Annotated in this window: 60 protein-coding genes and 2 tRNA genes; 25 read left to right on the plus strand and 37 right to left on the minus strand. The window is 62.0% G+C overall.

All coding sequences use genetic code 11. The annotated features are described in order from the left end of the window. Positions 1-408, plus strand: a 408-nt coding sequence (locus BHQ40_RS26180) for a hypothetical protein (RefSeq protein WP_216094879.1), incomplete at its 5' end; no start/stop codon positions are given. Positions 409-566: 158 nt separating this feature from the next. On the opposite strand, the gene dnaJ is transcribed toward BHQ40_RS26180, so the two are convergent. Both dnaJ and dnaK read right to left on the minus strand, forming a co-directional pair. Beyond that, the gene (gene dnaJ / locus BHQ40_RS11960; RefSeq protein WP_070156140.1) at positions 567-1,703 is read right to left on the minus strand and encodes a molecular chaperone DnaJ; all 1,137 of its coding nucleotides are present in this window, start codon (positions 1,701-1,703) and stop codon (positions 567-569) included. 65 nt (positions 1,704-1,768) lie between these two features. Then, the gene (gene dnaK / locus BHQ40_RS11965) at positions 1,769-3,682 is read right to left on the minus strand and encodes a molecular chaperone DnaK (RefSeq protein ID WP_070156141.1); all 1,914 of its coding nucleotides are present in this window, start codon (positions 3,680-3,682) and stop codon (positions 1,769-1,771) included. Positions 3,683-3,854: 172 nt separating this feature from the next. Between dnaK and BHQ40_RS11970 the strand changes: the two genes are divergently transcribed. Together BHQ40_RS11970 and BHQ40_RS11975 are read left to right on the plus strand one after the other, a co-directional pair. After that, complete coding sequence (locus BHQ40_RS11970) at positions 3,855-4,361, plus strand: copper chaperone PCu(A)C (RefSeq protein WP_070156142.1); 507 nt, start codon at positions 3,855-3,857, stop codon at positions 4,359-4,361. Between the two features lie 108 nt (positions 4,362-4,469). Then, positions 4,470-4,934 carry a vgr related protein gene (locus BHQ40_RS11975; protein ID WP_253183345.1) on the plus strand — a complete coding sequence of 155 codons (465 nt, stop codon included), beginning with the start codon at positions 4,470-4,472 and terminating at the stop codon, positions 4,932-4,934. Between the two features lie 90 nt (positions 4,935-5,024). Here the strand turns inward: BHQ40_RS11975 and BHQ40_RS11980 are convergent, their stop codons facing one another. From BHQ40_RS11980 to BHQ40_RS12015, 8 genes are all read right to left on the minus strand, one after another. Then, the gene (locus BHQ40_RS11980; RefSeq protein ID WP_083276876.1) at positions 5,025-6,113 is read right to left on the minus strand and encodes a fatty acid desaturase family protein; all 1,089 of its coding nucleotides are present in this window, start codon (positions 6,111-6,113) and stop codon (positions 5,025-5,027) included. Between the two features lie 128 nt (positions 6,114-6,241). Then, complete coding sequence (locus tag BHQ40_RS11985) at positions 6,242-6,862, minus strand: hypothetical protein (protein WP_070156144.1); 621 nt, start codon at positions 6,860-6,862, stop codon at positions 6,242-6,244. A gap of 146 nt (positions 6,863-7,008) precedes the next feature. After that, on the minus strand, positions 7,009-7,290 hold the full coding sequence (locus tag BHQ40_RS11990; RefSeq protein WP_070156145.1) for a DUF2218 domain-containing protein: 282 nt from the start codon (positions 7,288-7,290) through the stop codon (positions 7,009-7,011). After that, entirely contained in the window at positions 7,290-7,916 is a 627-nt protein-coding gene (locus BHQ40_RS11995; protein WP_253183346.1) for a PadR family transcriptional regulator, read from the minus strand. Before BHQ40_RS11995 ends, BHQ40_RS11990 begins: the two co-directional genes overlap by 1 nt. A gap of 229 nt (positions 7,917-8,145) precedes the next feature. Then, complete coding sequence (gene grpE / locus BHQ40_RS12000) at positions 8,146-8,709, minus strand: nucleotide exchange factor GrpE (protein WP_070156147.1); 564 nt, start codon at positions 8,707-8,709, stop codon at positions 8,146-8,148. Then, entirely contained in the window at positions 8,706-9,749 is a 1,044-nt protein-coding gene (hrcA, locus tag BHQ40_RS12005) for a heat-inducible transcriptional repressor HrcA (protein ID WP_070156148.1), read from the minus strand. Before hrcA ends, grpE begins: the two co-directional genes overlap by 4 nt. 43 nt (positions 9,750-9,792) lie before the next feature. Next, on the minus strand, positions 9,793-9,996 hold the full coding sequence (locus BHQ40_RS12010) for a hypothetical protein (protein WP_070156149.1): 204 nt from the start codon (positions 9,994-9,996) through the stop codon (positions 9,793-9,795). A gap of 35 nt (positions 9,997-10,031) precedes the next feature. After that, positions 10,032-10,529, minus strand: coding sequence for a DUF6438 domain-containing protein (locus tag BHQ40_RS12015; protein WP_070156150.1), 498 nt, complete (start codon positions 10,527-10,529; stop codon positions 10,032-10,034). A 173-nt stretch (positions 10,530-10,702) separates the two neighbouring features. On the opposite strand from BHQ40_RS12015, the gene rph reads away from it, so the two are divergent. Next, positions 10,703-11,419 (plus strand): ribonuclease PH, encoded by a 717-nt coding sequence (rph, locus tag BHQ40_RS12020; RefSeq protein ID WP_070156151.1) that lies wholly within the window; start codon positions 10,703-10,705, stop codon positions 11,417-11,419. Positions 11,420-11,538: 119 nt separating this feature from the next. Beyond that, on the plus strand, positions 11,539-12,168 hold the full coding sequence (gene rdgB, locus BHQ40_RS12025) for an RdgB/HAM1 family non-canonical purine NTP pyrophosphatase (protein WP_070156152.1): 630 nt from the start codon (positions 11,539-11,541) through the stop codon (positions 12,166-12,168). A gap of 105 nt (positions 12,169-12,273) precedes the next feature. Here rdgB and BHQ40_RS12030 read toward each other — a convergent pair whose 3' ends face one another. Next, positions 12,274-12,876, minus strand: a complete 603-nt coding sequence (locus BHQ40_RS12030) for a CAP domain-containing protein (RefSeq protein WP_083276877.1) — start codon at positions 12,874-12,876, stop codon at positions 12,274-12,276. Between BHQ40_RS12030 and hemW the strand changes: the two genes are divergently transcribed. Then, positions 12,875-14,080 (plus strand): radical SAM family heme chaperone HemW, encoded by a 1,206-nt coding sequence (hemW, locus tag BHQ40_RS12035; protein WP_070156153.1) that lies wholly within the window; start codon positions 12,875-12,877, stop codon positions 14,078-14,080. The genes BHQ40_RS12030 and hemW overlap by 2 nt on opposite strands. Here hemW and BHQ40_RS12040 read toward each other — a convergent pair. From BHQ40_RS12040 to BHQ40_RS12050, 3 genes are all read right to left on the minus strand, one after another. After that, complete coding sequence (locus tag BHQ40_RS12040; RefSeq protein ID WP_070156193.1) at positions 14,067-14,897, minus strand: SDR family oxidoreductase; 831 nt, start codon at positions 14,895-14,897, stop codon at positions 14,067-14,069. The two genes, hemW and BHQ40_RS12040, sit on opposite strands and share 14 nt — an antisense overlap. A gap of 7 nt (positions 14,898-14,904) precedes the next feature. Continuing rightward, positions 14,905-15,468 (minus strand): GTP cyclohydrolase I FolE, encoded by a 564-nt coding sequence (gene folE, locus BHQ40_RS12045; protein WP_070156154.1) that lies wholly within the window; start codon positions 15,466-15,468, stop codon positions 14,905-14,907. Positions 15,469-15,652: 184 nt separating this feature from the next. Then, a complete protein-coding gene (locus tag BHQ40_RS12050; protein ID WP_070156155.1) occupies positions 15,653-16,894 on the minus strand; it encodes a YceI family protein in 1,242 nt (413 codons plus the stop codon). A gap of 276 nt (positions 16,895-17,170) precedes the next feature. Between BHQ40_RS12050 and BHQ40_RS12055 the strand changes: the two genes are divergently transcribed. From BHQ40_RS12055 to BHQ40_RS12075, 5 genes are all read left to right on the plus strand, one after another. Further along, positions 17,171-18,379, plus strand: a complete 1,209-nt coding sequence (locus tag BHQ40_RS12055; protein ID WP_070156156.1) for an acetyl-CoA C-acetyltransferase — start codon at positions 17,171-17,173, stop codon at positions 18,377-18,379. Positions 18,380-18,382: 3 nt separating this feature from the next. Then, a complete protein-coding gene (locus BHQ40_RS12060) occupies positions 18,383-20,557 on the plus strand; it encodes a 3-hydroxyacyl-CoA dehydrogenase NAD-binding domain-containing protein (RefSeq protein WP_070156157.1) in 2,175 nt (724 codons plus the stop codon). Positions 20,558-20,626: 69 nt separating this feature from the next. Next, entirely contained in the window at positions 20,627-21,631 is a 1,005-nt protein-coding gene (gene galE / locus BHQ40_RS12065) for a UDP-glucose 4-epimerase GalE (RefSeq protein ID WP_070156158.1), read from the plus strand. Next, positions 21,628-22,113: a YbaK/EbsC family protein gene (locus tag BHQ40_RS12070; RefSeq protein WP_070156159.1), complete on the plus strand. Its 486-nt coding sequence runs from the start codon at positions 21,628-21,630 to the stop codon at positions 22,111-22,113. Before galE ends, BHQ40_RS12070 begins: the two co-directional genes overlap by 4 nt. A gap of 110 nt (positions 22,114-22,223) precedes the next feature. Beyond that, the gene (locus BHQ40_RS12075) at positions 22,224-23,567 is read left to right on the plus strand and encodes an NCS2 family permease (protein WP_070156160.1); all 1,344 of its coding nucleotides are present in this window, start codon (positions 22,224-22,226) and stop codon (positions 23,565-23,567) included. Between the two features lie 3 nt (positions 23,568-23,570). Here BHQ40_RS12075 and BHQ40_RS12080 read toward each other — a convergent pair whose 3' ends face one another. Continuing rightward, positions 23,571-24,089 (minus strand): phosphoribosyltransferase, encoded by a 519-nt coding sequence (locus BHQ40_RS12080; RefSeq protein ID WP_070156161.1) that lies wholly within the window; start codon positions 24,087-24,089, stop codon positions 23,571-23,573. Positions 24,090-24,196: 107 nt separating this feature from the next. Beyond that, positions 24,197-25,108: a YegS/Rv2252/BmrU family lipid kinase gene (locus BHQ40_RS12085; RefSeq protein ID WP_070156162.1), complete on the minus strand. Its 912-nt coding sequence runs from the start codon at positions 25,106-25,108 to the stop codon at positions 24,197-24,199. A 77-nt stretch (positions 25,109-25,185) separates the two neighbouring features. Between BHQ40_RS12085 and BHQ40_RS12090 the strand changes: the two genes are divergently transcribed. Both BHQ40_RS12090 and BHQ40_RS26700 read left to right on the plus strand, forming a co-directional pair. After that, entirely contained in the window at positions 25,186-26,067 is an 882-nt protein-coding gene (locus BHQ40_RS12090) for a metallophosphoesterase family protein (protein ID WP_070156163.1), read from the plus strand. A 480-nt stretch (positions 26,068-26,547) separates the two neighbouring features. After that, entirely contained in the window at positions 26,548-26,841 is a 294-nt protein-coding gene (locus BHQ40_RS26700; RefSeq protein WP_070156164.1) for a plasmid stabilization protein, read from the plus strand. A gap of 19 nt (positions 26,842-26,860) precedes the next feature. On the opposite strand, the gene BHQ40_RS12100 is transcribed toward BHQ40_RS26700, so the two are convergent. The 5 genes from BHQ40_RS12100 to BHQ40_RS12120 all read right to left on the minus strand — a co-directional run bounded on the left by BHQ40_RS12100 (position 26,861) and on the right by BHQ40_RS12120 (position 29,355). Then, positions 26,861-26,937, minus strand: a tRNA-Arg gene (locus BHQ40_RS12100). Positions 26,938-26,972: 35 nt separating this feature from the next. Further along, positions 26,973-27,425 (minus strand): DUF1178 family protein, encoded by a 453-nt coding sequence (locus BHQ40_RS12105; protein ID WP_070156165.1) that lies wholly within the window; start codon positions 27,423-27,425, stop codon positions 26,973-26,975. Further along, complete coding sequence (locus BHQ40_RS12110; RefSeq protein WP_070156166.1) at positions 27,422-28,252, minus strand: carbon-nitrogen hydrolase family protein; 831 nt, start codon at positions 28,250-28,252, stop codon at positions 27,422-27,424. The genes BHQ40_RS12105 and BHQ40_RS12110 overlap by 4 nt, the downstream gene beginning before the upstream one ends. A gap of 14 nt (positions 28,253-28,266) precedes the next feature. After that, the gene (gene grxC / locus BHQ40_RS12115; RefSeq protein WP_070156167.1) at positions 28,267-28,524 is read right to left on the minus strand and encodes a glutaredoxin 3; all 258 of its coding nucleotides are present in this window, start codon (positions 28,522-28,524) and stop codon (positions 28,267-28,269) included. Between the two features lie 72 nt (positions 28,525-28,596). Then, on the minus strand, positions 28,597-29,355 hold the full coding sequence (locus BHQ40_RS12120; RefSeq protein WP_070156194.1) for a ComF family protein: 759 nt from the start codon (positions 29,353-29,355) through the stop codon (positions 28,597-28,599). A 43-nt stretch (positions 29,356-29,398) separates the two neighbouring features. Between BHQ40_RS12120 and BHQ40_RS12125 the strand changes: the two genes are divergently transcribed. Beyond that, the gene (locus BHQ40_RS12125) at positions 29,399-30,259 is read left to right on the plus strand and encodes a class I SAM-dependent methyltransferase (RefSeq protein ID WP_070156168.1); all 861 of its coding nucleotides are present in this window, start codon (positions 29,399-29,401) and stop codon (positions 30,257-30,259) included. On the opposite strand, the gene BHQ40_RS12130 is transcribed toward BHQ40_RS12125, so the two are convergent. Then, positions 30,254-30,679, minus strand: coding sequence for a (deoxy)nucleoside triphosphate pyrophosphohydrolase (locus BHQ40_RS12130; RefSeq protein WP_070156169.1), 426 nt, complete (start codon positions 30,677-30,679; stop codon positions 30,254-30,256). The genes BHQ40_RS12125 and BHQ40_RS12130 overlap by 6 nt on opposite strands. 62 nt (positions 30,680-30,741) lie before the next feature. Here BHQ40_RS12130 and BHQ40_RS12135 point away from each other — a divergent pair, with 62 nt between their 5' ends. The 3 genes from BHQ40_RS12135 to BHQ40_RS12145 all read left to right on the plus strand — a co-directional run bounded on the left by BHQ40_RS12135 (position 30,742) and on the right by BHQ40_RS12145 (position 31,539). Then, positions 30,742-30,927, plus strand: coding sequence for a Flp family type IVb pilin (locus BHQ40_RS12135; RefSeq protein ID WP_070156170.1), 186 nt, complete (start codon positions 30,742-30,744; stop codon positions 30,925-30,927). A 134-nt stretch (positions 30,928-31,061) separates the two neighbouring features. Then, positions 31,062-31,220 carry a Flp family type IVb pilin gene (locus tag BHQ40_RS12140; RefSeq protein ID WP_070156171.1) on the plus strand — a complete coding sequence of 53 codons (159 nt, stop codon included), beginning with the start codon at positions 31,062-31,064 and terminating at the stop codon, positions 31,218-31,220. Positions 31,221-31,380: 160 nt separating this feature from the next. After that, on the plus strand, positions 31,381-31,539 hold the full coding sequence (locus BHQ40_RS12145) for a Flp family type IVb pilin (RefSeq protein ID WP_070156172.1): 159 nt from the start codon (positions 31,381-31,383) through the stop codon (positions 31,537-31,539). A gap of 63 nt (positions 31,540-31,602) precedes the next feature. Here BHQ40_RS12145 and BHQ40_RS12150 read toward each other — a convergent pair whose 3' ends face one another. From BHQ40_RS12150 to BHQ40_RS12170, 5 genes are all read right to left on the minus strand, one after another. Beyond that, a complete protein-coding gene (locus tag BHQ40_RS12150; RefSeq protein WP_070156173.1) occupies positions 31,603-33,078 on the minus strand; it encodes a M48 family metalloprotease in 1,476 nt (491 codons plus the stop codon). A 62-nt stretch (positions 33,079-33,140) separates the two neighbouring features. Then, positions 33,141-34,085: an acetyl-CoA carboxylase carboxyltransferase subunit alpha gene (locus BHQ40_RS12155; RefSeq protein ID WP_070156174.1), complete on the minus strand. Its 945-nt coding sequence runs from the start codon at positions 34,083-34,085 to the stop codon at positions 33,141-33,143. Between the two features lie 10 nt (positions 34,086-34,095). Continuing rightward, on the minus strand, positions 34,096-34,992 hold the full coding sequence (locus tag BHQ40_RS12160; RefSeq protein ID WP_139139292.1) for a tyrosine recombinase: 897 nt from the start codon (positions 34,990-34,992) through the stop codon (positions 34,096-34,098). 19 nt (positions 34,993-35,011) lie between these two features. Further along, a complete protein-coding gene (locus tag BHQ40_RS12165) occupies positions 35,012-36,805 on the minus strand; it encodes a hypothetical protein (protein ID WP_070156175.1) in 1,794 nt (597 codons plus the stop codon). A 10-nt stretch (positions 36,806-36,815) separates the two neighbouring features. After that, the gene (locus BHQ40_RS12170; protein WP_070156176.1) at positions 36,816-37,010 is read right to left on the minus strand and encodes a hypothetical protein; all 195 of its coding nucleotides are present in this window, start codon (positions 37,008-37,010) and stop codon (positions 36,816-36,818) included. A gap of 87 nt (positions 37,011-37,097) precedes the next feature. Between BHQ40_RS12170 and BHQ40_RS12175 the strand changes: the two genes are divergently transcribed. Together BHQ40_RS12175 and aroB are read left to right on the plus strand one after the other, a co-directional pair. After that, a complete protein-coding gene (locus BHQ40_RS12175; RefSeq protein ID WP_070156177.1) occupies positions 37,098-37,655 on the plus strand; it encodes a shikimate kinase in 558 nt (185 codons plus the stop codon). Positions 37,656-37,659: 4 nt separating this feature from the next. Beyond that, the gene (aroB, locus tag BHQ40_RS12180; RefSeq protein ID WP_070156178.1) at positions 37,660-38,766 is read left to right on the plus strand and encodes a 3-dehydroquinate synthase; all 1,107 of its coding nucleotides are present in this window, start codon (positions 37,660-37,662) and stop codon (positions 38,764-38,766) included. Here aroB and BHQ40_RS12185 read toward each other — a convergent pair. The 5 genes from BHQ40_RS12185 to radA form a co-directional block, all read right to left on the minus strand. After that, on the minus strand, positions 38,763-39,089 hold the full coding sequence (locus BHQ40_RS12185; protein WP_070156179.1) for a DUF423 domain-containing protein: 327 nt from the start codon (positions 39,087-39,089) through the stop codon (positions 38,763-38,765). The genes aroB and BHQ40_RS12185 overlap by 4 nt on opposite strands. Further along, positions 39,089-40,891 carry a cation:proton antiporter domain-containing protein gene (locus tag BHQ40_RS12190; RefSeq protein WP_070156180.1) on the minus strand — a complete coding sequence of 601 codons (1,803 nt, stop codon included), beginning with the start codon at positions 40,889-40,891 and terminating at the stop codon, positions 39,089-39,091. The genes BHQ40_RS12185 and BHQ40_RS12190 overlap by 1 nt, the downstream gene beginning before the upstream one ends. Continuing rightward, positions 40,891-41,316, minus strand: a complete 426-nt coding sequence (locus BHQ40_RS12195; protein ID WP_070156181.1) for an iron-sulfur cluster assembly scaffold protein — start codon at positions 41,314-41,316, stop codon at positions 40,891-40,893. The genes BHQ40_RS12190 and BHQ40_RS12195 overlap by 1 nt, the downstream gene beginning before the upstream one ends. Before the next feature lie 68 nt (positions 41,317-41,384). Continuing rightward, positions 41,385-41,906 (minus strand): CvpA family protein, encoded by a 522-nt coding sequence (locus BHQ40_RS12200; RefSeq protein WP_070156182.1) that lies wholly within the window; start codon positions 41,904-41,906, stop codon positions 41,385-41,387. Between the two features lie 14 nt (positions 41,907-41,920). Further along, positions 41,921-43,288, minus strand: coding sequence for a DNA repair protein RadA (gene radA, locus BHQ40_RS12205; protein WP_070156183.1), 1,368 nt, complete (start codon positions 43,286-43,288; stop codon positions 41,921-41,923). Positions 43,289-43,378: 90 nt separating this feature from the next. Between radA and BHQ40_RS12210 the strand changes: the two genes are divergently transcribed. From BHQ40_RS12210 to BHQ40_RS12225, 4 genes are all read left to right on the plus strand, one after another. After that, positions 43,379-44,089 carry an endonuclease/exonuclease/phosphatase family protein gene (locus BHQ40_RS12210; protein WP_171905843.1) on the plus strand — a complete coding sequence of 237 codons (711 nt, stop codon included), beginning with the start codon at positions 43,379-43,381 and terminating at the stop codon, positions 44,087-44,089. A 75-nt stretch (positions 44,090-44,164) separates the two neighbouring features. Further along, positions 44,165-44,560: a DUF983 domain-containing protein gene (locus BHQ40_RS12215; RefSeq protein ID WP_070156185.1), complete on the plus strand. Its 396-nt coding sequence runs from the start codon at positions 44,165-44,167 to the stop codon at positions 44,558-44,560. Between the two features lie 138 nt (positions 44,561-44,698). Next, positions 44,699-46,180: an ABC transporter substrate-binding protein gene (locus tag BHQ40_RS12220; RefSeq protein ID WP_070156186.1), complete on the plus strand. Its 1,482-nt coding sequence runs from the start codon at positions 44,699-44,701 to the stop codon at positions 46,178-46,180. Between the two features lie 19 nt (positions 46,181-46,199). Continuing rightward, positions 46,200-46,622 (plus strand): DUF4112 domain-containing protein, encoded by a 423-nt coding sequence (locus BHQ40_RS12225; protein ID WP_070156187.1) that lies wholly within the window; start codon positions 46,200-46,202, stop codon positions 46,620-46,622. Between the two features lie 4 nt (positions 46,623-46,626). Here the strand turns inward: BHQ40_RS12225 and BHQ40_RS12230 are convergent, their stop codons facing one another. Both BHQ40_RS12230 and nadC read right to left on the minus strand, forming a co-directional pair. Next, complete coding sequence (locus tag BHQ40_RS12230; RefSeq protein WP_070156188.1) at positions 46,627-47,361, minus strand: ribonuclease T2 family protein; 735 nt, start codon at positions 47,359-47,361, stop codon at positions 46,627-46,629. Next, entirely contained in the window at positions 47,333-48,178 is an 846-nt protein-coding gene (nadC, locus tag BHQ40_RS12235) for a carboxylating nicotinate-nucleotide diphosphorylase (protein ID WP_070156196.1), read from the minus strand. Before nadC ends, BHQ40_RS12230 begins: the two co-directional genes overlap by 29 nt. A gap of 103 nt (positions 48,179-48,281) precedes the next feature. On the opposite strand from nadC, the gene BHQ40_RS12240 reads away from it, so the two are divergent. Then, the gene (locus BHQ40_RS12240; protein ID WP_070156189.1) at positions 48,282-49,805 is read left to right on the plus strand and encodes a sensor domain-containing diguanylate cyclase; all 1,524 of its coding nucleotides are present in this window, start codon (positions 48,282-48,284) and stop codon (positions 49,803-49,805) included. Positions 49,806-49,847: 42 nt separating this feature from the next. Here BHQ40_RS12240 and BHQ40_RS12245 read toward each other — a convergent pair whose 3' ends face one another. The 3 genes from BHQ40_RS12245 to BHQ40_RS12255 all read right to left on the minus strand — a co-directional run bounded on the left by BHQ40_RS12245 (position 49,848) and on the right by BHQ40_RS12255 (position 53,905). Beyond that, a complete protein-coding gene (locus BHQ40_RS12245; protein ID WP_070156197.1) occupies positions 49,848-50,633 on the minus strand; it encodes a PhzF family phenazine biosynthesis protein in 786 nt (261 codons plus the stop codon). Between the two features lie 78 nt (positions 50,634-50,711). Beyond that, entirely contained in the window at positions 50,712-51,290 is a 579-nt protein-coding gene (gene pdxH, locus BHQ40_RS12250; RefSeq protein WP_070156190.1) for a pyridoxamine 5'-phosphate oxidase, read from the minus strand. A gap of 296 nt (positions 51,291-51,586) precedes the next feature. Further along, the gene (locus BHQ40_RS12255; protein WP_070156191.1) at positions 51,587-53,905 is read right to left on the minus strand and encodes an EAL domain-containing protein; all 2,319 of its coding nucleotides are present in this window, start codon (positions 53,903-53,905) and stop codon (positions 51,587-51,589) included. A 246-nt stretch (positions 53,906-54,151) separates the two neighbouring features. On the opposite strand from BHQ40_RS12255, the gene BHQ40_RS12260 reads away from it, so the two are divergent. Beyond that, a tRNA-Glu gene (locus BHQ40_RS12260) sits at positions 54,152-54,226 on the plus strand. Positions 54,227-54,269: the final 43 nt, after the last annotated feature.

Consider the following 54,269-nt stretch of genomic DNA (forward strand, 5'->3'; position numbering starts at 1 on the left):
ACCATCGGCGCCACCCGCCGCAACCAGACGCGCGCCTGGCTGATGCATCACTGCTTCATGATCGCGAAAGGGCAGATGGAGCCGGCCGACGTGCCCCGCAATCCCGCCTGCGACATTGTGTGGGACCATGGCGACCCCGCCAAGTCCCGCCGGGGCGCGCAGGAAATGGCCGACCTGTTCTCGATCGTCTACCTCCCCTCGCTCACCTCTCGCCATATAGAGGGCAATGCGATCGACATGACGATCACCTGGGCCGGAACGCTCAAAATCAAGGATGCGGAAGGCAACCGCGTCAGCCTCGACACCCCCCGCACCGGAGACAACCGCGCGCTCCACAAGGTTGGCAAGAGCTATGGCGTGATAAAGCTCCTGTCCGACCCGCCGCATTGGTCATCGGACGGGCACTGAAGGCAGGCGGAGCATCTCTGGGCTGTTCTAGCCCACTCCGTTCCGGCTGAGCTTGTCGAAGCCCTGTCCTTATTTTTCAACGCTGCAGAGAAGGACAGCCCTTCGACAAGCTCAGGGCGAACGGTATTGGAGAATAAAAGTCCTCCCCGCATCCCCCATCAATCGCTGAACATATCCTTCAGCTTGCTGAAGAAGCCGGTGGAGGCCGGGCATTCGTCGCCCGTCTCGGTCTCGCGGAACGCTTCCAGCAATTCGCGCTGGCGCGATGTCAGCTTGGTCGGCGTCTCAACATCGACCTGAATCACCATGTCGCCAAAGCCGCGGCTGTTCAGCACCGGCATGCCCGCGCCGCGCTGGCGCAATTGCTTGCCGGACTGGATGCCCGCGGGGATCGCGATCTTGTGGACCTGCTTGTCCAGCCCCGGCACCTCGATCGTGCCGCCCAGCGCCGCCGTCGTGAAGCTGACGGGCGCGCGGCACAGCAGGACATTGCCCTCGCGCTCGAAGATCGGATGCCGCTTGATGTGCAGGAAGATATAGAGGTCGCCCGGCGGCGCGCCGCGCGCGCCCGCCTCGCCCTTGCCGGACAGGCGGATGCGGTTGCCCTCATCCACGCCGGCGGGGATATTGACCTCCAGCGTCTTGTGCTGGTCGACGCGCCCCTCGCCCCGGCATGACCGGCACGGGCTGTCGATCACCTGGCCCGCGCCATGGCAGGACGGGCATGTCCGCTCGACGACGAAGAAGCCCTGCTGCGCCCGCACCTGCCCGCTGCCGCGGCAGGTCATGCACGCCTTGGCCTTGGTGCCCGGCTGCGCGCCGGTCCCATCGCAAGGCTCGCAATTTTCCGAAACCTCGATCTCGATCTGGGTGGACTTGCCCGCAAAGGCTTCCTCCAGCGTGATCTCCATGTCGTAGCGCAGGTCCGCGCCGCGCCGGTTCGCCTGCTGGCGTCCGCCGCCGCCGAAACCGGACTGGCCGAATATCGTCTCGAAAATATCGCCAAGATCGGAAAAGCCGCCCGCGCCGCCAGCGCCGAAGCCGCCCGGTCCGCCGCCACCGCCATTTTTGAAGGCGGCATGGCCGAAACGGTCATAGGCCGCGCGCTTCTGCGGGTCTTTCAGGCATTCATAGGCCTCGCTGACGGCCTTGAACTTGTCCTCGCTGTCGGCGCACCCCCCGGTCTTGTCCGGGTGATATTTCATCGCCATCCGGCGGTACGCGCTCTTGATGGTGCCGGCATCCGCCGTGCGCTCCACCTCCAGCAGTTCATAAAAATCGATTTCGGTGTTCATTCAGGCCCCCGCCCGCTTGTCCCGCCACCCTTAAAAAAGAAAGATGGCGGGAAAAGGGCTTAAGCTTACGCCTTGTTGTCTTCGTCCACTTCGGAGAATTCGGCGTCGACGACATCATCGTCGGCCGCCTTGGTTTCACCGGCTTCCTCGCCTGCGGGCGAAGCGGCCTGCGCCTGCTCCTTCTCGTAAATCGCCTGACCCAGCTTCATGGCGACCGTGGCGAGTTCCTGCGCCTTGGTCTTCATGGCTTCGGGGTCGCCACCCTCGACGGCCGCCTTGGTGTCGGCGATCGCCGCGGCGATTTCCGACTTCAGCGATTCGTCAACCTTGTCGCCATGCTCCTCAAGCTGACGCTCGGTGGTGTGGATCAGGCTCTCGGCATTGTTCTTCGCCTCGGCGCCTTCGCGCTTCTTCTTGTCCTCGTCGGCGAAGCGCTCGGCGTCCTTCACCATCTGGTCGATGTCCGCATCGGACAGACCGCCAGAGGCCTGGATCTTGATCTGCTGCTCCTTGCCGGTGCCCTTGTCGCGCGCCGACACGTTGACGATGCCGTTGGCGTCGATGTCGAACGTGACCTCGATCTGCGGCACGCCGCGCGGTGCGGGCGGGATGCCGACCAGGTCGAACTGACCAAGCAGCTTGTTGTCCAGCGCCATCTCGCGCTCGCCCTGGAACACGCGGATCGTCACCGCCTGCTGATTGTCGTCGGCGGTCGAATAGACTTGGCTCTTCTTGGCCGGGATCGTCGTGTTGCGGTCGATCATGCGGGTGAACACGCCGCCCAGCGTCTCGATGCCCAGCGACAGCGGCGTCACGTCCAGCAGCAGCACGTCCTTGACGTCGCCCTGCAGAACGCCCGCCTGGATCGCCGCGCCCATGGCGACGACTTCGTCAGGGTTGACGCCCGTGTGCGGCTCCTTGCCGAAGAATTCCTTCACGGCCTCGCGCACCTTGGGCATGCGGGTCATGCCGCCGACGAGCACGACTTCGCTGATCTCGCTCGCGGACACGCCGGCGTCGGCCAGCGCCTTGCGGCAAGGCTCCATCGTGCGCTTGATCAGGTCGGCGACCAGCTTCTCCAGGTCGGAGCGCGTGATCGTCTTGACCAGATGCTTCGGGCCGTTCTGGTCAGCGGTGATGAAGGGCAGGTTGACCTCGGTCGTCTGCGCCGACGACAGCTCGATCTTCGCCTTCTCCGCCGCTTCCTTCAGGCGCTGCAGGGCCAGCTTGTCCTTGGTCAGGTCAATGCCCTCGGCCTTCTTGAAGTCCTCGGCCAGGAACTCGACGACCTTGGCGTCGAAATCCTCGCCGCCTAGGAAGGTGTCGCCATTGGTCGACTTCACCTCGAACACGCCGTCGCCAATCTCCAGCACGGAAATGTCGAACGTGCCGCCGCCAAGATCGTATACGGCGATGGTCTTGCCGTCCTGCTTCTCCAGGCCATAGGCAAGAGCAGCCGCGGTCGGCTCGTTGATGATGCGCAGCACCTCAAGACCGGCGATCTTGCCCGCATCCTTGGTCGCCTGACGCTGGGCGTCGTTGAAATAGGCGGGCACGGTGATGACGGCCTGCGTGACGGTCTCGCCCAGATAGCTCTCGGCGGTCTCCTTCATCTTCTGCAGGATATAGGCGGAAATCTGCGACGGGCTGTAATCCTCGCCGCCAGCCTTCACCCATGCGTCGCCATTGGGGCCGGAGGTGATGCTGTAGGGGACAAGCTCCATGTCCTTCTTGGTCAGCGGATCGTCGAAGCGGCGGCCGATAAGGCGCTTCACTGCGAAAACCGTGCTTTCCGGGTTGGTGACGGCCTGGCGCTTGGCCGGCTGGCCGATCAGGCGTTCGCCATCCTTCGCGAAGGCGACGATGGAGGGCGTCGTGCGCGCGCCTTCCGCATTCTCGATAACCTTGGGTTTGCCGCCGTCCATGACTGCGATGCAGCTATTCGTCGTGCCCAGGTCGATACCGATAACTTTTGCCATTTCTTCCTCGTTTAACCCCAAATGCGTTCAGCGGTTGACGGCTCCGCCCCGCAAAGAGCGCCAGGCGCGGTCACCGTTCGGGTCTGGATATAGGCGCGCTTTTCCTTGGCACAAGGATGTATGATGATTAGGCAGTCCGGCGACCGGAAACGAGACAGTTGGAGTCGATGAAATGGGCGCTTTCAGCAGAATATCCGCGGCATGCGCGCTATTGGCGTCGACCCTGCTGCTCGCCGCCTGCGCCGACCCGCCGCCGCTTTACGTCGATCAGGCGTGGGTGCGCCTGTCCGCCAACCCGGATTCGCCCTCGGCCGGCTATTTCGTCGTGCATGGCGGCCCCGCGCCCGTGGCCCTGCGCGGCGTGATGTCCGACTATGCGCAGCGGATCGAAATGCATGAAAGCATGGCGATGGGCGGCATGATGACGATGAAGCCGGTGGACAAGGTGGACATTCCCGCCGGCCAGACCGTCGCCTTTGAACCAGGCGGCAAGCATATCATGCTGTTCCGCATCAACCAGAACGCCGTGACCCAGGGCAAGATTCCCCTGACCTTTCTCTTTTCCAACGGCGACCGCATCCAGTTCGACGCGGTGATCCAGAAAACCGGCGAACCCGCGCCTGCGGCGAAGGAAGGCGGATCGGGTCACGCAGGCAATGCGAGCGGCGCGGCGCATTAATTCTCTTCTCCTCCGTTCGGGCTGAGCTTGTCGAAGCCCTGCCCTTTCTTTGACTTAGAGAAGGACAGTCCTTCGACAAGCTCAGGACGAACGGTTAATAGAATGCCGGTGAACACCACCCGCCCGCTCACGTCTGCCGAACGCGCCCTCGCCGCCTCCATCTTCGGCGACGCCATCGATTATGACGCGGTGCGCATTCACAACCGCAAATGGTGGCCGCTCCAGCCCAGGCGCGTGACGATGGCTCCGGACGGCGACCTGTGGTTTCACCCGGCGAACGGGCTGTTCTGCGACGATTTCTGCGCAAGTCCGATGGAGCATCAGGGTCTGCTCATCCACGAAATGACCCATGTCTGGCAGGCGCAGCATCGCGGTAAATACTGGCTCCCGCTGATGCGCCACCCCTTCTGCCGCTACAGTTACACGCTGGAGCCGGGCAAGCCCTTCGCCCGCTATGGGATAGAGCAGCAGGCCGAAATCGTCCGCCACGCCTTCCTGCTGCGCCAGGGCGTCAAGCTGAAGAACAGGCCCCCACTGGAGGCTTATGAAGCGGTGCTGCCGTTTAAGGCTTAACGTCATCCCAGCGTAGGCTGGGATCTCGTGAGGCTTGGTTGCACGTCACGGGCTGAAATCCCAGCCTACGCCGGGATGACGCCGATGATATCAGCCCCGCCCAGCCCCCATCGAGGCCCGCACCAGCCGCATCACCATCGCCCGCAGGCTGCGGTAATTGGCCCGGTGGTAGGATGTGCCCTCCGGCATGGTCGCGATCAGCCGGCTGTGCGCCTCACCCAGCGCATGATAAGGGAGTCCGGGCAGCAGATGGTGGATCGCATGATAGCGCAGGCCCACCGGTGCCCACAGCACGGGCAGATATCCCGGCGGCGGCACGTTCACGCTGTCGAGATATTGCGCGGTGATGCTCATCTCCTCGCCGTCATTCTCCCACAGATGCGCGACCAGCGTGCGCACCTGGTTGACTATCATCGCGCCCGAAAGCACCGCCAGATAGACGAGGAACGCGCGCAACGGCACCACGCCCGCCGCGACCAGCGCGATCAGGCCGATGCTCCACAGGCTCGCCACGCCCTCCCACAGCGCCCAGGACCGGCGGAGTTTCGCGTCCGGCGCGGGACGGCGGAACTGCGGATTGATCGCCAGCGCCGAATATTTCTCCATCACCGCCCCGCGCAGGCGCGGCGACAGCAGCGACAGCGGCACCAGCACTGCGTGCCGGATCAGGAAGCCGATCGGCGCCAGTGCCGCCGCCGCCATGAACACCGCCAGCGTTCCCGTCCGCATGCGCGAGAGAGGCAGATATTCGGGATCGTCCACCGTGCCATATCGCGCGCGATGGTGATGCAGCGTATGCACGCCCTCATACATGAAGGACGGAATCATCAGCGGCACGCCCGCGATCAGGTTCCATACGGTATGAAATCCCGGCACGGCGTCCGGCTTCAGGTGCGAAATCTCGTGAATGAAGCTGCTCGCGCGATAGAGCAGCAGCATCGCCACCAGCGCGCCCGCAATCGCCACACCCACGGAGGGCGCGGTCATCGCCACGAACAGCCCAGCATAACCCACCGCCGCCGACAGCAACATATCGGTCCAGTAGATTGCGGGCTTGGCGCGACTCAATTCCTGATTGAGCGCCGCCGCCGCGCGCAGCAGCGCTTTATCCTCATAGGATCGTGGCGGAAGCGCCGGTTTCCCGGACGCCGCGCCGCTGTCGAGTTCGCTGAAATACATGCCGACCTACATAATGTTTGACGGCTGTTTAAACAAACTTTGGGGTGAGAATGAGGCAGATTTGGGCGAGGAACGGACGCGCCCTCCGGCGGATCGGGAATGGCTCGGCCAATGGATCGGCTGCCGGATCAGGGCGCCTTGGGCATCTCGAAACGCACCATCGCGCTCTGGACTGACGGCACGGCCGCGCCCGCCGCGTTCCGCGCCGGCGCAGGCTTGTAATCCTTGGCCAGCGCCTCGCACGCCGCCGGTCCCAGGGCCTCGACGGTCTGCATGAACCGCCGCCTCTCCCCGGCCATGGACGCGCAATGGCTGATCGCGCCGCTTTCATCGACCAGGAATGCAACCCTGGCATAGGCCGGACTTGTTGCGCCGCCGGGCAATGCATCGACCGCGACGGCCAGTTTCGAACGGTCGGGCCGCCGCGAAGTATTGCCGGGCATCAGGAAGCTCGCCACGCCCTCATGCCGGGCGAACGCCGGCCTGCCCTGATCGTCCTTGGCGGGCTGGAAACGGGCGCTTTTCATGACGATATCGCATACCTTGCGGTCAAGATCGCCATTCTCCTGCGTCTCGCAGCGAATGGCCGCGCCATCGGGCGAGACATCGATCATATAGGCGATGAAGCCCCGGTCGGCGACTGCGAGAGCCGTTTTCGGATGCTCCTTGCTGGTGAACCAGGTGTTGGGCTCGACGGGAGCGGCGGGCGCGAGCGCGCCTGCAAGCATGATGGATAACAAGGCTGTCATGGCAAGCGCCTCCCCCTACGCAATCACGTCCACTGGCACGCCGCATGGCATTGTCCATGGCCGATGACAATGACGATCTGCGGGGGAGATGGTCAGGGAGGCGTCCGGCGCTGCCGTATGGCCGGACGCCGCCCGCCGGAACCGCTTTATTTCCAGTCGAACGCCAGCGGCGCTTCCTTGAAGGCGAAGCGGTCAAGATGTTCGGCGACCACGCCCTTCATCCGGTCCAGCACCGCCGGGTCCTCCGCATCGATCGTGACGCGAAGGCTTCCCGCCTCCGCCACCATCGTCGTCAGCGCTTGCGGCAAGGCCACGGTGCCGCGCTGCGCGTCGAAGGTGACGTCGAACTTGTGGCCCCAATGCTTGCACAATTGCTGCAAATAACGGCTGCCGCTGTCCGTCGGCACGCTTGCAGTGGTGGTCGCCATCATTTCAGCCTTTCGATCTTGGCGGCCGCCTCGTCGATCAGGGCGGCGACCTCCAGCATGGTGTCGGCATCCGCGCCTTCCTTTTCAAGGCGTCCGCGCAGGGCCATCTTCAGATTTTCCATCGCGCGGCGGATCGGCGCGCCGTCGGTGCGCTCGCTCATCTTCGCCAGCGTCTCCAGCCGGCTCATCGCCTCCAGCGCCGCATCGCGATTTTCCAGCAGATGCGCCTTGCCCGCGTCCGTAATGGCGAACAGCTTGCGCGTGCCCTCTCCGGGCTGCTCCTCCGCCAGTCCCATGTCGGACAGCAGGGTCAGCGTCGGATAGACGACGCCGGGGCTGGGCGCATAGGTCCCGCCGCTCAGCGCCTCGATCCCGCGGATCAGGTCATATCCGTGTCGCGGCTCGTCATCGATCAGTTTGAGCAGCACCAGCTTCAGCTCGCCCGCGTCGAACACCCGGCGGCGGCCCCTGCCAAAAGGCCCTCCGCCTCCAAAGCCGCCGCCATGGCCATGACGTCCGCCGCCGAAGCCGCCCCTACCAAAACCGCGCCCGAAGCCGTCCGGGGCGCATCCGCGCTCCCGCCCCGCCTCATGGGTAAATCCGTGGCCATGTCTGTGGCCGTGCATATGAAATCGCATGAGTCTCTTTCCAATATGTTTCATGATGCAGCTTAGATATATCTTGTCGTAGAATGTTCAAGATATATCTTAGATATTTTCAATGATGCTTTTGCTATGCAATAGCATTTTGCGCCCCGCACGCGCCAAACGCAATAAAAACGGCGGCAATCCATGGGGATAGCCGCCGTTCGCGTCGTTCAAAAAAAGCGGAACACCGTCGCGTTCCTAGTCGCATTCAGGGCGCTTTTGCAACCCCGACCATCGCCGGGCGCAGCAGCCGGTCCTTGATCATATAGCCGGCCTGCATCTCCTGGACGATCGTGCCGGGCGCCTTGTCTGACGGGATTTCGACCATGGCCTGATGCTTGTTGGGGTCGAGTATCTGGTCCAGCGCCTCGATCTTCTCAATGCCATTCTTGCGGAACGTGCTTTCCAGCTCGCGGCCGGTCGCCTCCAGGCCGATGACCAGGCCCTTCATCTTGTCATCGTCGCGCATTTCCGCCGGGATCGCCGCCAGGGCGCGGGACAGATTGTCCGCCACCGAGAGCATGTCGCGCGCAAAGGCCGTCGCGGCATAGGCCCGTGCGTCCTGCAATTCCTTCTCCAGCCGCCGCCGCACATTCTGCGTATCGGCATGGGCGTAGAGCACGTCCTGCTTGGCGGTCGCCAGTTCATTTTCCAGCGCAGTCAGCTTGCTTTCCAGCTCGTTCAGCGCCGTATCGGTCTCCGAAACTTCCGCCGCGTCATCGATCACGGCGTCGGGCTGGTCGTTGTGGATGTCTTTATTATCTTCGCTCATCTCATCAGTCTCGACAGGGTCTGTGCAGTGAAATCCACCATGGGTATCACGCGGGCATAGTTCAAGCGCGTGGGGCCGATCACGCCGACCACCCCCAATACCCGGCCGTCACCCCCACGGTAAGGGGCGGCTATGACGGAGGAACCCGAAAGAGAAAAGAGCTTGTTTTCCGAACCGATGAAGATTTTGGTGGCGGTTCCGGCCAGCGCGCTTTCCAGCAGGCGGGAAATTTCCTGCTTGCCCTCCAGTTCATCCAGCAATTGCCGCACCCGCTCCAGATCGGCCGAAGCGGTCTCGTCGATCAGGTTCGCCTGCCCCCGCACGATCAACACCGGCCGGTTTTCCATGTCCGATGACCAGATGGCGATTCCGCGCTCGACCAGCTCCCGCGCCGCGCCATTGATAGCCGCGCGGTCGGCGTCCAGTTCCGCGCGCAACCGCAGCCGCGCCTCGCCCAGCGTCAGGCCGGACAGCCGCGCCGACATATAATTCGCCGCCTCATTGAGCGCGGAGGGCGTCACATTGTCGGGCAGGTCCACCACCCGGTTTTCCACTGACCCGTCCTCGCCCACCAGCACGGCGAGCGCCTGATTGCGGGACAAAGGCACGAAGCCGAACTGCCGCATCACCGGTTCGCGCTTGGGCACCATGACGATACCCGCACAGGCCGACAGGCCGGACAGCGCCAGCGTCGCCGCGGACAAGGCCTCCTCGATCGGCCCACCATCCGACAGCCGCGCCTCGATCGCCCGCCGGTCCTCGGCCGAAGGCTCCGCCGTCTGCATCATCCCGTCGACGAACAGGCGCAATCCGCTTTCCGTCGGCATCCGCCCCGCCGAGGTGTGCGGCGCGGCGAGCAGGCCAAGCTCCTCCAGATCCTGCATCACGTTGCGGATGGAGGCCGGCGACAGGTTCAATCCGGCAAGCTTGCTGATCGTACGCGACCCCACCGGCGCGCCGGTGCCCAGATAGCTTTCCACCACAACGCGGAAAATATCGCGGGCGCGGCTGTTAAGTTCGGTGATCGGCGTGACGGACATCAATGCTCATGTAGGGGGCAATGGCCGATCACTCAATCCGCCCTTATCGCCCGATCTTCCGGGACAGAAAGAGCATGCCCAGCCCCAGCAGGGCCAGACCGGCGCCGCGCCATGCCCAGGGACGGGCGTCGATCATGAAGCTGCTCTCCGGCCAGTGGACAAGGCCAAGCCCCTGCCCGATCCACAACAGCCCCGTCAGCAGGCAGACCATTCCCAAAATCCGGCACAGCCGCTTCACAATCGCCATCACGCCCTCCTTAACATGCTTGGGCCATGATTAGGCTATTTTCCGGCCTTCAGCATCTTTTCGATGTCCAGGATCTTCGGGACGGCCCGCACCGCCTCCCGCAGCTTCGCGTAGCGCGCATCGAAACAGCCGGAATAGAAATCCAGCTCCGTCTTGTCCTGTCCGGCGCGGGTCCACACAATCTCGTAACCGGGCATGTCCGTCGCGGCGCGCTGGCAATTCTCGCCCTGCGCGATCCGCTTCTGCTTGCCGGTCAGCGGCCGGAAAGGCGCAAAGGCGTCACGCAGGCGCTTATATTGCAGCGGGGTGACGGCGAAACGGGTCTCGCCCGGAACGGAGGTATTCCTCTGCGGGATCAGCACGCCCGACCCGTTGGGGTTCACCGTGACGCTGTAAACCGGGCAGACGCCAAAGCAGGGACCGGCGGAAAACCGGATGGTGTCCGCCTTCGCGACCGGCTTATCGGCCTTCGGCGCGGTCGCGCATCCCGAAAGGATCAGCATAGCCAAACCCGCCGCCATCATTTTTGTCATGCTGATCTCCTGCTCCACCCGCCTTGTCCGGCGCGGCCCCTGTATCAAGCCTTAACTCGACGGGCCTTAGCTCATCGGCCCTCTACTTCCTTCGCCGCCTTTTTCTCAAGGCCCACTGGCAAGACGCCACTGACGGCGCTAAGCCCCCGCCAGTTTAACTGGAGTAAATATCTATGCGCCCATCCGGCCGCGCCCCCGACCAAATGCGCACCATCCATATGGAGCCTGATTTCACTGTCCATGCGGAGGGCTGCTGCCTCGTCAGCTTCGGCCAGACGCGCGTGCTCGTCACTGCCTCGGTCGAGGAGCGGGTGCCGCCCTTCATGCGCGGCAAGGGCGAAGGCTGGGTCACGGCGGAATATGGCATGCTGCCCCGCGCCACCCACACCCGCGGCCAGCGCGAGGCGGCCAAGGGCAAGCAGTCCGGCCGCACCCAGGAAATCCAGCGCCTCATCGGCCGCTCCCTGCGCTCGGTCATGGACATGAAGAAGCTGGGCGAGCGTCAGATCACCCTCGACTGCGACGTTATCCAGGCCGATGGCGGCACCCGCACCGCGTCGATTTCCGGCGCATGGGTCGCGATGCGCATCGCCGTCGACAAGCTGCTCGCCTCCGGCGCGATCAAGGAGGACCCGATCCTGCAGAAGGTCGCGGCGATCAGTTGCGGCATCTACAAGGGCACGCCCGTCCTCGACCTCGACTATGACGAGGATTCGAATGCGGAGGCCGACGCCAACCTGATCCTGACCGGCGACGGCAAGTTCGCCGAGGTTCAGGCGACCGCCGAAGGCGCGACATTCGACGAGGAGGAACTTCTCCGCCTCCTGCGCCTTGCCCGTATCGGCTGCACCCAGATTTTCGCGGCGCAGGACAAGGCGACGGGACGTTAGTCGGCGGCCATCGTCAAATATAGGGCTCCTGCGAAAGCAGGAGCCCAGGGTCATCGGCAGTGATTGCGCACTCTAGGCCCCTGCGTTCGCAGGAGCACAACAAGGGTAGGATAACAAACATGACAGACAATGCCGGTAACGAGCAGGCAATCCGCAAGCTGAAGCCCGGCAAGCTGGTCATCGCCAGTCACAATGCCGGCAAGGTGCGGGAGATACAGGCGCTGCTCGGCCCCTATGGGATAGAGCCGGTGTCCGCCGCCGCGCTTGACCTGCCCGAACCGGAAGAAACCGGCACGACCTTCGTCGCCAATGCGGAGTTGAAGGCGATGCAGGCCGCCGATCTGTCCGGCCTGCCCGCTCTCGCCGACGACAGCGGGCTATGCGTTGAGGCATTGGGCGGCGATCCCGGCATCTTCTCCGCCCGCTGGGCCGGGCCGGACAAGGATTTCGGCCTTGCCATGCGTCTGGTTCATGAAGCAGTGGAGGCGAAGGGACCGGATGCCGGGCATGACGCCCATTTCGTCTGCGCCCTCGCCCTTGCCTGGCCGGACGGCCATGTCGAGGTGTTCGAGGGCCGGGTCGACGGCACGCTCGTCTGGCCCCCGCGCGGTGACAAGGGCTTCGGTTATGATCCCATATTCCAGCCCATCGGCCATGACATCAGCTTCGGCGAGATGGACCCGGACGCCAAGCACGCCATGAGCCATCGCGCCGACGCCTTCGCCAAGCTGGTCGCGGCGGCATTTTAGCGCGGAGCCTATAAAGCCAATCCACCCGGCCTCCAATTCAGGCGGAGCGAGGCAGGACCCTTAGACTTCGCCCAGGGCGAACGATTGGATTTGGGGCGCGCCGTCCTAGGGCTTCCCGGCCGTGGCGTTCTGGCCAAAGACATTGCCCGGCGGTGAATAGCGGCAGACCAGATAATCATCATCGCCATTGGAGGCGAGGCCGCAGCCCACCGCCGTCGTGCTGCGCCAGATCACCTGCGTATAATGCCCCACGTCGCGCCAGTCGCCGGTCGAGCTGATGTCCGGCAACACGGCGCGGGGGCGGTAATAGCGCTTCTCATTCACCCAGCTCGCCGCCATCTCGGCATAGGTGAAGCCGCCTTGGGACCCCATCCACAGATTCTCGCCCTGCGGCTTCGACCGCTGCGCCTTGCTGCTATGCTTGAACGTCCGGCTCCGCGCCAGCACGCGGGCATAGGCGCCCGCTTCGTTCGCCAACGCCTGATCCCAGACAAGCGGCGGCACGTCCGCCGCCGCCCGCGCCCGGTTGTGGGCCGTCAGCATATGATATTTCAACAATCCCTCGCCGCGCGGCTGCGGCTTGTCCGGATTGTACCAGCGGTCCCGGACATCGCGCTGCAAATCCGTCTGCGCCTGCGCGGGAAAAACGGCGAGCGCCAAGAATGTTGGCCAATATTTCGAAATGCGCTTAAGGAATCCGCCCGTCATGGCCGAAGCCCCTACCCTAGCCCCGATGAACAGCGGCCGAACCGCAGCGCCTTTAGCGCTCTATATTCATTGGCCTTTCTGCGTCTCCAAATGCCCCTATTGCGACTTCAACAGCCATGTGCGCGACAGTGTGGACCAGGCGGCATGGCAAAGCGCCCTGCTGGCGGACATGGCGCATGAGGCCGCGCTCACGCCGGGCCGCCGCTTGTCCTCGATCTTCTTCGGCGGCGGCACGCCCTCGCTCATGCCCCCGCAAACGGCCGCCGCGCTTATCCAGGCGGCGGAACGGCACTGGGGTTTCGCGCCGGACATAGAGATCACGCTGGAGGCCAATCCAAGCTCGGTCGAGGCGGCGCGTTTCGCTGATCTGGCGTCCGCGGGCGTCAATCGCGTGTCGCTCGGCCTGCAGGCGCTGGATAATCAGGCGCTACGCTTTCTCGGCCGCACCCATGACGTGGAGGAGGCCCTTGCCGCGCTCGATCTGGCGCAGGCGACGTTCGGCCGCGTCACCTTCGACCTGATCTATGCCCGCCCCGGCCAGAGCGAAGCCGAGTGGGCGGCGGAGCTGGCGCGCGCTCTCGGTTTCGGCACCGGCCACCTCTCGCTCTATCAACTGACCATAGAGCCGGGCACCCGTTTCGAAACCATGGTGCGCCGGAAAGACTTCATCCCGGCGGACCCTGATCATGCCGCGACGCTGTTTGAACTGACCCAGGCCATGATGGAGGGCGCTGGCCTGCCCGCCTATGAAATCAGCAACCACGCGCGCGCCGGGCAGGAAAGCCGTCACAACCTCACCTATTGGCGATATGGCGACTATGTGGGGATAGGCCCCGGCGCGCACGGCCGCCGTGATGCAATGGCCGCCCTGCGCCACCGCAAGCCGGAAAACTGGATCGATGCCGTTGCCCGCAACGGTCACGGACTAAAAAGCGAGGAGTCGCTGTCCGCCTCCGACCGCGCTGCCGAAGCGCTGCTGATGGGACTGCGCCTGCGCGAAGGAGTCGATCTGGAAAAAATCGGCGAACAAACCGGAATGACGAAGGCGCAGCTTGTCGATGTGCAGGCGATCGGCCAGTTAGGCGCGCTGGGCCTGCTGAAAGACGATGGCGGCCGCCTGCGCGTCACCTCCGCCGGGATGCTCCTGCTGGACGCCATCCTGCCGGAGATCGTTGTGGCGGACGGCCGGTCTACAGGTGCATGAAGTCCCGCGTATAGCTCTGCATATGGGCGCCGCCGTCCACATACAGCACCTGCCCCGTCACTGCTGTCGCATTGGCCAGATACAGCACGGCCTCCGCAATCTGCTCCGCCAGCGGCAGGCGGCCAAGCGGCATGGCCTTCGCCAGATCCTGCATCTGATCGTCCGAATAATCGGGCGTCGCGATCGTCAGGCCGGGGGCCACCCCGTTGACGCGGATTTGCGGGGCAAGTTCCCGCGCGGCCACCTGCGTCAGTCCGGCCAGCGCCATCTTGGACAGCGTATAGGATAGCTGGTCGCCATGCGGCTGCGCGATCCGCTGATCCAGGATGTTGACGATGCAGCGATCCGTCGGCCCGGCGGGCACCATGGCGAACGCCTTGGTCAGCAGCGTCGGTGCGGCGCAATTCACGGCATAATGCTGCATCAGCGTGTCGGGCGTGACATTTTCCAGCCTGTCCTGCCCGAAGATCGCGGCGCTGTTGACCAGCAGGTCCGGCGGGCGGCCAAAGGCCGAGGACACGTTGGCGATCAGTTCGTCGGCCGCCTCCAGATTGGTGAAATCCGCGACAAAGCCCTGCCAGGCCGTGTTGTTCTCCTCAAACAACTGCGCCATTCCGCCATCCAGCAGCGTGTCGTGGCTGCCATGGATGGCAAGGGTGAAGCCGGCCTTCGCAAGAGCGGCGGCAATGATGCCGCCCAGCCGCCTGTGCCCTCCGGTGATCAGCGCCAAACGCCTTCCCGAAACCGGCAGACCGGAAGTCACCTCCTGCGCGGCTGGCGCACGGAGCGGACGATATGTGCCCCCATCTTCACTCACGCGCCGCTCATACACCCATCAGTTTGAGAACTTCCTTCCGGCTTTTCTCGTCATCCCGGAACGCGCCCATCATCCGGCTGGTCTTCATGATGACGCCTGGCGTACGCACGCCGCGCCCCGTCATGCAGCCATGGGTCGCCTCTATGACCACCGCCACCCCTTGTGGCTTCAGATTTTCCCAGATGCAATCGGCAACCTCGGCCGTCAGCCGTTCCTGGACCTGCAACCGCTGGGCGAAGGCGTGCAGCACGCGCGCCAGCTTGGAAATCCCGACCACATAATCGCCGGGCAGATAGGCGATATGGGCGTGGCCGGTGATCGGCGCCATATGATGCTCGCAGTGCGACTGGAACGGGATGTCCTTCAGCAGCACGATCTCGTCATAGCCGCCCACTTCGTGGAAGATGCGGGACAGATGATAAGCGGGGTCCTCGGCATAGCCCCGGCAATATTCCTTCCACGCCCGCGCAACCCGCTTCGGCGTGTCGATCAGCCCTTCCCTGCTGGGGTCGTCGCCGGACCAGCGGATCAGGGTGCGGATGGCTTCCGCAACATCGTCGGGCACCGCCATCTTTTCCGGTGAAGAAACCTGACTGCCGTCTCCCAAGGCCGGATCACTCAATAGCTCATCCTCTTTTTACCGTTTCCCGGCCCATATGGGGTGCAAAACCGGCAATAGCCAGTGCGTGGCGGGCATAACAGCTATGAAAGACGCCTGATTACAAATCAGCGGAACGCAATCTGTCCGGTATGCGTCAGGGCAATTTTCCCGCAGCATCGAATGCGAAGGTCAGCGAAACATTGGGGGCCAGCCCCCCGCTGCTGTCACCATTGCCGACGCCGAACGCAGCCCGCGCGATCGTTCCCGTCCCCTCGACTTTGCGTTTCAGCCCGGTTCCTGAGAGGGTGAAGCGTATCGCCTGCGGCTTGGACACGCCCTTCAGAGTCAGGGTTCCCTTCGCACGATAGCTATTGGCTCCCGTCTTCTCCGCGCCCTTGGCCACGAACTTGGCTCTTGGGTGCGCCGCGACGCCGAAAAATTCGTCACCCGCCAGCATGCTCGTCTGCGTCGGGTCTCCGACGCTGGCGCTCGCCAGGTCGATATCGACCGAGATGGAGGCCGTTTCGGGATGGTCAGGGTCCATCACTATGTCGGCGGTCCAGCGTGAAAAGCCTCCGGCTATGGTATCGCTGTCATTGGTCACGGAGAAACCGATCTTGCCGCCCGGCTGGACAGTCCATACCGGTGGCGGTCCCGCGGGCGCTTCCTCCGCGGCTTGGGCGGCATTGTCCGCCACGGCTTCGACAATATTGCCCGCAGCCGCGTCAGAGGCATTGGCCTCCGCCATATCCACCGCCTCGGCGGCATTGTCCGCCACGGCTGCGGGGGCGGATGCCGCCACGCCCTTCGGCAAAATCGCTTTACCCAGGAACAGCCCCGCCGGGATCGCCGCGATCAGCGCCAGCATCATGCCCAGCGATCGCGCAGGCACCATCCGGTAGATAAGGCCATCCCGCATCAGCACATGATGCCGCAGCGCGCCCGCCACATGCAGCAGGAACAGGGCAATGCCGATCCAGGCGATCAGTCCATGCGCATTCTCCGCAGCCTCATGCACGCCATGCGGCAGCGGCAGGTGCGGCAAGGGGATAGTGCCGAATATCAGCGTCGGCACCGTCACCTTGGCGGTGGACACCAGCGCCCATCCCGTCAGCGGACCGCCCAGCATAAAAACATACAGGCCCAGATGCACAGCCTTGGCGAGAGCGCCGGTCAGGCCGCCTTCCATCGGCGCGGGCCTCGGCTTCCAATATCGCACCGCGATGCGCGCCAGCGTCAGGACCAGGATGCTGATGCCGATCGACTTGTGCAACTGAAACGCAGCGAAACCCCGCGCGCCCGCTTCCTCAAGGCCCCAACCCAGGGATATCTGGAACGCAAGCAAAGCCGCGATCGTCCAGTGCAGGATAATGGCGATCCGGCTATATCTTTCCATGCTGCGTCCCCGATGCTGTTTCGGTGGCGACTCCTAGCGGCTGGGCTTCGCCTTGAACAGCATGAGCAAGGGAAACACAGCGTTCGCGCATTCGCAAAAAATATTTTTGCAAAATAGCGTCAGCCGCTGTCGCTACGGCAACGCCTGCCTCGCGCGCATCCCGCCTTGTTTGCCGGGCTGCGGCCTTTGCGCGCCCTCTTGCACTTTCGTCCCGCCCGCGCACATTGGCCGCAGACGCGCTGCTTTCGCCAGGGCGCGAAATGGAGAGACCAGGCCATGGAAGCCTTCATCTACGACGCCGTTCGCACGCCCCGTGGGCGGGGCAAGAAGGACGGTTCGCTGCACGACATCACCCCGATCCAGCTTGCGACGCAGATGCTGGAAGCCGTGCGAGACCGCACCGCCATCGACACCGCCGATGTGGACGATGTGATATTGGGCTGCGTGACGCCCGTCGGCGAACAGGGCGCAGTCATTGGTCGCGCGGCTGTGCTGAATGCCGACTATGCCGAAACCACGGCAGGCATGCAGATCAACCGCTTCTGCGCGTCGGGGCTGGAGGCCGTGAACCTCGCCGCGGCCAAGGTCATCTCCGGCGAAGCGGATTTCGCCATTGGCGGCGGCGTGGAATCGATGAGCCGCGTGCCCATGGGGTCGGACGGCGGCGCGCTGGCCATGGACCCCGCCGTCAACTGGAAAACCTATTTCGCGCCCCAGGGCATCGGCGCGGACCTGATCGCCACCAAGTTCGGCTTTTCCCGCACGGACGTCGACGCATATTCGGTCGAAAGCCAGAAGCGCGCCGCTCATGCCTGGAAGGAGGGGCGCTTCGCCCGCTCGGTCGTCCCGGTGAAGGACGTCATCGGCCTCGTCGCGCTCGACCATGACGAACATATGCGCCCGGACGCGGACATGCAGTCGCTTGCCTCGCTGAAACCGGCATTCACCGCGCTTGGCGAGGATATGCCGGGCTTCGATGCGGTGGCCCTGCTGAAATATCCGGAAATCGAGCGGATCAACCATGTCCATCATGCGGGCAACAGCTCCGGCATCGTCGATGGCGCCGCCGCCATCCTCATCGGCAACAAGGCGATGGGTGAGAAATATGGCCTGAAACCCCGCGCCCGGATCAAGGCGATGGCCTCGATCGGGTCGGAACCGACCATCATGCTGACCGGCCCGGAGTTCGTCGCAGGCAAGCTGCTCAAGAAATCCGGCATGAGCAAGACCGACATCGACCTGTGGGAATTGAACGAGGCATTCGCCGCCGTCGTCCTGCGCTATATGCAGGCGCTCGACCTCAACCATGCGGACGTCAACGTGAATGGCGGCGCGATCGCGATGGGGCATCCGCTCGGCGCGACCGGCGCGATGATCCTGGGCATCGCGCTTGAGGAACTGGAACGCAGCGGCAAGGGCACCGCCCTCGTCAATCTGTGCATCGGCGCGGGCATGGGCACCGGCGCGATTATCGAGAGGGTTTGAGCCATGACCACCATCCAGTTCGAAACCGACGCAGACGGCATCGCCACCCTCACCATCGACGTGCCCGGCCAGTCGATGAACGTCATTGGCCCTGAATTTATCGCGGACCTCTCGGCCGCCATCGACCGGATTGCGGGCGAAGAGGCGATCAAGGGCGCGGTCATCCGATCCGGCAAGGACAGCGGCTTCATGGGCGGCATGGACCTCAAAGCCTTGCCCGCCATGCTGGCCCCCGGTCCCGACGGCAAGATGGACATGGCGACCGTGTTCGACAAGGTGTTCGTGCTGAACGCCCTGTTCCGCCGCCTGGAAACCTGCGGCAAGCCCGTGGCCTGCGCCATTGAAGGCACCTGCGTCGGCGGCGGTTTCGAACTGGCGCTCGCCTGCCATTATCGCGTCGTCGGCGACAGCGCCAAGACCCAGCTCGGCCTGCCGGAAATCATGATCGGCCTGTTCCCCGGCGGTGGCGGCAGCCAGCGCCTGCCGCGCATCACCGGCGTCCAGACCGCACTGATCTATATGCTTCAGGGCAAGCTCTTTCGCCCGGCTGAGGCGGCGATGCTGAAGGTCGTCGATGCGGTCGTTCCCCAGGGCACCACCACGGACGCGGCCAAGGCATGGCTGAAGGCGAACCCCGATGCCAGCATCCAGCCGTGGGACAAGAAGGATTTCAAATTCCCCGGCGGCGCAGGCGGCTTCAACCCCGCCTTCATCCAGACCTTCATCGGCGCGGTGCCGATGACGATGAAGCAGACCCAGCGCACCATGAATGCGCCCATCGCCTTGCTTTCGGCGGTCTATGAAGGCGCGTTGCTACCTTTCGATCGCGCCATCCGCATCGAAAGCAAATATTTCGCGAAGGTCGTTGTCGACCCGCAGGCGCGCAATATGATCCGCACCCTGTTCGTCAACAAGCAGGCGGCCGAACGCGGCGCGCGGAGACCCAAGGGCGAGGCGAAAGCTCCGACCATAAAGCTCGCCATGCTGGGAGCAGGCATGATGGGCGCGGGCATCGCCACTGTCTCGGCGCAGGCGGGGATCGATGTGGTTCTGCTGGACCGGGACATGGCTTCTGCCGAAAAGGGCAAGGCGCACGCCGAAAGCGTTCTGTCGAAGCGTCTGGGCAAGGGCATGACGCCGGAGAAGCTGGCCACCACCCTCGCCCGCATCACTCCCACGGCGGATTTTGCAGACCTTGCGGGCGCAGACTTCGTGATCGAGGCCGTGTTCGAGGATCGCGCCATCAAGGCGGACGCCACGCACAAGACGGAGGCCGTACTGGGCGCGGACACCATCTTCGGCTCCAACACCTCAACCCTGCCCATCACGGGGCTTGCGCAGGCCTGGTCGAAGCCGGAAAATTTCATCGGCGTGCATTTCTTCTCGCCGGTCGAAAAAATGCCGCTGGTGGAGATTATCGTCGGTGAAAAGACCGGTCCGCAAGCCATTGCCAAGGCACTGGATTACGTCGCCCAGATCAAAAAGACGCCCATCGTCGTGCATGATAGCCGCGGCTTCTACACCTCGCGCTGCTTTGGAACCTATGTGCAGGAGGGCGCCGAACTGATCGCGGAAGGCGTGACTCCCGCACTCATCGAAAATGCCGGCAAGCAGCTCGGCATGCCGGTTGGCCCTCTCGCCGTTTCCGACGAGGTGTCTATCGAGCTTGGCTATAAGGTCATGAAGGCGGCGAAGGCCGATCTGGGAGACGCCTACAAACATCAGGCGTCCGATGATGTCATGGCGAAGATGGTCGAACTCGGCCGTATGGGCCGCAAGAATGGCAAGGGCTATTACGACTATCCTGATGACGGAAAGAAACTGCTTTGGCCCGGCCTCGCCGATCAGTTCCCGCCCGCCGCCGCCCAGCCTTCGGTCGAGGACGTGCGCGAGCGCCTTCTCTACCGCCAGCTCATCGAATGCGCGCGCTGCTTTGAGGAAGGCGTGCTGGAGACGCCGGAGGACGGAGACGTCGGCGCGGTGTTCGGCTGGGGCTTTGCGCCATCCACCGGGGGACCGTTCAGCCATATGGATACGGTGGGCATCGCGCATGTTGTGAAGGTGCTCGATCGGCTTGCGCAAGCGCATGGAGACCGTTTCGCTCCGACGCAGCAACTGCGCGACATGGCGGCGCGCACCGTCTCATTCTATGACGAAGCGGTGCAAAAGGCGGCCTGACCCCCTCCAATTCCTTGCCAATCGATGCTGCGCTGCACTATCGCGGCGCTGGCAAGGAGTTGGAAACGGATGGGTAACAAACCGACTGTGCTGGTAACCGGCGGAGCGGGCTATATCGGCAGCCACGCGGTTCTCGCGCTGCAGGATGCCGGATGGCCGGTGGTCGTCATCGACAATCTGGTCACCGGCTTCCGCTGGGCGGTGCCGCAGGACGTGCCGTTCGTCGAGGGCGATATCGCCGATCAGCCGCTGGTCGAAAAGCTGCTGCGCGATCATGGCGTCGGCGCGATCATGCACTTCGCCGGATCGGTTGTGGTGCCGGAATCCGTGTCCGACCCGCTCAAATATTATCACAACAACACGGTGCGTAGCCGCGCGCTGATCGAAAGCGCCGTGCGTTGCGGCGTACCCCATTTCATCTTTTCCTCCACCGCCGCGACCTATGGCATCCCGGAGGAAAGCCCGGTGCGGGAGGATACGCCCAAGCGGCCGATCAACCCCTACGGCATGTCGAAGCTGATGACGGAAATCATGCTGGAGGATGTGGCGAAGGCGCATCCCTTCACCTATTGCGCGCTGCGTTACTTCAACGTCGCCGGCGCTGATCCGCAGGGACGCTCCGGCCAGTCCACCGCCGGGGCCACGCATCTCATCAAGGTCGCCGTGGAGGCCGCCCTTGGCAAACGGAGCCATGTCTCCGTGTTCGGCACGGACTATGACACGCCCGACGGGACCGGCGTCCGCGACTATATCCATGTTTCCGATCTCGCCAACGCGCATGTGCTGGCGCTGGAGGCCCTGATCGCTGACCCGACCCGCAGCCATACGCTCAATTGCGGCTATGGCCGGGGCTTTTCCGTGCTGGAGGTGCTCGACGCGGTGGACCGGGTGACGAACATGACCGTCGACCGCCGCCTTGAGGCGCGGCGCGCTGGCGATCCCGATGCGCTGATATCGGACAATCGGGCAATCATGGCCCGCTTCCCGTGGAAACCGCAGCATGCGGACCTGAACACCATCGTTTCCCACGCGCTCGCCTGGGAACGGAAACTGGGCGAGATGCGCGGCGCATGAGCCTGGAGTCGGTTCAAAGCTTTCTGGCGCGCTCGGCCCCGGAACTGGCCATCATCGATCAGGGCGCAAGCACCGCCACCGTCGCCGAAGCAGCGATGGCGCTGGGGGTCGAACCCGCCCGGATCGCCAAGACCCTCTCCCTGAAGGTCGGGGACGAAACCCTGCTGGTCGTGGCGCGGGGCGACACCCGTCTGGACAATCGCAAGACGCGGGATGCGCTGGGCGGCAAGCCCCGGATGCTCGATGCGGACACGGTGATGGCGCTTACCGGGCATCCGGTCGGCGGCGTTTGCCCGTTCGGCCTCGCGACGCCCCTGCCCGTTTATTGCGATATCTCGCTCCGCGCCTTCACTTCGGTTTTCCCGGCGGCCGGATCGCGCACCGCATCGGTCGAAGTCACGCCGGACCGGCTGGCGGAAATCACCAATGCGCAATGGGTGGACGTCTGCACGCTGCCTCCGGCCGGCGGCGACGCCGGATAAGCTCTTGCCACCAGCCACATTGCAATCGGAAGCGCGCCTGATAGGCTGATGATCGGGCATCGGTCAGAAATGCCACGGGGCGGGGACGATATCGACCAAGGGGGTGTTTGATGATCCGTGCCGGTGGCTTGCGAAGTGCGCTCGATCGCCGCTTCGCGCTTGTCGAACGCGGTACGACGGTGCGGACGGAAGTTCTGGCCGGGGTCACGACCTTCCTGACCATGGCCTATATCGTGCTGGTCAATCCCGCCATTCTCGGACAGGCCGGCATGCCTCCTGCGGCCGTCGCCGCCGCCACCTGCTTCGCTGCGGCATTTGCCAGCATTCTGATGGGCTTTGCCGCAAACACGCCCTTGGCGCTCGCTCCGGGCATGGGTCTCAACGCCTATTTCAGCTTTACTGTCGTGCAGCAGATGGGCGTGCCCTGGCCGGTGGCGCTTGGCTGCGTCTTTCTCTCCGGCGTCGCTTTCCTGCTCCTGACATTGGCGGGCATACGCCAGTTGATCGTCACCACCATTCCCCTGCATCTGTTCGCCGCAGTGGCTGGCGGCATCGGCCTGTTTCTTGGCTTCATCGGGCTGCGCAATGCCGGGATCGTCGTCAGCAATCCAGCGACATCGGTCGGCCTGGGCGACTTGCGCACCCCCGCGGTCGGCCTGGCGCTGTTCGGCCTGTTGCTGATCGCAATACTCAGCGTGTGGAAAATACGCGGGGCCATGCTGATCGGCATCCTCGCGACAGCAGCGCTCGGCTGGGCAACCGGCATGGTCGAGATGAAGGTCGAGCCATATTCCCTGACGGCGCTCACGGGTACGGCATTCCAGCTCGATCTGGCGGGCGTATTCGGCATTGGCGGCAAGCATGGGCTGGGCCTGTTCGAAATACTGTTCGTATTCCTGTTTGTGGACCTGTTCGACAATCTCGGCACGCTGGTCGCCGTGTCAAAACGCGCCGGGCTGATCGGGCCGGATGGCCATATCCCCCGGCTGAAACCCATATTGCTGACCGATGCGACCGCCACGATGGTTGGCGCGGTTGCGGGAACGAGCACCGTCACCTCCTATGTGGAAAGCGCCGCGGGCGTGCAGGCCGGCGGGCGCACCGGCCTGACGGCGATCGTCACTGGCCTGCTGTTCCTGGCGACCATGCTGGTTGCGCCCTACGCCCAGCTCATCCCCATCGCCGCCACCGCGCCTGCGCTGATCCTGGTGGGCGGTCTGATGATGACTCCGCTGGCGGAGGTGGAATGGGATGATCCTGAAATCGCCATACCGGCCTTTCTGACCGTGGCGCTGATCCCGCTGACCTTCTCAATCGCCAATGGTCTGGCCTTCGGCCTCATCGCGCATGCGGTGCTGAAGGTGATGCGGGGGCGGATAAGGCGGGCCGACTGGCTGCTGTTGCTGCTGACCGCCCTGTTTATCGTCCGGTTCGCTTATATGGCTGCGGGCTGACCCTCAAGCCAGCCGTTCGGGAAGCGATTGCGCCTCCTCCATGATCGTTTCCGTCTCACCCACTGCTTCCCAGGGAAAAACGAACCAGCGCTTGTCTTCTGTCCGGTCTATTGCCTGCGCCTGATAATCCACCGCCGCCCGCGATGTTCGATTGGATATCAGGACGGCGAACCGCACATTGCCATCCCCACCCAGCGCAGAACGGAAATGCGCAATGGTCGCGCCGCTGTCGTTGATATCGTCGACAAACAGGAATTTCTGACCGGCGCCGCTCCTACCGGCTATGCCTCCCACCATATCCGCGCCGAAAGCCGGCAAGCCCGCCGAATGATCGATAGAAAGCATCGGCAGGTTCAAGCGGTGGGACAGATAGACTGCGGGGACCAGCCCGCCCCTGCCAATGCCGACCACAAAGTCCGGCCGCCAGGAATCTTGCTCTATCCCGGCAGCCAGCGTTTCTATGTCCTTCAGAAATTCCTCATGGGGAATGGGATGGAGCTTCGGCTTGCCTAGGGAACTCATCTGTCGCGCTGTTCGCCTTCTGAAATCGTGACGTTCAGGTCGTTAGACCATTTGCGCCCGATGATGAAGCCGATCCCGCTCAACGCTCCACGGGTCCCAGCCCCTTTTCACGGCACGGCCGGCCCATCCGTCATGGGTACTACAACATCTATTGCGCTGGCGGCGACCTTCACCTTGACCGGCGTCGTGGCCAGAACTTCGCCATCTATCGAAATGCGATGATGCGGGCGGGTGTCGAGCAAAAACTCTCGCCCGCAAAAATCCTCCGCATGGGCGTCACGCGACCTCAATCTGAAGAACTTCGCATACCAATCCAGCACCAGCTTGAACAAGCTCCGTCCAGTGACGGCCTGAATGATGATCTCGCCGCTATCCACGCCGGCATCTTCGGTCAGTTCGACACCGCCATGAAACCGGCCGTTCAGGATACGCACTTCCGTCGCCCACATCCGCCGTTCGCCGGAACCATCATCAATGATGAGCCGAAACGGGCGGAGGCCGACAAAGCATCGCACGGCCCAGGCAAGATACCCTATGCGGCCAAGATATCTCTTGAGCTTGTGGGGCACTGTCTCGCCGATCATCGGTGACAGGCCGATCGAGGCCGCATTCACGAAATAGTCGCCGTCGATCATCCCCAGATCGATCCTGCGCCGCTGGCCGTTCGCGATCACGGCAATTGCGCTGTCGAGGTCGAGCGGAACGCCGAGCGTCCGGGCGAAGCTGTTTGCGGTGCCAAGCGGCAGAACCGCAAACACGCACTGGCTTCCCACAAATTCGTCAACGGTGCCGGACATCGACCCGTCGCCGCCGCCTATGATGATCATCGGCGCATCGCTTTTCACGGCGTCCCGCACCGTGGCGGCAAGCCGGTCCGGGTTCCGCACCGCATGAGCGGCAAGCAATTCCACGCCCGCCGCCTCCAGCTTTTGCCTGGCGTCGTCAAAGAGCTTCTGCCCCTTTCGCGAATGCGCGTTGACGATGAGCACGGCCTGGCGCGGAACAGATTTCGTTGTCATGCCGCAACAACGCGCGCGACGCGAACAAGGTCCAGGCGGCATGGAAACAAGATGCGCAAAAACTCGTTCACTCCCCTATGGCGCGCATCGCACATCTTTCCGACATTCATTTTGGGGCGCATGATCCCAAAGTCGTCAGAGCCACAGAGGCATGGCTGGAGGAACATCGGCCCGACCTGGTGATCATCAGCGGCGATTTTACGCAGCGGGCCAGGATCGATCAGTTTCGCGAAGCGTCCGCCTATCTCAACAGGTTGCGCGCAGCCGGTTTCCAGACGCTCGTCGTGCCGGGCAACCATGACATCTCGCTCTATGACATCGCGAGGAGGTTTGGCGCGCCGCTCCGCCGGTACAAACGCTATATCGACAACGACCTGTGCCCCTGGTTCGAAAATGATGAATTAGCTGTCCTTGGCATCAACACGGCACGTTCGCTGACGATAAAGGACGGCCGCATCAACCGCGACCAGATGACTATCATCCACGAACGCTTCCAAAAGGTGGCGGCCCATAAAACGCGGATCCTTGTCACCCATCATCCTCTTTTCGCCATGCCGATCGGCGAAGGCGGCGAACTGACGGAAGCGGTCGGCCGCCATGATGACGCCGTGCGATCCGTGTGCGAGGCCGGTGTCCACATTGCGCTCGCCGGTCATTTTCACCGCACCTATGCGGAAGCCGCGCGCAAGATGGTGGAAAATGCAGGATCAGCCTTGGTCATTCAGGCGGGGACAGCGACATCGACCCGTTTCAGGAACAATGAGCTGCAAAGCTTCAACTGGCTGCATGTCGCGTGCAACAATGATCTGGAGTTACAGGTTATCGCCTGGGATGGTGAGCATTTCCGGCGCGGCAATCATGTCCGCTACACTTTTGAACAAGATAACTGGCATGCGCGTCCGGTGGTGACGCACGATCCCATACCGGTTGAAGAAGATCATCGGCTGTCTGCCCTCTAACGGGACTGATGCGGTTCAAACCCGTCGTCGGCTTCAGGCAGCGGTCCTTAAGGAAACGTCCGGCGATTTATCGGGCAATGCAGGCTCACACATCTGGGGAATGCTCTCCCACCAGCAGGGTTCTTCGCGTGGAGACAAATGGCGCACGTCCGGTCCATGCCTGGATTTGGCGATCCACATGCCATCTTCCTGAACATAGCGCCAAAGGGGATCACAGTTCAGGGGCACCTGCCTGAACCCGTCCAATATCATACCCTCATCACCTTTGCGGCCAATTAGCTGGGCGGGAACATTGGAGCGGCTTCCATCGGGAAAGAGAACTGAAACCGCCATCCGCCATCTCCGATTGGACGCAGCACATCCTGCGTTAGATCATAACACGCCAACGCAATTTCGGTTCAATCTGAGGACCGTAGCAACGAAACGGAAAAAGAGGCTCTCCCATTCGTTGCCCCCATATGGATGATGAGGAGAGGATCGATGCCACGTGGAGACAAGGACGCCTATACCGACAAGCAAAAGCGCAAAGCCCAACATATTGAAGAAAGTTATGAAGATCGCGGCGTGCCCAGGAAGGAAGCAGAAAGCCGCGCATGGGCTACAGTGAACAAGGAATCCGGCGGCGGCAACAAATCCGGTTCCGGACGAGGCAAGCCTGACACGCATGCCTCCTCGTCACGCGGCGGGCGCGCGCACAAATCGGGATCGCCCGAACAACGCTCCGCCGCTGCACGGAAAGGCTGGGTCACTCGACGGAAAAACGCATCAGCCTGAAGCCGATGGCGAGACGGGATGGTGCACCCAACAGGATTCGAACCTGTGGCCTTCGGATTAGGAATCCGACGCTCTATCCTGCTGAGCTATGGGTGCGCCGCCGGTTGCTCTAGGGCTGCGGCGCTTTCGGGTCAATTCTGCACGTCGGGCGGAATTACGGGGAATGGCAAGGGCGCTACCTCCACGCCTTCTTCGATCAGGGCGCGCGCCTCTGCGGGAGCAACCTCGCCATGCACATTCTGGTGCGGCTGCTCGCCATAATGGATGGCGCGCGCGGTTTCCGCGAATTTCCGGCCAACCCATTGGGAATCCTTCAACGCTTCGCTTTGCGCCTGAGCGAGCTTTTCCATGACCGCTTGCAGCTTCGCCATATCAGCGCCGGAGCTTACTGGCACCGGCGCGGACTGGCGATTGGATTTTGCCGGTACGGCAGGCGCCATGATCGCCTTCTCGACATCATCCGCGCCACAGACCGGACAAGTGATGAGGCCCCGCGCCTTTTGGCTCTCAAAATCCTCGCTCGATCCAAACCAGCCTTCAAAAACATGACTGCCGGGGCGGCACTTCAGGTCAAAAACGATCATGATCTAGTGACTTCAAGGGGTAAGGAGCGGCGGTTTGCGATGGCTGGGACCCTGGCGCGTACTGCGTCGATGCGGGAAAGGTCAAGATCGGCGAAAGCCATCCCGCTCTTCTGTCCCATGTCCAGCAACACCTCTCCCCAGGGATCGACCACCAGGCTGTGCCCATAAGTGGTGCGGCCGTCCGCATGCAAACCCGTCTGCGCCGGCGCAATGACAAAAGCCGCGCCCTCGATGGCCCGCGCGCGCTGCATGACGTGCCAGTGCGCCTCGCCGGTCGGGACCGTAAAGGCGGCGGGGATGAGGAGAATGGTCGCGCCCGCGTTGGTCAAAGCCCGGTAGAGATCGGGAAAGCGCAGATCATAGCAGATGGTCAGCCCCATACGCGCCCAGGGCGTATCGACCGTGACAACCTGTTCGCCCGGCCCATATACGTTCGATTCCCGCCAGCTTTCTCCCGTCGCGAGATCGACGTCAAAGAGGTGGATCTTGTCGTATCGTGCGCGAATGGCGCCGCTGTCATCGATCACAAGGCAACGGTTTGCCCAACGCCCATCGCTCCGCTCATCCTTCAAAGGCAGCGAACCCAGATGCACCCACAAGCCGGATTTGGCGGCGGCATTGCGCGCCTCGGCCAATAGGACGCTGTTCGCCTCATCGGTCAGCGTCGCCTCAGCCCTGCGCCGGTCACGATCGAGATAACCGACCATCTCTGGCGTAAAAAGCATGTCTGCGCCGCCCTGCGCAGCACGATCGATCGCATACGCGATCGTCCTGGCGTTTTCCGCCGGATCAATGCCCGTGGTCGTCTGGAGGATGGCGGCGCGCATCTTCGGTCTGGCGGCTATGCGTTCAACATGGGGTCCAGCTTGCCCGCGCGGTCGAGAGCGCTCAGATCGTCGCTGCCACCAACATGTGCGCCGTCAATGAAGATTTGCGGCACGGTGACGCCGCCTGCCGATCGCTCCAGCATTTCAGCGCGCTTGGGCCCGCCCATGGTGATGTCATATTCCTCAAACGCAACGCCCTTGCTTTCCAGCAGCGCCTTGGCCCGCGCGCAATATCCGCAAAAAGCCTTGGTGTAGATTTCAACATGAGCCATGAAATTGCGACGCTCCTTCTCTTATCATCAGGAGATTGGCGGTGTTGGGCGCATTGTCAATCTGTCCCGCCATCAATCGGCCTCCGCCGCGGTCTCCGGCAATACGCGCGCCCAGCAAATCAGGTGGACGGCGGCAGCCCCGTTTCGCAGCAGGATGCGCGCGCAGGCATCGGCTGTCGCTCCGCTGGTATGCACATCATCGATCAATATTATGGTTTTGCCCATCAGCCTGTCCTTCCGCGACGGGCATACAGAGAAGGCCCCTCGCACCGTCTTTTTCCGCTGTCCCGGATCAAGCCCGCGCAGGGGCGGCGTCCGGCGGGTGCGTAATAAAGCTTCCTTTTCCACGGCGATGCCGGACAGACGGCCAAGATGATCCGCGATAAGGGCCGATTGATTGAAACCCCGCCACCACAGCCGCCAACGATGCAATGGAACTGGAATAAGCAACATGTCCGCCCGGCCCTCTACCGGTACAAATCTCCCCATTTGCCCCGCGATCAGGCGCGCAAGGCCGATACGGCGCGCATATTTCAACCGGAGGGCAACGGTTCGGGCGATGTCTCCATAGGCGAGCACGGCTCGTGCGCGACCAACGACGGGCGGGTCGGACAGGCACGCGCCGCACAAAGCGCCCTCCCCCCGGTCATGATCGAACGGCGTTCCACAACGATCACAGCATGGTTCGCTGAGAAACCGCATCGACGACCAGCAGGTCAGGCAGAAACGATGATCATCCTCCACGATCACACCGCAGCCGGGGCAACGCGGCGGCAGGGCATAGCCGATTATTTTCCACCAGATCGTACGGGGGACGGACACCAAGCTCATACGCCTCTTGTCCTTCGTCGGGCGCTTCTGCACAAGGCGGCTCATGAATGAAGGGCAAAGTCCGGAAATCTTTGATCGTCATCTTCGCGCTATTCGCCGGGACCGCGCGGCAAGGGGCTTTGCCGATCACGATTTCCTGTATCGTCACATGCTCGATGAATTGCTCGACCGCCTGAGCGACGTGCAGCGTGATTTACCGGACGTGCTGATCATCGGCTGCCCGGACGGTAGTGCGCGGGAACGGCTCTCCGCCATGGGCAAAAACATAACCTGCACCGACCCAGGCTTCGTCAATGCCCGCTTCAACGGCGGGGTTCAGGCAGACGAAGACGCCCTGCCCTTTGCTGATAACAGCTTCGACCTCATCATCGCATGCGGCACGCTGGATAGCGTAAATGATCTGCCTGGCGCCCTTATCCTGATGAACCGTATCTTGCGCCCGGATGGATTGATGCTTGCCGCATTTGCAGGCGCCGGCTCGCTGCCTGTGCTTCGCGCCGCTTTGCTGGACGCCGAGGGGCACCGGCCTGGCCAGCATATCCATCCCCAGGTCGATGTTCGCGCCACTGGTGATCTGCTCAGCCGGGCTGGCTTTGCCATGCCGGTGGCGGATGGGGAAACGCTGACCGTCCGTTATGGCGGGATGTTTCGCCTCCTGGACGATCTGCGCGGCATGGGAGCCGCCAATATATTGCTGTCCCGTCCACCCCATCTCTCTCGTGAGACATTGGCGAAGGCCGCCGCTCACTTCGCCGAGGCGGCAGATGCGGACGGCAAAACAGCGGAGCGTTTCGCGATCAATTATATGAGCGGCTGGAAACCTGATCCCTCTCAGGCAAAACCGGCCCGGCGCGGCAGCGCGACCATGTCGCTGGCTCAGGCGCTCAGCCCAAAGGCGTCATAATAAAGCGTCGAGCAGTCCTATCAGGGGAAGATCGGCTGGCGGCATATCCAGCGCATACATCTGCGCCGGCCTTACCCATTTCAAAGCCGTCGCGTGCCGGGGTTCGGCTATTCCCGTCCATTTGCGGCAAACATATAGCAACAGCAGCAGGTGACGTTCGCCGAGCGCCTCGCTGGCGAACGCGGCCGGTGCAAGACAACTGCCCTGCGTGACGATGCCCAGTTCCTCGTGCAGTTCACGGATCAGCGCAGCTTCCGGCGTCTCGCCATGTTCAATCTTGCCGCCAGGAAATTCCCACAACCCGGCCATCGGTTTTCCTTCAGGCCGTTGTTGCAACAGCACCCGGCCATCGGCGTCCACCAGGGCGGCCGCGACGACATGCAGGATGGAGGCAGGAGCCGGAAGGTCGGGCGATGTCATAGGATTTTGTTAACCGCCGCCGTTTTACAGATTGTCCATCCCTCCGCAACAGGTGAGATAGCATGCGCCATTTCCTGCAAATTTTTGCCTGCATGCGCCTTGTTCGCTGCCAGCGTGCGGCGACTGCTGTGGAATATGGCCTGATCCTCGCCCTCATCTTTCTCGTCATGTCGATCGCCCTGCGTCAAGTAGCGACCAAGACAACCAACATGTGGGGAAATGTCGCAAACGCCGTTAACAATAGTTAACCATCAATATCTGACACCCTGGCTCCCGCTGTTAAATATTTGTCAATAACCTGCCTCTAAATCGGTGATTGCTGACTTGGGATGCCCAGGAAGCCGGGTAGTTCTAGCGTATTACAGTTTCAAGGAGACCGAACATGAAGTCCATCCGCAAGTTCATGAAGAACAACAAGGGCGCGACCGCCATCGAATATGGCCTGATCGCTGCTCTGATCGCCGTTGCCGCCATCACCGCGATGTCGAACCTCGGCACCAAGCTGACCAACACCTTCTCGAAGGTTGCGAACAACATGTAATCCTGACGGATTACCTGACGCAAAGAAGGGCGGCGGGCACGATCCTGCCGCCCTTTTTCTTTGCGGAAATGGTGACCTTTTGGTCTTAGGCGAACATTAACCGATTTCATCCATAATGGCTCGGTTATCGCCATGGGCGCTTCCTGGAGGAATTTTCCGTATGTCGTGCATTCGCAAGATCATAAAGAATAACAAGGGCGCGACCGCCATTGAATATGGCCTGATCGCTGCTCTGATCGCCATCGCGGCAATCACTGCGATGTCTAACCTTGGCACGAAGGTCAAAAACACCTTCTCGAAGGTGTCCAATAACCTCTGATCCTATGAGAAGCCGATAAGGGGCTGGCGCCGGACCAGCCCCCCCCGAATTTGGCTTGCAGCGTCAGTTTATGACGATCTTCACTTTCTGACCGGGCCTGAGGGCATCGCCGGAGCGCAGACCGTTCAGAGTCAAAAACCGGTCCTGCCGCATATCGGCATACGCCATGCGTCCAGCCAGAGAATCGACGGTATCGCCCGCTTTGACGGTAACGACCGAAATTCGCCTGGACTTGATGGCGGCTGCGTCCTGGGCGCTCAGCCTGCTTAGCGACCCCACCAGCGATGAGAATGGACCGATCCCCGCGCCCGCAGGCGTGACCAGCAGAAAATGATAGGCGCTGTTTGGACCGAATTCATATGCGAATACAGTGACGTCCACCTGACTCGACTGGCTCTGCGCCCTGACGGTCAGATAGCCGGCCGACAGGCCATTCACGGTCGTCCGGTTGATCTCGCCAAAACGGTTGCCTGAATCCTGACCTGCGATCGAACGGAAGATGCTTTCCACATAGGATTGCAAATTTCCTGAATATGGCGCGCCCGAAAATTGCGCCTGACCGCCTGACCCGGTGATGCTTACCGCGTCGCTGCCATTCTCCATGCCGAAACCTGCCGGGGCGGTGAAGGCAAGGCGTAGCTCAGGATGCAGGAAACGGCTTCCGCTTATGGTCCCCTGCTTTGGATCATCGCCATATAATATCCCATCTACGGCGGTCAGGAAGGCGTCCCGATTGCGAAAGCTGGATCGTGCGCCGGTTTCGCGCGCGCGCTGCGCCGCCCGGCCGACGCGAGCGGCGGGATCGGGGTGGGTGCTCGCCCATTCCGGGATGGATCGCGCATCGCCTGTCGCCCGCTGATCAAGGGCGTTCTGCGCGGCAAGCGACGCCAGCATCGAGGACATGGCTTGCGGATCATATCCAGCTTTCGCCAGATACCGAATGCCCAGATCATCCGCCTCATATTCCTGCGTTCGGGAGAAACGGAGCGTCAGCAACTGGCTTCCTGTGCCTATGCCCTTCTGCAACAGCCCGCCAAGCCCGGAATCGCCCATGACTGCGCCGGTAAGCAAACCAAGGAGCGCCCCGCCAATCGCGTTGCGCTGCGCCGCCTGTTGCCGCCGTTGACCGTGCTGCGCGGCGACATGGCCTATCTCATGCCCCAGCACCCCCGCCATTTCGGCTTCATCATTGGCGAGCGCCATCAACTGCCGGGTGATGTAGACATAGCCCCCCGGTATCGCGAAAGCGTTATTCACCGGCGAATTCAGCAGAGTGACCGTAAAATCGCCGCCTGCATTGGACAGCCCCGACTGCACCGCAATCTTGCGCGCCACAGTGGTGACATAGCCAACCTGACTGCCGCTGTACGCGCCGCCATATTCCTTGACCAATTGCGGATGCGCCTTGGCCCCCGCCGCCTTGTCTGCAGCAGAGATCGAGGAAACCGTGCGTATCTGCTTTTGCTGGCCAATCGCGCCTGACGCCGCCAGCCCGATCGCACAGAGCGACGCCGTCGCCAGCCATCCCCGTTTCGTCATTGCGCGTCTCTCCGTCGATTATCCGCGATAGACCCACAGAGTAGCGGCGTCTTTACGGCGCGTCAGCCACCCATCGCCAGGAATTTGTCGGCGCGCGACGAACGCAACGCAGCCGCATCCTGCCCGCTCAATCCATCCAATTCCTCTGCGATTGCCTTGCCCAGCGTCGCGATAGCTTCGCGAGGCAGACGATGCGCGCCGCCCTTGGGTTCCGGCACGATGCGGTCGATCACGCCCAGAGCCTTCAAATCCTGCGCCGTTACCTGCATCGCCGTCGCGGCATCGCTCGCCTTCTCGGCCGTGCGCCACAGGATCGACGCGCAGCCTTCGGGAGAAATCACTGAATAGACGGCATGTTCGAACATCAGGACCCGGTTGGCGGCCGCAAGCGCTATGGCGCCGCCCGATCCCCCTTCGCCCACCACCGCGGCGACCATAGGCACGCCTAGCGCCAGGCAGGCTTCGGTCGAACGGGCAATCGCTTCCGCCTGGCCGCGTTCTTCGGCCTGCACCCCCGGAAACGCGCCCGACGTGTCAACCAGCGTGACCACCGGCAAACCAAAGCGATCCGCCAACTGCATCAGCCGGATCGCCTTGCGGTAGCCCTCCGGCTTGCCCATGCCGAAATTATGTTTGAGGCGAGTGGCGGTGTCGTGACCCTTTTCATGGCCCATCACCATGACCTTACGGCCGTTGATTGTCGCGAAGCCGCCAAGGATCGCCTGATCGTCGCCAAAGGCGCGATCTCCGGCCAGAGGCACGAAATCCTGGAAAATTCCGGCTACATAATGGGTGAAGTGCGGCCGGTCTGGATGGCGCGCCACCTGCGTTTTCTGCCAAGGCGTCAGTTTGGCATAAATGTCTGTCAGCATCTTCTGCGAACGCTGATGCAGCTTGTCTATTTCGCTGTCGATATTGAGATCGCCTTCATTGGCGGTCTCGCGCAGCTCGGCAACACGGGCTTCCAGTGCTGCTATCGGCTTCTCAAAATCCAGAAAACTGACCATGCGACGCTCGTTAGGACCGGGACGGCTTCAGGTCAACGAGGGGATGGCGACGGTTAACCAACTCGACCAGCCTGCGACTATCGACATGCGTGTAGATTTGGGTCGTCCCGATGTCCGCATGGCCGAGCATGGTCTGCAAGGCGCGCAAATCCGCACCTCCCTCCAACAAATGCGTGGCGAATGCGTGGCGCAACACATGCGGGCTTACCCTTTCCGGCGCTATTGCGGCAGCCACCGCCAGTTCCTTCACCATCTGATACAATCGAATGCGGCTCAGATGGCTCTTTCCGGACGGAAAGAGCCAGGCCGATTCCTTTGGCACATGCGCGCTCCAGGCAGCCACGGCGGCGCGCGCCCGATCCGAAATGGGGACCAGACGTTCGCGTCCACCCTTACCGCGCAAGATCAGGAAAGGGCGATCAGCCGCCAGGGCCCGGTGCGGCAGGGACACGAGTTCGGTCGCCCGCAGGCCCGATCCGTAAAGCAATTCGATCAGCGCGGAGAGGCGCAGGTCCAGAAAGGAAGGATGCTCGACCGCCAGCCGTTCCTCGATCACCTGGAAAAATCGGTCGACTTCCGCTGTGGTGAGGATTTTGGGGAGGGGCCGCCGCAAAGCTGGTTTTGGGAGCGCCGATGAAGGGTTTTCGCTCCGCAGCCCTTCCTCTTCCAGAAATGCATAGAAGCCGCGAAGCGCCGATACTTTGCGCGCGACCGTTGAGGCGGCAAGTGCAGCCCATTCCCCGGTCAACGCCTGCAGCGTGGCTGCGTCCGCGCCCTCCAATCCGCCAGACGCCTCCGACGCGGCCAGAAGATCAGTGCGATAGGCGGTCAGCGTGTTCCGCGCCGCCCCCCGCTCGGCCGCCATCATCTCCAGGAAGCGGTCGATCAGGATCAGGTCGCCGGACAAGATACCTGCTCTCCACTCTCTAACTGCGGGTGATCGCCTCTGCAGCGATCATTCGTGCTTCGGGGTCCAGCCCCACCCGGTGAAGCGCCGCGACGATATGGAAGACATGCTCAGGCGGCACTTTACTCCAGTCCGCCACTTGCAGGCCCACACCGGCAAGGATAGCGACCGTAGCACGCTCGCCCCTTCGCGCGGCGGCCCCGATAGCACGCGACCACCGGCTTTGCGCCGCCAGGGACACGCCGGCCGACTGCGCCGCCTGCCCTGCATCGGCCGCACTCAGCCGGTTAAGCGCCGCCAGTCCCGCCACCAGCATTTGTCCCTTGCGCGGTCCGGCGGCCGTTACATAGGCGGACACGCGATTGGCGGACATGTCGACCACATTCGATGGCGCGCCTACAGCCAACAACGCCCATGCATCCTGCGCGTTGGAATCGCCGCTGACTGCATTGCTCCACCGTATAGCGCTGCGATCATATCCCGCCGTCAGCATGGCGGCGATCAGATGCGCCATATCTTCGGAGGATGCCTGCATCACAGGAAGCGCCGCGGCAGCGCGCGCAACGGCTATCAAGCCGACATAATCGGCTCCGGCGGCGCTATCGACCGTCCAGATCGTTCGCATCGCATCCAGCCTGTCCGATGGATTCGCCCCGGAATAGGCCGTGCGCAGCGCGTCCGCCCTGTCCTGAAAATCGGCAGGTGAAGCCGCATCTCCGGCCAGTTCGCTATAATAGTCGACCAGCGCCGCGCTGGAAAATACGCCCAATCGCGCGGCCGTTTCCACGCCCACCCGGCGCCGGGGAACTGGCAGCACCGATGCGCGCGCTTCCCATGCCCGCACATGCGGACCGACGGTGGCGTATAGCGTGTCGGGAATTTCGACATTCGTCGCCGTCGCAAGGCCGAAGCGCCACGCGGTGAGGTTATCCACCCCGTCCCATTCCACCTTGACCGACCGTCGCGCATTATTGCCAGCGCCAACAACCTTTTCCGCGAGCCGGTAGTCGATGCCACGCGCAACCTTGTCCCGCTGCGCCTGGTTGAGCGCGCCGCTGGCCGATCCCTGATCGCCCGAGAAAGATGCGCAAAAGGCGCGCGACATGACCCAGCCCGGCTCACGGCTTGTCCGCAGCGCTCCATCCGAGAGCGGACATAATCCCGCTGGATCGGCCGTCGCGAGGTAAGTCTGCATCGCGATTGCGTAGAGGCGCGGCGTATATTTGTCTGCGTCGACGCTCTGGATCATCATCCGCGCGGCATCGGCCTCACCCATGCGCAACAGCAACCAGGCCCGTTCCGCAACCCAGTCCGCGCCATCGACATCGCCCGGCGTATCAGTTCCCGATAGGAGAGCGCGCCGCATCAGGATAGAGGCCCAGCGCGAAGCGAATGGCGCGCGGCTCTCCCGCATCAGGGCCATCAGGAATTTGCCCTGGGTGCTGCCAAATGCGTTGGCGGCAAAACCGCCGCTCTCCGGCGTCAGTGGTCCGATGCGCGTCAGCAGGCGCTTGGCGCTGTCGGGAAAATCATATTTTGCGCGCTCAGCCGCCAGTTCTTCCTCACTCATCGCCGCGGCGGCATTATTTCCTTCGCTATCGACCGGCGCAGCCAGATCCAGCGAAGGTATCGGCTGTATCAGGGAGGATGATTGTTGAGGAGATTGCCCCTGTTGCGCAGGCGGCGGGGTATCAGTCACCGGATCGCCGAAGCCCGGCGGCAAGAGCGATTCGGGAGCCTGCTGGGCGATAACCGGAATCGCCAGGGCAAGCGCGACCACGCCGCCAAGCACCTTCCATCTACGGGCGACCACGGGTCCGATCCTACTTGCCAAGCTTTTCGGCGGGAATCGCCTTCTCTACGCGTTGCTGCGGCTGCTCCCCGCCCCGCGACCAGATCAGCCATAGGAAGCCGATCACAAGGACCACCAGCACAACGGGAATCAGCGGGGCCAGCGACAATCGGCTGCGCCGCCGGCTGGTGTTTTCGAAGCTGCCGTAATTGCGATTGGTCTTCATATGTCTTTCTTTGGGCCGACGAGGCGCTGGCTTGCCATAGAAATGGCGTTGGTACGTGGGGCGGCTGGCTGTATAGCCCCGCTCGCCATGCAGCGAAACACCAAATCCGCCCCTGCCCTGCCCGGCCGCCCTCTGGACCGGCCGATTGTCCTTGTGGGCATGATGGGCGTAGGCAAATCCACCGTGGGTCGTCGGCTTGCCGTGCGCCTTGGCCTTGCGTTCGTTGACGCCGACGAGGAGATCGAGAAAGCGGCGGGCATGACAATCACGGAGATGTTCGAACGCTATGGCGAAGCGCATTTTCGCGACGGCGAGCGCCGGGTGATTGCGCGCTTGATTGAGGGAGCGCCGAAAGTCATCGCCACCGGCGGTGGCGCGTTCATGCAGGCGGATACGCGCGCGCTGATTCTGGCGGAGGCGCTGGCGGTATGGCTGGACGCTGATATCGACATTCTGGTCGACCGCGTATCCCGCCGGGAAGGACGCCCCTTGCTGAAGGGTAAGGACGCACGCACGGTGTTGTCCGATCTGGCGGCAGTGCGCAATCCGGTCTATGCGCTGGCCCCAATCCACATTCGCAGTATCGCCGCGCCTCATGAAGCTGCGGTTGAGAAGATCATGAAAGCCCTGGACAATTGGCAGTAATCTGATGGCTATAGTGCCCGTATCACTTGGCGACCGCAGCTACGATATATTGATCGCAGAGGGTGCAATCGACCAAGCGGCCGACCATCTTGCCCGGTTCGCGCGCAACGGACGGCTCGTGACCGTGACTGACGAGAATGTCGCGGCGACCCAGTTGGACAGGCTGGAGGCCGCCCTTTCCCAAGCCGGAATTGTGATCGAGCCGGTCGTGCTTCCCGCAGGCGAAGGCACAAAAAGCTGGCGGTTCCTCGAAACATTGCTGGATGGGCTGCTGGCGCTGGAAGTGGAGCGCGGCGACCACATCGTGGCGCTCGGCGGCGGCGTGATCGGCGATCTTGTCGGTTTCGCCGCGTCAATCCTGAAACGCGGCTGCGGCTTCGTCCAGGTGCCCACCACCTTGCTCGCTCAGGTCGACAGTTCGGTCGGTGGCAAGACCGCGATCAATACGACCGCGGGGAAAAATCTGGTCGGGGCCTTCTATCAGCCCTCCTTTGTCCTGATCGATCCTTCGACCCTCGACACATTGCCCCAACGGGAAGTGCGCGCGGGCTATGCCGAAGTCGTGAAATATGGACTGATCGACGACCCCGGCTTTTTCACCTGGTGCGAAATGCACGGCAATGCGCTGATCGCGGGCGAATCGGATGCGCGGCTTTACGCCATCGAAAAGAGCGTACGCGCCAAGGCCATGATCGTCGGCGATGATGAGCGCGAAACCAGCGGCCGCCGCGCATTACTGAACCTTGGCCATACCTTCGGCCATGCGCTTGAGGCGGAAACGGGCTTTTCCGACCTGCTGCTACATGGCGAGGGCGTGGCGGCGGGCATGGCGCTCGCCTTCCGTTTCTCCGCGCGTCAGGGGCTGTGCGACGAGGCGGAAGCGGCTCGGGTTACCGCCCATCTGCGCGACGCGGGATTGCCTAATGACCTACCCAGCGCCCATGTCGCGGCAAGCGGCGCCACACTTGTTGGCCATATGCTTCATGACAAGAAAATGGCGGGTGGAAATCTGCCGTTCCTGCTTGCCAGGGGGATCGGCCAGACCTTTCTGGACAAGAATGTCAGCCTGAAGGATGTCGAGACATTTCTGGACGAAGAAATGCGCGCCTAATTCCGCCAGTATATCCACGCCGCCCAAAGCCATCCAACGATCAGCAACGTCCCGCCAATCGGCGTTACAGCGCCGAGCCAGCGCGGTCCTCCAATCGCCATTACATAAAGTGTCACGGCGAAAATCGCGCCGCCCGCCAGGAAAAGCGCTGCAGGTCCGCGCGCGGTTCCCATCACCGCCAGCGCTGCAACGGCGTGTACGAGCTGATACATGCCACCGGTCTTCAGCCATTCCGCCGCCTGCGGACTGGACGCGCCATGCGCTCCGAATGCCCCGGCCATGACCGCGATCGCAGCAGAAAGCGCCGCCAAAAGTCCCAGCATCAGCCGCCCTCCTCCAACGGATTGGCATTGAACAAATTCATCGACCGTCCTGGACGGTACATCAGATCTTTGGCGGCGAGCAGCGTGCCTTGTTCGATCTGAACCGCCAGCCGCTGCCCGTCATTCGCGCGATACTGTCGCTCCACTTCAGCGATCTCGCGGTCAGGAACGCCCAGCGCCTGCATCGCCTGAATGCCCATGCAAATGGCCGATTCATACACCTCCCGTACCACGCCAGCGACGTCCAGGTCCTTCAGACGCAACAATTGACGCCGGTCATAGGCCCGCACGACGATGGCCGCATGGGGGAATGCCTCCATGATCGGCTCCAGCAATTTGCCATCGAAATCGGCGTCATCCATGCAGAAAGCGATCAGCCGCGCTTCCTCGGCCCCTGCCCGCCTCAAAAGATCGATGCGCGTGCCGTCCCCATAATAGACCTTGATATCAAAAAGCCCGCTCGCCTCGATCTGGGCGGGCTTCTTGTCCACCATGGTCACCGCAAAGCCATGCCCCATCAACATCTGGGCTACGGTTTGTCCGAAACGGCCATAACCAATGATAATTGCGCTGCCTTGCGGGGCGTTATCCAGGCTTTCCTGTTCCTTGTGCTTCGGCTGTGAAAATTCCAGCCGTCGCGCAAACAGCATCAGGAAAGGCGTCGTCGCCATCGAGAAGGTGACAATGGCCGAAAACAGGCTGGCGGCCTCCGGCCTGATCAGCATGGCGCTTTGCGCCTGCGCAAACAGCACAAAGCCAAATTCGCCGCCCTGACTGAGCAGCAGGCCAAGACCGAACGCCTGCTTGCCGTCCATGCCGAACAACCGCGCCAGTCCCATGATCAATGCCGCCTTGGTGATCACCAGCGCCGCCGCCATGCTGAGCACGAACAGCGGGTTTGCAATCACGGCATGCACATCCAGCACCATGCCGACCGCCAGGAAGAACAAGCCGAGCAGGATCGACCTGAATGGCTCCACATCGGCCTCTATTTCATGCCTGTAGGGCGAGTCCGCCAGCATGACGCCCGCGATGAAGGCTCCAAGCGCCGTTGAAAGATGCAGGCTGTGCATCAACGCCGCGCTCGCCAGCACGGTGAACAAGCCCACGGCGACGAACAGTTCCCGCTCACCCAACCGCCCCACCAACCCCAGCAGGGGGCGCAGAATGAAACGTCCGGCAAGAACCAGGCCAGCGATGGCGGCTACGGTCTCCGCTGCGAGCAACCATCCGGGGGGGCCGCTTGCATCGGCGGGATTGCGAGACAGCGCCGCTATGATCGTGATCATGGGCACGATCGACAGGTCCTGAAACAGCAGGATCGAAAAAGCCTTCTCGCCAAAGGGAGAGTTGATCCGGCCACTGCTTTTCAGGCCGGGAAGCACCTGAGCCGTCGAGGAAAGACCCAGCGGAAGGCCGAGCGCGATGGCAGCGCCCCAGGTGAACCCGGTGAAAAAGAAGATGATGACCGACAAGGCCACACCGCACAAAACCACCTGCGCAAGGCCCAATCCGAATATGTCGCGCTTCAACCGCCAAAGCCGGGCAGGATTCAGTTCCAGGCCAACGAGGAAAAGCAGCAAGACAATACCGATCTCTGCGATCTGCAGTTTCGACTGCGCGCCGCCGACAAGGCCGAAGCCCTGCGGCCCAACCAGCGCCCCTGCGACCAGATATCCCAATACCGCGCCCAGGCCGAACCGGCGGAACAGCATCACGAACGCTACTGCCGCCCCCAGAAGGATGACGCCTTCGGACAGCAGAATTTCGGTCGCATTGATCGGAGAGGCGTGCTGTTCCATCAACCAGCCGCCTTCTGAACAGCTTCTGCCAGAGCTTCAAAGGACAAGGCAATGGACGCATGCCTGGCGGGATAGGCCTTTGCCGGGGCCAGCACATTCAACCCCGGCCAAAACTCCAGGTCGCGCTCTCCCTTGTTAAGATAGGCCAGCAGCCGGTCGCGCGCGTCGACAAGCTCCCCGGCCGTCATTCCCATGGCATGCGCCGCCATCAACGATGCGGACGCCTGGCCCAGCGCGCACGCTCTCACCTCCAGACCCAGTTCCGCCAGATGGCCATCGTCATCCATTCTTACGTCGACGGTGACGCGGCTGCCGCATACCGGAGAGCGTTTTTCCACGCTTGCCTGCGGGTTTGCCAGCCGCTGATGATGCGGAATGCTGGCCGCAAGGCGGAGGATATCGGTGTTATAGAGGGACGCGCTCATGGCTTAGCCATGTAGGGCATGGAATGCCGAAAAACCAACCTCCTAAAGGTCAATCTCCGCAAACATTCTCACTCGGCATGTTCATCGACACGACCGGCATCGCGCCGCTCATCGACAAAAGCGCTGATCGCCGACCCGCTGGCGCTGAGTAGTGGATAGCTCCGGGAATCGGCCAGCCAGTCGGGCCGCCGCGCTTCGCCACCATAGATGGTGTCATAGACCAGACTGAATGCGAGAAAGACGAGCGTCGCGCCGATCAACCCCTTGACCGCGCCGAAACCTCCACCCAGCACTCGGTCTATCGGTCCCAGTATGGATGTGCGCGTCCGCGCTCCCAGTGAGCGGGCCAGAAATTTACCGGCGAAAAATGTCACGCCGAAAACCAGAATGAATGCGAGCAACGACGCTCCGCTTTCCGTACCAAGAAATGGCGTCAACAATCCGGCCACAGGCTCCTGGAAAAGACGCACGGCAAAAATGCCCAGCACCCAGGCGATCATGGAAAGCGCCTCGCACACGAAACCGCGCAACAGGCCGAACAATGCGCCGCCGCCAATGGCGAGAAGAACGAGAATATCGAGTGCCGTCATGCTGGCTGAAACCGCTATCCGCGCCCCAGCATATGGTCAACAAAATGCGCAAGCGTGCGATAGCCGCTGACCGAAATCCCTTTCACCCCGTCCGCCACGGCAGCAGGGAGCAGCGCCCGGTTGAAACCGAGCTTGGCCGCCTCCCGCAAGCGCAGCGGCGTATGCGATACCGGCCTGATCTCACCGGACAGCGCGATTTCTCCGAACAATACCGCGTCTGTCGCTACCGGCCTCTCTGCCAAGGCGGAAATCAGCGCGCCAGCCACAGCGAGATCAGCGGCAGGATCGGAGATACGATACCCGCCCGCAATGTTCAGATAGACTTCGCACGTCGAGAAACTCAGGCCGCATCGCGCCTCCAGCACCGCCAGAATCATCGCCAGCCGCCCGGAATCCCATCCCACGACCGCCCTTCGCGGCGTCGCGCCGCTGGCCAGCCGCACAGTCAGCGCCTGAATCTCCACCAGCACGGGCCGCGTTCCTTCCAGCGCCGGGAATACCGTCGCCCCCGTCACCGTCTCGTCGCGATTTGTCAGGAACAGCGCGGAAGGATTGGCGACTTCCTCCAATCCCTCCTGCGCCATCGAGAATACGCCGATCTCGTCCGTCCCGCCGAACCGGTTCTTGATCGCGCGCAGGATGCGATATTGATGGCTGCGCTCCCCTTCAAAGCTCAGCACCGTGTCCACCATATGCTCCAGCACGCGTGGCCCAGCTATGCTGCCATCCTTTGTAACATGCCCGACCAGCACCACGGCCGTCCCCCGCTCCTTGGCGAAGCGGATCAACTCCTGAGCCGACGCGCGCACCTGACTGACTGTGCCCGGCGCGCCTTCGATCAGGTCGCTGTGCATCGTCTGGATGGAATCGATCACCACAAGCGCGGGTGGTGGCCCGTTCGCCAGCGTCGTCAATATATCGCGCACAGACGTTGCGCTTGCCAACTGCACCGGCGCATTGCCCAATCCCAGCCGCCGGGCGCGCAATCGCACCTGATCTGCGGCTTCCTCGCCGCTGATATAAGCGACCGAAAGGCCACGCATCGCCATGCGCGCCGAAGCTTGCAACAAAAGTGTGGATTTACCGATGCCTGGATCGCCCCCGATCAGCGTTGCCGATCCCGACACCAGACCACCGCCCAGCGCCCGGTCAAATTCAGCAATGCCGGTCATTTCGCGCGGCGGCAACGCGACGTCGCTGTCAAGGCCGATCAGGGAGATTGCTCGCCCGCCCCCATGAAGGTCATGCTTTGCGGAAAAGACAGTCTCAGCCGCCTCCTCGACCAGACTGTTCCATTCGCCACATTCGTCACACTGCCCCTGCCAACGGTGCGCCACCGAACCGCATTGCTGACAGACAAATTTCCGCTTCGCTTTAGCCATGGACTTCTACATATCAGAACAAATGTGGAACACCAGCCCACTCCGCTCTATTGATTGGAAACAAGCGCCACTCTCAGGCATTGCATGGTGATGAGCCGTCAGACAATCCGCGTCGCCAGCTACAATATCAGGAAGGCCATAGGCACCGACCGCCGGCGTAACCCGGAACGCATTATAGAGGTGCTCAACGAAATTAACGCTGACATCATCGCTCTGCAGGAGGCCGACCGGCGCTATGGGCGGCGCGTGCCTGCCATCCCGCATTTGTTGCTCGAACAGCACAGCGCCTATTGCGCAGTCCCGTTAAACGTAAATGCCGACAGTATGGGATGGCATGGCAACGCCATCCTGGTGCGGTTGGATGCTCAGATCCATGCGCATGATGCGCTCCACCTCCCATGCCTGGAACCACGCGGGGCAATCATGGCGGAAGTGGAGACCAACGACCATCATTTGCGTCTGTTCGGGATGCATCTGGATTTGTCAGGTCTATGGCGGCGCAAGCAAGCGGCTGCAGTGATCCACGCCGCCGCTCTGGGGCGGGAGATGCCCACAATACTTATGGGCGATCTTAACGAATGGAGCGCAAATCGCGGCTGTCTGGCCGACTTCGCGCACCATTACCGTTTCGCGCCATGCGGCCGAAGCTTTCACGCGAATCGCCCCGTCGCTCGCCTTGACCGGATCATGTATTGCGGCCGTCTTGAGTTGATTGACTGCGGCGTACATGAAAGCAGCGCCGCGCGCCGCGCATCGGACCATCTTCCAATATGGGCCGAATTCAAACTCGCCAGCGCATAGCCCATCCGGTCTATGGGTAATGGGAGATCGAAAGCCATATTGCCGTTGGCTCATAGCATGGCTACATCCCACTAAATGCCCGAAAAAGAAGACGTCTCAGCCATCGACCGCCCCCTTTGGCCAGCGGTTCGACAAGGGTTATTGAACCAGTGCCCGGCATGCGGCGTTGCTCCCCTATTTCAACGCTTTCTGCGAACTGGCAGCCATTGCGCCGGATGTGGACAATCCTGGGAGCATCACCAGGCCGACGATTTCCCCGCCTATATCGTCATCCTGCTCCTTGGCCATATTTTGGTGCCGCTGATGATAGAGGTGAATTTCGCCTTCGCCATACCCATGCCGGTGCAGGCCGTCCTATGGCCGGGGATCGCATTGGTGTTGGCCATTGCGATGATACAACCAGTAAAAGGCTCCGTTATCGCATTTCAGTGGAGCCGCCGCATGAATGGCTTTGCCATTCCGAAGGACTGACTGCCTGCTCATGCCGCCAATATGCAAAACTGTCGCCACAGAGCCGTGCCGGTCGGGGCAGCGTGGCGCTTGGCGGATCATCCTTCGACCTGTAAGGCCCTGGGATCGCTTTCCTCGAAGACTGGACTTCGACCGGCAATGCCTGCGCGTAACACCCTTACGTTTCTATTCTCTCTTGCAATGGCGGCAATGCTGGGAAGCTGCTCGCGGGATGAACAGGTCGGCCCAGTCATTGTCAGCGTCATCGGAACGGACAAGCAACTTGCTGAACCGCTGAAATCGGTGATGTCGCCCGCATCCAAGCTGATCCTTGAAGCAACTGCGCAAGGCGTTGTCGCGTTCGATGAGTCGGGCCAAATCGTACCGGCTCTCGCGCAGCGATGGATCGTGGAGGATGAAGGACGAAGCTATATCTTCCGCCTGCGCCGCGCCCGCTGGCCGGACGGTAGTCATATAACCGCCCCAGAAGTCGCCCGGTTGCTGGAGGCGCGGATCAAAGCGAATCTTGCCCTTGATCCACTTGGCGATCTGGAAGTCGTGCGGGAAGTCGTGCCCATGACAGGCGAAGTCATCGAAATCCGCCTGTCGGCAGCACGGCCCTATTTTCTTCAAATGCTGGCGCAACCACAGATGGCGATCACCGGCCCGGACGGTGGAACCGGTCCCTATCGCAAGCAGAAAAGAGCCCATACCTATTTCCTGCGCCCGGTTGACGATCCGATGGCGCACGCCGGGGAGGATATGCCCGAAATTCCCGCATGGCATAACCGGGTCGTCAGGGCCGAGCGGGCCGCCAAGGCGATCAGCCGCTTCAAACTGGGGCTATCGCAATTGGTGCTCGGCGGCCGCCTTGCCGACCTCCCGCTTCTTTCCAAATCCGGCGTGGACAATTCATCGGTTCATATCGATCCCGTGCAGGGCCTGCTGGGGCTAGCGGTGACGGGCCGAAGCGCGTTTCTGGATGATGATCCGATCCGCGAAGCCATATCCGCCGCCATCGAACGAGAAAGGCTTCTGGCCAATTTCGCGATCGGCGGTTGGGGCATCACTGATATGCTCATGCCCCAGCAACTGGATCTGCCTCGCCCCCCCACTGCGCCGCGCTGGCACGGCCTGTCCATCAATGAACGCAGGAACTTTGCGGCCAACGCCGTCAATCAGTGGCGCTCCGCCAATGGAGCGGTGCCCGTCCTGCGCATCGCACTGCCGGAAGGCGCGGGCGCGCGCATATTGTTCCAACTCATATCGTCTGACCTCCGACGAATTGGCGTCCCGTCGCGGCAGGTTCCAATCGATGATGACGAAGCGGACCTGCGCCTGATTGACGAAGTCGCCGCCTATGACAGCGCAGCATGGTATCTGGGCCGATTGAGTTGCGCCCGAAAGGTTCATTGCAGCGAGGCGGCCGACGTCAAGCTGAGCGAAGCGGCGATCGCGCCCACCGAAGACGCCCGCTTTGCGTTGCTGGCGGATGCAGAAGCGTTGGTGGTCGCGCATGCGGGATATATTCCCTTGGCCGCACCGGTCCGATGGTCCCTCGCCACTCGTCTGTTGAATGGCTTCACATCATCTCCCCGTGCGCGCCACCCATTGAATCACCTGTTTCGGGCCACCAATTAAAGGCAAAGGAGACATTCCGATGCCGGTCGCCCAGGATCAGTTCGAGCGTATAGCGAGGGATTTGCCTGGCTTCGGCAACGACCCGCATTCAATTCGCCAAAGGGTTGAGGCGATGGAAACCCTTTTGGAGGGGCTTTTCGTTATCCCCGGCACCAATCGGCGCGTGGGGCTGGACAGCCTTGTCGGCCTAATCCCTGTCATTGGCGATTTCGTCACTGCGGCAATGGGCGCATGGATTGTGTGGGAAGCGAAAAACCTGGGCATGCCCAAGTGGCAGCTAGTTCGCATGTCCGCCAATGTCGGCGTCGATACGGTGCTGGGCGCCATTCCATTTGTTGGCGACGCCTTCGACTTCTTCTTCAAGTCCAATACGAAGAATTTGCGGATTATCCGCAAGCATCTGGATAGGCATCATCCCGAAACGATCATTATCGAGGGATAATGATTCACGCCTGAGGCAATTGAATCTTGATCGGGAGCGCTGGACGCGCGCCGCTGGACCCGGCTTTGCAGGCAACAGCCCTGAAGCGCTTGTCCAAGCATAGCCAGATTTCGTCCAGCCATCCGCCGCGAGCGACCGTGATCCGCATCATGTTTGCCCGCATCCCGGGATTTGCCGCGGCAACCGCGTTGGCGACATCTCTCACTAGCAAATTCCGTCTACGCGACAGGATCGCCATATCCGGGAAATTCAGCTTCTCATAAAGCTTGCGGGACTGATCGAAGTAGACGGACGGACGCGTGGTCATGCAGGTTCCATGCTTCGCCCACTCATGCTGGATCAACTGCGCCGAAGGGGTGGAACATATGTTCGCGCGAATTACCGGAGGCGGCAGCGATGCCGCTGGCCGGCAATATTGCGGCCAAGTCTTTCCGGCTCCGTCCGGCCAAAGCCCATGCAGCGTAAAACCGAACCGCTTTCCCCCGTCGCCACAACGAAAGGCATCTCCGGCGCGGCTGGCACGCGCACATATCTGGGGGGACCAGGTCAAAGCCAGCGTGTAGCCAGCGATCGGGATATCCCGCTTCGGCTCCCTCGCCGTCGCACCTTCCACACGCACATGCGGAATGGTGCTGGGCGGCCTGCATTGCCAAGCCTGCGCTCGCGCCGTGGGCGCGAAAGTCATAGCGATCAGGACAAAGGCCAACGGCCTATGCATTGGTAAAATCCAATCCGACATCCGCCGCAGGAGCGGACTGGGTCAGACGTCCGACACTGATATAGGTCACTCCGGTCTCCGCAATCGCCCGGATGGTATCGAGACGCACGCCCCCTGACGCTTCCGTGGGCACGCGGCCGCCAATCAGCGTCACTGCGCCGCGGAGGGTTGGCGGGTCCATATTGTCCAACAGGAGATGAGTCGCTCCGGCATGCAGCGCCGGTTCAATCTGGTCAATTTTGTCGACTTCAACGATTATGCTGGCGATGCCGGCCTCCGCCGCTCGTCTCACCGCTTCCTCCACCGATCCGGCAACCGCAACATGATTGTCCTTGATCATGGCTGCGTCCCATAAACCCATCCGGTGGTTTGTGGCGCCCCCCGTGCGCGTCGCATATTTTTCCAGCACGCGAAGGCCGGGAATGGTTTTACGCGTATCCAGCAATATAGCGCCTGTTCCGGCGATCTTGTCGACATATTGCCGGGTCATGGTCGCGATCCCGGTCAGATGCTGCACGGTATTGAGTGCGGACCGTTCCGCAGTCAGCATCGCACGCGCCTTGCCCTTCAAGCGCATGATGTCCGTTCCGGCCGCCACTTGCTGCCCTTCGTCGACCAGGATTTCCACCGTCACCTGCGGATCGAGATGCCGGAAGAACGCCTCCGCAATCGGCAGGCCAGCCACAGTCACCGCGTCCCGGCTGTCCATCACGCCGGCAAATACCGCTTCTGCGGGGATTACTGCGTCAGAGGTAATATCTCCGCCCTCCCCCAGGTCTTCCGCCAGGGTGGACCGGATGAAGGCGTCAAGATCGAAACCGGGGAGCGTAAATGTCATGTGCGCGCCATAAACGAGGAAATGGCGCTGGAACAGCCGGATGCTCACTTCATTTCGGAGGTTGAGCAGAAATTTCTTAACCGCCATCAACTATGTAGCGGTCATGACCCGACGCGCCGCACATTCATCCGCCTGCCCGCTCGACACGCATGACGAAGCCAGCCGATTGGCCGTACTTCAAAGCCTTGAGCTGCTCGATACGCCTCCCGAGCGGGAATTCGACGCCATCGTGCAATGCGCAAAGAGCGCGTTGGATTGCCAGATAGCGCTGGTATCCATCGTCGATGATCACCGGCAATGGTTCAAAGCCAAATGTGGTCTGGACGCGGCCCAAACACCGCGCGAGCAGGCATTTTGCGCCCATGCCGTAGCCGCGGAAGCTCTGCTCGTCGTGCCCGACGCCACGGCTGACCCACGATTTGCCGCCAACCCCCTCGTAACGGGCGCTCCCCATATCCGATTCTATGCAGGTGTGCCGATCTATGCGGACGGCGGCGAGATGCATCCCGGCGCCCATCCTCTGGGCACGCTCTGCGTCATCGATGATAAACCGCGGAACCTCTCAGCAGTCGACGAGAAAATATTGCGGGATCTGGCCAGCCTGGTGGAATCGCTCATAGTCGCGAGGAAGACGGCAGCCAACGCAATCCGTCTGTCGGAAGAACGGCGTGCTATGCTGCAGCAACTGGATCTCAATCACCGCCAGTTCAAGCAGGCGGAACGCATGGCCAATATCGGATCATGGCGGCTCGATCTGCTGGAGGAGAATCTGGAATGGTCTGATCAGGTCTACGCCATTCATGAGCTGGCGCGCAGCGCGATTCCCCCTTTGGTGAAAGCGCTGGAATATTATCCGCCTCAAGCGCGTGCGGCTGTCTCCGCCGCACTGACCCGGACGATCCAGACCGGCGAGTCGATGGATGAGGAGTCGGATTTCATCACGGCGCGTGGCGCCCTGCGCCGCGTTCGCACTATGGGAGAGCTTGAGATGCGCGATGGCCAGGCCGTCGCCGTCATCGGCGTGTTTCAGGACATTACGAGCCGCCATGCGCTGGAGCAGGCTTTGCGCGAAACGGCGCATGTCGATGACCTGACCAAAATCGCCAATCGCGCGCATTTCAATCAAGTCGCGGATCAGGAAATTTCAGCGGCCAGGCAGCGTGACGAGAGTCTTGCCCTGATCCTGATAGATCTCGACCATTTCAAGACTGTCAATGATCGCTGCGGCCACATGGCGGGGGATGATCTTCTGCGGTTGATGGCGGCCAAGCTGCGCGCGCCCTATCTGGCCGAATGCTTTGCCGCGCGGCTGGGTGGCGACGAATTTGTCTTGCTCATCCCTGCGCGAAAGGCGGGAGGCAATCTCACACGCCTTATCGGCAGACTTCTGGGAGATTTGCGCCATCCCGTCAGACATGATGATGGCATAATTCCGGTTTCCGGGACCATAGGCGCAAGTTGGCTGGACGACACGGTCCGGGACCGTAGCGAATTGCTCCACAGGGCGGATGTGGCGCTTTATGAGGCGAAACGGATCAGTCGTGGGACGGCAACCATTTTCGGACAGGCGGGGCTGATCACGCCCGGCGACGGCAAGTCAACGCCAGCCTTGAGAGCCGTTCACTAGCCGCCGGAATTACCGCCCAATCAGATTGAGGGCACCAACGCCTTACAGGGAAAACATGCCCTCAATCACCGTGCGGCATTGCCCGGTCAGGACGACCCGATCGTCTGTGAGAAGGCAGTCGATATACCCCCCGCGACGCGAAGCCTGAAAAGCCGTGATGGAAGGCTTGCCAAGGCGCTGCGCCCAATAAGGCACGATGATCGAATGGGCCGATCCCGTCACGGGATCCTCGTCTATGCCAGCGCCCGGAGCGAAAACGCGGCTGACAATATCAGTCCCTGTTCCGGGAGCCGTGGCGATAAGCAAAATGTCGCCATGCTCCTTCAGGGAGGAGAAGTCAGGCGTCAGCGCCTCAATCGCATCCTGAGCCCGATAGAGGAAAACGGCATAGCCGCCGTCACGCCAGAGCGTTTCGACAACATCTCCCCCCATGGCTTGGGCCAGTTCAGGCAATGCTTTATGCGCCGGCGCCCAAGCGGGGAGAGACAGAGCATATCCGTCCTCCCGTCGGCTGACGTCCAATACCCCGGCATGGCGGGTACGGAACCTGATCGAGTCCCCAGCCATCAGAACATGCGCGCTCGCCAGCGTTGCATGGCCGCAAAGCTTCACCTCCACCGCCGGCGTAAACCAACGCAGTTCGTAATCCGCATCCGCATCGCCCACTGCAGGAATGGTAAAGGCGGTTTCCGCAAGGTTATTTTCCGCGGCGATCGCTTGCATCACGTCATCGGGTAGCCACTGCTCGAGCGGCATTACGGCAGCCGGATTGCCGGTAAATGGGTCAGAGGCGAAGGCGTCGACCTGGACGAATGGCAATTGCGGCATGATGAAGCTCCTGATCAGGCTCCCCTTTTCCATCGATGCTCACCGGCGCCAAGGGCCATCATCTTCGGATTGGACCGGTCAGGGATAAAGCAGCCCTTCGTCCCAGCCTTGCCCCGCACGTTTGAATAGACGTCGTTCGTGAAGCCGGTATTCGCGGTCCTGCCAGAACTCGATATGATCAGGCACAACGCGAAATCCCGACCAATGCGGCGGGCGGGTAACCTCCCTGCCTTCAAACCGGGCTTTCTGCTCATCAAAACGACGTATGAAGGTCTCGCGCGATTCCAGCGGCCGGGACTGATCCGAAGCCCATGCGCCAAGCTGTGAATCCCTGCTACGCGTCGCGAAATAGGCGTCGGCTATGATGGGATCCACCGGCTCAACCCTGCCCTCAATCCGGATTTGCCTTCGGAGCGACTTCCAGTGAAACAGCAATGCAGCGTTGGGATTGGCGAGAAGTTGCTCCGCCTTGCGTCCTTCAAAATTCGTGTAGAACACAAAGCCTTCGGGGCCATGCCCTTTCAGGAGCACCATACGGACCGATGGCCTCCCCTGCTCATCTGCGGTCGCCAGAGCCATGGCATTGCTGTCATTGATTTCGCGATCTCGCGCTTCGGCATACCAATCATCGAACAGGGAGAATGGGTCTGTAGGCATTCAGCTTGTCTAGAAAGGCTATGCAGGACTGTCGAGCGAAACGGCAAGATAGGCGCTCTCAAGCGGGCAAAAGAAAAGCCCCTCAAAAGGGGCTTTTCCAAGAGTTGAACTTGGCTCAGCTAGTGGCTTAAACGTAGCCGCCGCCGAAGAGCCAGCCCCAGAAACCTTTGTGACCGGTTGTCTGGGGAGTTTTCTTCTTCTGCATAAAAACCCCGAATCATAAACCGCAGCTTCCCTAGCTGCAGAATCGGGGTTAATCTAAACAGGGGTGGTTTACAAGATTTTAACCATCCATTTTAACCAGTAAATGCCCAGTGTTTCTGCGGTTCCAGAAGTTCGAGCAGCGATGTACCGTCCGCGGGCCTGCCGATATGGTAACCTTGTCCGATGTCGCATCCCATGCCGGCGAGCATGTAAAGCGTCTCCGCCTGCTCGATTCCCTCGACCACAACCTTCATGCCCAGCGCATGCGCCAGCTCGATGGTTGACCGCATAACCGCCTGATCCTGAGCGTTGGTGGCAAGCGCAGAAGCGAAGCGCCGATCCACCTTCAATTCGCTTGCCGGAATGCGGCGCAGATATTCGAGCGTCGACATGCCGGTGCCATAGTCATCGATCGACAGGCCAACGCCCTTTGCCCGCAATTCCTCCAGCAAAGCCTGCGCCGTGCCTTCTTCGGCCATAGCCGCAGACTCAGTGACTTCCAGAATCAGGCTCTCTGCCGGGATATCGTGCCGCAGGAGGACGGCATCAACCATATCGATGACTTCGCGGTTGGTAAGCTGGCTCGGCGATATATTGACCGAAACCGTAAAGTCCGGGACCCACTGCCGGGCATCTTTCACCAGTTGAGCGGCATCCTCCAGCACGAAGGATGTGATCTTTCCAATCCGGCCATGGCGATCGGCCACCTCAACAAACTCGGCAGGGTTGATCGGCCCGCGGGTGGCGTGTGTCCAGCGGACGAGCGCCTCCGCACCGACAAATGTGCGCGTGGCAAGATCCAGCTTGGGCTGATAGGCAACCCATATCTGGCCGCTCTGAATGGCTTGATCCAGTTCGCCCAGCAGCGACAGCGTCCATTCCTTTGCGCCCGAGGTCGCCGGATCATGAACCTTCCAGCCGACGCCTTGCTGGCTCGCGGCATGCGCGGCCGCAAGCGCGCTTGCCAGACGATGCGACAGCGGCATATGCGTTTCCTGATCCAGCCCGAACGCCACATCCACATCAAAGCTGCGATCGAAAACCTGGATCGGCGTACGGAAAATAAGCTGAAGCGCCTTGAACTGGTCGATCACCGTCGCCTGTTCAGGGGAAGGCGCCAGCCAGAAGAAATTGCCATCATCGCCATGGAGCAATTGCGCCCCCCCGGTCCCAAGCGTCATCCGCGTGACGATCTGTTTCAGCAGTTCCCTTTCCCGATCGGGCGGCAAGGCGCTGATGATGTCGATAAAATGCCGCACGCGCACGGCAACAAGGAAACCGGAATCCAGTTGGTCTCCATGCAGGATGGCGGTGGCCGTGGGCAGGCCCGACACGGGATTGGTCGCGCCCTGGCTGCGCTTGCGCGCGCCAAAGCGGAGCCAGGCAGCGGCAACCATCGCGGAAAGGATGAGCACGATCGCAGGTGCCACGTCGATGAAGATATTATTGGCCTCCAACAAAAGAGGCCCCACCAATACCGCAGTCAAAGTCACGAAGGCAGCCGCGCTGCCCCATATCCGGCGCTTGGCATAAAGCAGGCAAGCCGCACCGCCCACGGCCAAGAGCCAGCCAGGCCACCAACCCAGCACCAGCGGGCGTCCGCGAAGCAATGTTTCGGCACCAGCCACCACAATGAACGGCCGCGCCGAGCGCGTCTGCCCCGGAACGAAGAACATGTCCCCCGTCGTGGGAGAGTTGATCCCGATCAGGACATCGCGCCCCTTCACCGAAACTGCAGCGTTCGTATCAGACAGGACGTGCGCAGCGCTCAGATAAGGGATGGAAGCCACCCGGAACGAGTAATCGATGGGATATTTTTCGTCGACGCCACCGCTGACGTTCGCAATCGCCGATTCCATGGAGCGATGAGGTTTCCCGTCAATGCTGCTGGCATAAGTCAGTGTCGCCACGCCATTCCAGAACTCAAGCCATTTGAGTTCGCTGACGGTTTCGGACACCTTGGCAATCTCTGGCATAGGCAAAACGAACTTGCCGGCCTGCGCGGTGCCGGGATTACCCAACCCGCTGGTCACCAGAACGCGGCCGGGATAGCGCGCGACCACCTGCGCCAACTGGCGATCGCCCTGCGGTTCACCGGAACGCAGAAAAATATCGATGAATACGCGGTTCGCGCCATTGTCGAACAGCCGCTGGGTCAGGGTCGCCAGCTTTTCCCGGTTCCACGGCCATGGGCCAACCTTCATCAGGGAATCGTCATCAATGCCGACGACCACCACTTTGCCGCTGACCGGCTGGGAGCGGATTTTATTTCTCAAGGTGTGAAGGGAAAGATCGAGAGGTTCACCAAAAGCCGTGACGCCAACGAGCAAAGACGCCAGCGCCAACCATATGAGAAGTTGGCGCTTCTTGAACAACGCTTTAGCGCGTGCGCGGAACGGTGCAGGCGGCATTGGTTAAATCCTTCCGCACCACAGTAGTCGGCAATCATTATCAAAGTGCAAACGCGCCTATGGGCTTCGCATGGCAACGATCTGAAAATTCAGCCTATAGTTGGATGGCGGACACTGATTGTCTCCGAAACGGTCAGACTAGCGACACCCGCACAGAACGCTCGGCCTAAAGCGCGCCACCCCCTTGACGCGCCGGACGCTCAACCGTAAACGCCGCCTCCTGCAAATGCCGGAAATTCGGCATAAGGCCCCTTCGTCTAGCGGTCAGGACGCGGCCCTCTCACGGCTGAAACACGGGTTCGATTCCCGTAGGGGTCACCAGCTAAGTAGTTGATATTGTTAGGGGGAATCGCGAAAATGCGGT

Source organism: Sphingobium phenoxybenzoativorans (genome assembly GCF_001757355.1).
Lineage (GTDB): Bacteria > Pseudomonadota > Alphaproteobacteria > Sphingomonadales > Sphingomonadaceae > Sphingobium > Sphingobium phenoxybenzoativorans.

Excerpts from the sequence above, each read along its gene's own strand:
- rdgB (WP_070156152.1), top strand. The coding sequence starts at position 11,539 with ATGACAGACAATGCCGGTAACGAGCAGGCAATCCGCAAGCTGAAGCCC.
- dnaK (WP_070156141.1), bottom strand. The coding sequence starts at position 3,682 with ATGGCAAAAGTTATCGGTATCGACCTGGGCACGACGAATAGCTGCATC.
- BHQ40_RS12195 (WP_070156181.1), bottom strand. The coding sequence starts at position 41,316 with ATGAGCGCGTCCCTCTATAACACCGATATCCTCCGCCTTGCGGCCAGC.
- BHQ40_RS26700 (WP_070156164.1), top strand. The coding sequence starts at position 26,548 with ATGCCACGTGGAGACAAGGACGCCTATACCGACAAGCAAAAGCGCAAA.
- BHQ40_RS12170 (WP_070156176.1), bottom strand. The coding sequence starts at position 37,010 with ATGAAGACCAATCGCAATTACGGCAGCTTCGAAAACACCAGCCGGCGG.
- BHQ40_RS12185 (WP_070156179.1), bottom strand. The coding sequence starts at position 39,089 with ATGCTGGGACTTTTGGCGGCGCTTTCTGCTGCGATCGCGGTCATGGCC.
- BHQ40_RS12015 (WP_070156150.1), bottom strand. The coding sequence starts at position 10,529 with ATGACAAAAATGATGGCGGCGGGTTTGGCTATGCTGATCCTTTCGGGA.
- BHQ40_RS12090 (WP_070156163.1), top strand. The coding sequence starts at position 25,186 with ATGGCGCGCATCGCACATCTTTCCGACATTCATTTTGGGGCGCATGAT.
- BHQ40_RS12175 (WP_070156177.1), top strand. The coding sequence starts at position 37,098 with ATGCAGCGAAACACCAAATCCGCCCCTGCCCTGCCCGGCCGCCCTCTG.
- BHQ40_RS12245 (WP_070156197.1), bottom strand. The coding sequence starts at position 50,633 with ATGCCGCAATTGCCATTCGTCCAGGTCGACGCCTTCGCCTCTGACCCA.
- galE (WP_070156158.1), top strand. The coding sequence starts at position 20,627 with ATGGGTAACAAACCGACTGTGCTGGTAACCGGCGGAGCGGGCTATATC.
- rph (WP_070156151.1), top strand. The coding sequence starts at position 10,703 with ATGCGCCCATCCGGCCGCGCCCCCGACCAAATGCGCACCATCCATATG.
- BHQ40_RS12080 (WP_070156161.1), bottom strand. The coding sequence starts at position 24,089 with ATGAGTTCCCTAGGCAAGCCGAAGCTCCATCCCATTCCCCATGAGGAA.
- BHQ40_RS11970 (WP_070156142.1), top strand. The coding sequence starts at position 3,855 with ATGGGCGCTTTCAGCAGAATATCCGCGGCATGCGCGCTATTGGCGTCG.
- aroB (WP_070156178.1), top strand. The coding sequence starts at position 37,660 with ATGGCTATAGTGCCCGTATCACTTGGCGACCGCAGCTACGATATATTG.
- BHQ40_RS12085 (WP_070156162.1), bottom strand. The coding sequence starts at position 25,108 with ATGACAACGAAATCTGTTCCGCGCCAGGCCGTGCTCATCGTCAACGCG.
- BHQ40_RS12075 (WP_070156160.1), top strand. The coding sequence starts at position 22,224 with ATGATCCGTGCCGGTGGCTTGCGAAGTGCGCTCGATCGCCGCTTCGCG.
- BHQ40_RS11985 (WP_070156144.1), bottom strand. The coding sequence starts at position 6,862 with ATGACAGCCTTGTTATCCATCATGCTTGCAGGCGCGCTCGCGCCCGCC.
- dnaJ (WP_070156140.1), bottom strand. The coding sequence starts at position 1,703 with ATGAACACCGAAATCGATTTTTATGAACTGCTGGAGGTGGAGCGCACG.
- BHQ40_RS12125 (WP_070156168.1), top strand. The coding sequence starts at position 29,399 with ATGAATGAAGGGCAAAGTCCGGAAATCTTTGATCGTCATCTTCGCGCT.
- BHQ40_RS12055 (WP_070156156.1), top strand. The coding sequence starts at position 17,171 with ATGGAAGCCTTCATCTACGACGCCGTTCGCACGCCCCGTGGGCGGGGC.
- BHQ40_RS12200 (WP_070156182.1), bottom strand. The coding sequence starts at position 41,906 with ATGACGGCACTCGATATTCTCGTTCTTCTCGCCATTGGCGGCGGCGCA.
- BHQ40_RS12010 (WP_070156149.1), bottom strand. The coding sequence starts at position 9,996 with ATGGCGATTGTGAAGCGGCTGTGCCGGATTTTGGGAATGGTCTGCCTG.
- BHQ40_RS12155 (WP_070156174.1), bottom strand. The coding sequence starts at position 34,085 with ATGGTCAGTTTTCTGGATTTTGAGAAGCCGATAGCAGCACTGGAAGCC.
- BHQ40_RS12140 (WP_070156171.1), top strand. The coding sequence starts at position 31,062 with ATGAAGTCCATCCGCAAGTTCATGAAGAACAACAAGGGCGCGACCGCC.
- BHQ40_RS12050 (WP_070156155.1), bottom strand. The coding sequence starts at position 16,894 with ATGGAAAGATATAGCCGGATCGCCATTATCCTGCACTGGACGATCGCG.
- BHQ40_RS12070 (WP_070156159.1), top strand. The coding sequence starts at position 21,628 with ATGAGCCTGGAGTCGGTTCAAAGCTTTCTGGCGCGCTCGGCCCCGGAA.
- BHQ40_RS12145 (WP_070156172.1), top strand. The coding sequence starts at position 31,381 with ATGTCGTGCATTCGCAAGATCATAAAGAATAACAAGGGCGCGACCGCC.
- BHQ40_RS12215 (WP_070156185.1), top strand. The coding sequence starts at position 44,165 with ATGCCCGAAAAAGAAGACGTCTCAGCCATCGACCGCCCCCTTTGGCCA.
- folE (WP_070156154.1), bottom strand. The coding sequence starts at position 15,468 with ATGGCGGTGCCCGACGATGTTGCGGAAGCCATCCGCACCCTGATCCGC.
- BHQ40_RS11980 (WP_083276876.1), bottom strand. The coding sequence starts at position 6,113 with ATGTATTTCAGCGAACTCGACAGCGGCGCGGCGTCCGGGAAACCGGCG.
- BHQ40_RS12105 (WP_070156165.1), bottom strand. The coding sequence starts at position 27,425 with ATGATCGTTTTTGACCTGAAGTGCCGCCCCGGCAGTCATGTTTTTGAA.
- grxC (WP_070156167.1), bottom strand. The coding sequence starts at position 28,524 with ATGGCTCATGTTGAAATCTACACCAAGGCTTTTTGCGGATATTGCGCG.
- BHQ40_RS12120 (WP_070156194.1), bottom strand. The coding sequence starts at position 29,355 with ATGAGCTTGGTGTCCGTCCCCCGTACGATCTGGTGGAAAATAATCGGC.
- BHQ40_RS11990 (WP_070156145.1), bottom strand. The coding sequence starts at position 7,290 with ATGGCGACCACCACTGCAAGCGTGCCGACGGACAGCGGCAGCCGTTAT.
- BHQ40_RS12060 (WP_070156157.1), top strand. The coding sequence starts at position 18,383 with ATGACCACCATCCAGTTCGAAACCGACGCAGACGGCATCGCCACCCTC.
- BHQ40_RS12255 (WP_070156191.1), bottom strand. The coding sequence starts at position 53,905 with ATGCCGCCTGCACCGTTCCGCGCACGCGCTAAAGCGTTGTTCAAGAAG.
- radA (WP_070156183.1), bottom strand. The coding sequence starts at position 43,288 with ATGGCTAAAGCGAAGCGGAAATTTGTCTGTCAGCAATGCGGTTCGGTG.
- BHQ40_RS12225 (WP_070156187.1), top strand. The coding sequence starts at position 46,200 with ATGCCGGTCGCCCAGGATCAGTTCGAGCGTATAGCGAGGGATTTGCCT.
- grpE (WP_070156147.1), bottom strand. The coding sequence starts at position 8,709 with ATGAGCGAAGATAATAAAGACATCCACAACGACCAGCCCGACGCCGTG.
- BHQ40_RS12210 (WP_171905843.1), top strand. The coding sequence starts at position 43,379 with ATGAGCCGTCAGACAATCCGCGTCGCCAGCTACAATATCAGGAAGGCC.
- BHQ40_RS12110 (WP_070156166.1), bottom strand. The coding sequence starts at position 28,252 with ATGCGCGCCGCCATCCTCCAGACGACCACGGGCATTGATCCGGCGGAA.
- BHQ40_RS11995 (WP_253183346.1), bottom strand. The coding sequence starts at position 7,916 with ATGCACGGCCACAGACATGGCCACGGATTTACCCATGAGGCGGGGCGG.
- nadC (WP_070156196.1), bottom strand. The coding sequence starts at position 48,178 with ATGACATTTACGCTCCCCGGTTTCGATCTTGACGCCTTCATCCGGTCC.
- BHQ40_RS12190 (WP_070156180.1), bottom strand. The coding sequence starts at position 40,891 with ATGGAACAGCACGCCTCTCCGATCAATGCGACCGAAATTCTGCTGTCC.
- pdxH (WP_070156190.1), bottom strand. The coding sequence starts at position 51,290 with ATGCCTACAGACCCATTCTCCCTGTTCGATGATTGGTATGCCGAAGCG.
- BHQ40_RS12030 (WP_083276877.1), bottom strand. The coding sequence starts at position 12,876 with ATGACGGGCGGATTCCTTAAGCGCATTTCGAAATATTGGCCAACATTC.
- hrcA (WP_070156148.1), bottom strand. The coding sequence starts at position 9,749 with ATGTCCGTCACGCCGATCACCGAACTTAACAGCCGCGCCCGCGATATT.
- hemW (WP_070156153.1), top strand. The coding sequence starts at position 12,875 with ATGGCCGAAGCCCCTACCCTAGCCCCGATGAACAGCGGCCGAACCGCA.
- BHQ40_RS12150 (WP_070156173.1), bottom strand. The coding sequence starts at position 33,078 with ATGACGAAACGGGGATGGCTGGCGACGGCGTCGCTCTGTGCGATCGGG.
- BHQ40_RS12230 (WP_070156188.1), bottom strand. The coding sequence starts at position 47,361 with ATGTCGGATTGGATTTTACCAATGCATAGGCCGTTGGCCTTTGTCCTG.
- BHQ40_RS12220 (WP_070156186.1), top strand. The coding sequence starts at position 44,699 with ATGCCTGCGCGTAACACCCTTACGTTTCTATTCTCTCTTGCAATGGCG.
- BHQ40_RS12135 (WP_070156170.1), top strand. The coding sequence starts at position 30,742 with ATGCGCCATTTCCTGCAAATTTTTGCCTGCATGCGCCTTGTTCGCTGC.
- BHQ40_RS12130 (WP_070156169.1), bottom strand. The coding sequence starts at position 30,679 with ATGACATCGCCCGACCTTCCGGCTCCTGCCTCCATCCTGCATGTCGTC.
- BHQ40_RS12240 (WP_070156189.1), top strand. The coding sequence starts at position 48,282 with ATGACCCGACGCGCCGCACATTCATCCGCCTGCCCGCTCGACACGCAT.